This is a genomic window from Methylomonas rosea (genome assembly GCF_024505055.1).
Taxonomy (GTDB): Bacteria; Pseudomonadota; Gammaproteobacteria; order Methylococcales; family Methylomonadaceae; genus Methylomonas; species Methylomonas rosea.
Genome location: NZ_JANIBL010000009.1, coordinates 57,672 through 98,237 on the forward strand (window position 1 = coordinate 57,672; position 40,566 = coordinate 98,237).

The 40,566-nt window shown below is 51.9% G+C and carries 37 protein-coding genes; 21 read left to right on the forward strand and 16 right to left on the reverse strand.

Annotated elements, in window-relative coordinates; translation table 11 throughout:
* Positions 1–8 precede the first annotated feature (8 nt).
* Positions 9–683, forward strand: a complete 675-nt coding sequence (locus tag NP589_RS04490; protein WP_256605909.1) for a response regulator — start codon at positions 9–11, stop codon at positions 681–683.
* Positions 684–906: 223 nt separating this feature from the next.
* Here the strand turns inward: NP589_RS04490 and NP589_RS04495 are convergent, their stop codons facing one another.
* The 3 genes from NP589_RS04495 to NP589_RS04505 form a co-directional block, all read right to left on the reverse strand.
* On the reverse strand, positions 907–2,754 hold the full coding sequence (locus NP589_RS04495; RefSeq protein ID WP_256605910.1) for a hybrid sensor histidine kinase/response regulator: 1,848 nt from the start codon (positions 2,752–2,754) through the stop codon (positions 907–909).
* 358 nt (positions 2,755–3,112) lie between these two features.
* The gene (locus tag NP589_RS04500) at positions 3,113–4,411 is read right to left on the reverse strand and encodes an ABC transporter permease (RefSeq protein ID WP_256605911.1); all 1,299 of its coding nucleotides are present in this window, start codon (positions 4,409–4,411) and stop codon (positions 3,113–3,115) included.
* On the reverse strand, positions 4,408–5,322 hold the full coding sequence (locus NP589_RS04505) for an ABC transporter ATP-binding protein (protein ID WP_256605912.1): 915 nt from the start codon (positions 5,320–5,322) through the stop codon (positions 4,408–4,410). The genes NP589_RS04500 and NP589_RS04505 overlap by 4 nt, the downstream gene beginning before the upstream one ends.
* A 311-nt stretch (positions 5,323–5,633) precedes the next feature.
* Between NP589_RS04505 and NP589_RS04510 the strand changes: the two genes are divergently transcribed.
* The 3 genes from NP589_RS04510 to acnB are packed head-to-tail and all read left to right on the forward strand — an operon-like array spanning position 5,634 to position 9,862.
* Positions 5,634–6,644 (forward strand): isocitrate/isopropylmalate dehydrogenase family protein, encoded by a 1,011-nt coding sequence (locus NP589_RS04510; protein ID WP_256605913.1) that lies wholly within the window; start codon positions 5,634–5,636, stop codon positions 6,642–6,644.
* Between the two features lie 22 nt (positions 6,645–6,666).
* Positions 6,667–7,281 carry a Uma2 family endonuclease gene (locus NP589_RS04515; protein ID WP_256605914.1) on the forward strand — a complete coding sequence of 205 codons (615 nt, stop codon included), beginning with the start codon at positions 6,667–6,669 and terminating at the stop codon, positions 7,279–7,281.
* Positions 7,282–7,303: 22 nt separating this feature from the next.
* Positions 7,304–9,862, forward strand: coding sequence for a bifunctional aconitate hydratase 2/2-methylisocitrate dehydratase (gene acnB / locus NP589_RS04520; RefSeq protein WP_256605915.1), 2,559 nt, complete (start codon positions 7,304–7,306; stop codon positions 9,860–9,862).
* A gap of 149 nt (positions 9,863–10,011) precedes the next feature.
* Here the strand turns inward: acnB and NP589_RS04525 are convergent, their stop codons facing one another.
* Complete coding sequence (locus tag NP589_RS04525; RefSeq protein WP_256605916.1) at positions 10,012–10,386, reverse strand: DUF2975 domain-containing protein; 375 nt, start codon at positions 10,384–10,386, stop codon at positions 10,012–10,014.
* Positions 10,387–10,819: 433 nt separating this feature from the next.
* Positions 10,820–11,242, reverse strand: coding sequence for an HIT domain-containing protein (locus NP589_RS04530; RefSeq protein ID WP_256605917.1), 423 nt, complete (start codon positions 11,240–11,242; stop codon positions 10,820–10,822).
* Positions 11,243–11,448: 206 nt separating this feature from the next.
* Between NP589_RS04530 and NP589_RS04535 the strand changes: the two genes are divergently transcribed.
* Positions 11,449–12,816: an autotransporter outer membrane beta-barrel domain-containing protein gene (locus tag NP589_RS04535; RefSeq protein ID WP_256605918.1), complete on the forward strand. Its 1,368-nt coding sequence runs from the start codon at positions 11,449–11,451 to the stop codon at positions 12,814–12,816.
* 75 nt (positions 12,817–12,891) lie between these two features.
* On the opposite strand, the gene mepA is transcribed toward NP589_RS04535, so the two are convergent.
* The 4 genes from mepA to NP589_RS04555 all read right to left on the reverse strand — a co-directional run bounded on the left by mepA (position 12,892) and on the right by NP589_RS04555 (position 17,327).
* Positions 12,892–13,749, reverse strand: a complete 858-nt coding sequence (gene mepA, locus NP589_RS04540) for a penicillin-insensitive murein endopeptidase (RefSeq protein WP_256605919.1) — start codon at positions 13,747–13,749, stop codon at positions 12,892–12,894.
* 36 nt (positions 13,750–13,785) lie between these two features.
* Complete coding sequence (locus NP589_RS04545) at positions 13,786–14,922, reverse strand: acyltransferase family protein (protein WP_256605920.1); 1,137 nt, start codon at positions 14,920–14,922, stop codon at positions 13,786–13,788.
* A 224-nt stretch (positions 14,923–15,146) separates the two neighbouring features.
* Positions 15,147–16,535: an ATP-dependent RNA helicase DbpA gene (gene dbpA, locus NP589_RS04550; protein WP_256605921.1), complete on the reverse strand. Its 1,389-nt coding sequence runs from the start codon at positions 16,533–16,535 to the stop codon at positions 15,147–15,149.
* 132 nt (positions 16,536–16,667) lie between these two features.
* Positions 16,668–17,327: a class I SAM-dependent DNA methyltransferase gene (locus tag NP589_RS04555; protein WP_256605922.1), complete on the reverse strand. Its 660-nt coding sequence runs from the start codon at positions 17,325–17,327 to the stop codon at positions 16,668–16,670.
* A gap of 217 nt (positions 17,328–17,544) precedes the next feature.
* Between NP589_RS04555 and NP589_RS04560 the strand changes: the two genes are divergently transcribed.
* The 4 genes from NP589_RS04560 (at position 17,545) to NP589_RS04575 (ending at position 21,828) form a co-directional block, all read left to right on the forward strand.
* Positions 17,545–18,264 (forward strand): response regulator transcription factor, encoded by a 720-nt coding sequence (locus tag NP589_RS04560; protein WP_256605923.1) that lies wholly within the window; start codon positions 17,545–17,547, stop codon positions 18,262–18,264.
* Between the two features lie 73 nt (positions 18,265–18,337).
* Positions 18,338–19,714, forward strand: a complete 1,377-nt coding sequence (locus tag NP589_RS04565; RefSeq protein WP_256605924.1) for a diguanylate cyclase — start codon at positions 18,338–18,340, stop codon at positions 19,712–19,714.
* Entirely contained in the window at positions 19,711–20,919 is a 1,209-nt protein-coding gene (locus NP589_RS04570; protein ID WP_256605925.1) for a methyl-accepting chemotaxis protein, read from the forward strand. The genes NP589_RS04565 and NP589_RS04570 overlap by 4 nt, the downstream gene beginning before the upstream one ends.
* Positions 20,920–20,964: 45 nt before the next feature.
* Positions 20,965–21,828 carry a hypothetical protein gene (locus NP589_RS04575; RefSeq protein WP_256605926.1) on the forward strand — a complete coding sequence of 288 codons (864 nt, stop codon included), beginning with the start codon at positions 20,965–20,967 and terminating at the stop codon, positions 21,826–21,828.
* A gap of 64 nt (positions 21,829–21,892) precedes the next feature.
* Here the strand turns inward: NP589_RS04575 and NP589_RS04580 are convergent, their stop codons facing one another.
* Both NP589_RS04580 and NP589_RS04585 read right to left on the reverse strand, forming a co-directional pair.
* Positions 21,893–22,474 (reverse strand): ANTAR domain-containing response regulator, encoded by a 582-nt coding sequence (locus NP589_RS04580; protein ID WP_256605927.1) that lies wholly within the window; start codon positions 22,472–22,474, stop codon positions 21,893–21,895.
* A gap of 2 nt (positions 22,475–22,476) precedes the next feature.
* Positions 22,477–23,955: an MFS transporter gene (locus NP589_RS04585; protein WP_256605928.1), complete on the reverse strand. Its 1,479-nt coding sequence runs from the start codon at positions 23,953–23,955 to the stop codon at positions 22,477–22,479.
* A gap of 430 nt (positions 23,956–24,385) precedes the next feature.
* Here NP589_RS04585 and nirB point away from each other — a divergent pair, with 430 nt between their 5' ends.
* Genes nirB through NP589_RS04600 form a run of 3 tightly spaced genes read left to right on the forward strand, consistent with a single transcriptional unit; the run spans position 24,386 to position 28,227 of the window.
* The gene (nirB, locus tag NP589_RS04590) at positions 24,386–26,926 is read left to right on the forward strand and encodes a nitrite reductase large subunit NirB (protein WP_256605929.1); all 2,541 of its coding nucleotides are present in this window, start codon (positions 24,386–24,388) and stop codon (positions 26,924–26,926) included.
* Positions 26,926–27,306 (forward strand): nitrite reductase small subunit NirD, encoded by a 381-nt coding sequence (nirD, locus tag NP589_RS04595; RefSeq protein WP_256605930.1) that lies wholly within the window; start codon positions 26,926–26,928, stop codon positions 27,304–27,306. The genes nirB and nirD overlap by 1 nt, the downstream gene beginning before the upstream one ends.
* Before the next feature lie 3 nt (positions 27,307–27,309).
* Positions 27,310–28,227 carry a PhzF family phenazine biosynthesis protein gene (locus NP589_RS04600; RefSeq protein ID WP_256605931.1) on the forward strand — a complete coding sequence of 306 codons (918 nt, stop codon included), beginning with the start codon at positions 27,310–27,312 and terminating at the stop codon, positions 28,225–28,227.
* 15 nt (positions 28,228–28,242) lie between these two features.
* Here NP589_RS04600 and NP589_RS04605 read toward each other — a convergent pair whose 3' ends face one another.
* From NP589_RS04605 to NP589_RS04625, 5 genes are all read right to left on the reverse strand, one after another.
* The gene (locus tag NP589_RS04605; RefSeq protein WP_305890928.1) at positions 28,243–28,749 is read right to left on the reverse strand and encodes a metal-dependent hydrolase; all 507 of its coding nucleotides are present in this window, start codon (positions 28,747–28,749) and stop codon (positions 28,243–28,245) included.
* A 60-nt stretch (positions 28,750–28,809) separates the two neighbouring features.
* Complete coding sequence (gene creD, locus NP589_RS04610; protein WP_256605933.1) at positions 28,810–30,174, reverse strand: cell envelope integrity protein CreD; 1,365 nt, start codon at positions 30,172–30,174, stop codon at positions 28,810–28,812.
* 154 nt (positions 30,175–30,328) lie between these two features.
* On the reverse strand, positions 30,329–31,576 hold the full coding sequence (locus NP589_RS04615) for a hypothetical protein (RefSeq protein ID WP_256605934.1): 1,248 nt from the start codon (positions 31,574–31,576) through the stop codon (positions 30,329–30,331).
* A 206-nt stretch (positions 31,577–31,782) separates the two neighbouring features.
* The gene (locus tag NP589_RS04620) at positions 31,783–32,130 is read right to left on the reverse strand and encodes a hypothetical protein (protein ID WP_256605935.1); all 348 of its coding nucleotides are present in this window, start codon (positions 32,128–32,130) and stop codon (positions 31,783–31,785) included.
* A gap of 294 nt (positions 32,131–32,424) precedes the next feature.
* On the reverse strand, positions 32,425–33,303 hold the full coding sequence (locus NP589_RS04625; protein WP_256605936.1) for an HDOD domain-containing protein: 879 nt from the start codon (positions 33,301–33,303) through the stop codon (positions 32,425–32,427).
* An 88-nt stretch (positions 33,304–33,391) separates the two neighbouring features.
* On the opposite strand from NP589_RS04625, the gene prmB reads away from it, so the two are divergent.
* The 9 genes from prmB to NP589_RS04670 are packed head-to-tail and all read left to right on the forward strand — an operon-like array spanning position 33,392 to position 40,235.
* Positions 33,392–34,321, forward strand: a complete 930-nt coding sequence (gene prmB, locus NP589_RS04630) for a 50S ribosomal protein L3 N(5)-glutamine methyltransferase (protein ID WP_256605937.1) — start codon at positions 33,392–33,394, stop codon at positions 34,319–34,321.
* Positions 34,322–34,323: 2 nt separating this feature from the next.
* Positions 34,324–35,412 carry a chorismate synthase gene (gene aroC / locus NP589_RS04635; protein WP_256605938.1) on the forward strand — a complete coding sequence of 363 codons (1,089 nt, stop codon included), beginning with the start codon at positions 34,324–34,326 and terminating at the stop codon, positions 35,410–35,412.
* The gene (locus NP589_RS04640) at positions 35,413–36,567 is read left to right on the forward strand and encodes an MFS transporter (RefSeq protein WP_256605939.1); all 1,155 of its coding nucleotides are present in this window, start codon (positions 35,413–35,415) and stop codon (positions 36,565–36,567) included.
* 34 nt (positions 36,568–36,601) lie between these two features.
* Positions 36,602–37,216: a MotA/TolQ/ExbB proton channel family protein gene (locus tag NP589_RS04645; RefSeq protein ID WP_036273364.1), complete on the forward strand. Its 615-nt coding sequence runs from the start codon at positions 36,602–36,604 to the stop codon at positions 37,214–37,216.
* Positions 37,216–37,650: an ExbD/TolR family protein gene (locus tag NP589_RS04650; protein WP_256605940.1), complete on the forward strand. Its 435-nt coding sequence runs from the start codon at positions 37,216–37,218 to the stop codon at positions 37,648–37,650. The genes NP589_RS04645 and NP589_RS04650 overlap by 1 nt, the downstream gene beginning before the upstream one ends.
* Before the next feature lie 44 nt (positions 37,651–37,694).
* A complete protein-coding gene (lpxK, locus tag NP589_RS04655) occupies positions 37,695–38,648 on the forward strand; it encodes a tetraacyldisaccharide 4'-kinase (protein WP_305890934.1) in 954 nt (317 codons plus the stop codon).
* Positions 38,641–38,832 (forward strand): Trm112 family protein, encoded by a 192-nt coding sequence (locus NP589_RS04660; protein ID WP_064008867.1) that lies wholly within the window; start codon positions 38,641–38,643, stop codon positions 38,830–38,832. Before lpxK ends, NP589_RS04660 begins: the two co-directional genes overlap by 8 nt.
* Positions 38,829–39,611, forward strand: a complete 783-nt coding sequence (gene kdsB, locus NP589_RS04665) for a 3-deoxy-manno-octulosonate cytidylyltransferase (protein WP_256605942.1) — start codon at positions 38,829–38,831, stop codon at positions 39,609–39,611. The genes NP589_RS04660 and kdsB overlap by 4 nt, the downstream gene beginning before the upstream one ends.
* A 33-nt stretch (positions 39,612–39,644) precedes the next feature.
* Positions 39,645–40,235: a hypothetical protein gene (locus NP589_RS04670; protein WP_256605943.1), complete on the forward strand. Its 591-nt coding sequence runs from the start codon at positions 39,645–39,647 to the stop codon at positions 40,233–40,235.
* Positions 40,236–40,566: the final 331 nt, after the last annotated feature.

Genomic DNA, 40,566 nt, shown 5'->3' on the forward strand with positions numbered 1-40,566 from the left:
ATTAACAGATGAACGTCCTTCTTATAGACGACCACTTCTGCGCCCGCGAGGGTGTTGCGTTTTTGTTGAAACAAATCATTCCGGAATTGCAGGTATTCGAAGCGGAAAACTTTGACGATGGTTTGGCATTGGCAAAGCAAACACCGTTAAATCTGGTGATGCTGGATGTGCAGTTGCCTCGTAAAGATGGGTTGGCGGGTCTGGCGGAATTGAAGGCAGCCTTTCCGGATTTGTGTGTGGTGATGTTTTCCGGGTTGGGCGATAGGGAGTTGGTTTTTCATGCGCTGCGTTTGGGGGCGATGGGGTTTATCGTTAAGACAGTGTCTCGGCAGGTCTTTGTCGATGCGTTGCGAGATGTATTGGCCGGTAAAGTTTATTTGCCGGCATCGGCAGTAGGGCAACAACGTGCAACTAGTTTGGATGTCGGTAGCGTTACAGAGATACCCGAGGTGACCGACTCGGCCAGTTTAGGCCTGACACCGCGCGAGTTTGAAGTGTTGACTTGGTTGGTGCAAGGTATAGGCAATAAGCAGATTGCCCGGCAGTTGGGTATAGAAGAGCAAACGGTGCGCAATCACCTCCGGCCGATTTATCAAAAATTTGGGGTAGCAAAGCGCACTGAGTTGTTGGTGAAGGTGTTTGAGCGGGGGATTGTGTTTGGGAAGCCGGGGGTGGGGAATTGATGGCCACTCATCAATGAAACGCGGTTCGGAAGGGCTCTAGGCTGTGATGTAATCCATCTGTCGGAGCTGAAGCAAGGCTTTAGCCGTTTAAAAAAAGTGCCTGTGGGGCGCGTGAGTGAGAAGGGATTTGTTTAGAAAATCTCCCCTGACCCCTCTTTTTAAAAGAGGGGAATGACATTGCCAAAGCTTAACTTGTCGCCATAGGTTAAAAACCGAGTTTCCATTACCGATTTTCGTCCAAGGATTTGGTGGTCTTCATTGTTCTAGTCATGGCTTCCATGAGCACTTTCGCGCCGGCGGGTTTACGCAGGATGGCAGTGTGTTCCGGTAACAGCATTTTTTCTTGGTCCGAGATGGCGCGGGCAGATAGGATCATGGTCGGCACCGGCCCGCAGGCGGTGTGGACTGCGGCGATGATGTCGTGGGCGGTTTCCCGGTTACCCAGATAAAAGTCGGTGATCAATAAATCCGGGTCTCTATCGTTTTCGACTAGTAACTCTGCGGTTTCCGCCAATGACGACGCTTCATGCACTAGGCAGCCCCAAGCTCTGAGTTGCTTGGCGATGGCTTGTAATACCTCGGCGTCGTCGTCTACTACCATCACAAAGTAGCCGGAGAAGTCGCTGTCTTTATCCAATCCACAGTGAAGAGCCAGTGTCGGCCCGGCAATCGGTAGCTGGAGCTTAAAGTCGCAGCCAAAACGCGAGCCGCATATCAAGTTCAGACTATGTTCCGGTAAACATTTGACGGCGGCGGCGACGTAAGCCAAACCTATGCCCAAGCCGGGTACTTTGTTGTCATTCTGGCGACGCTGATTGCGGACAAATTCCTTGAACACTTCTTCGCGCATTTCCTCGGCAATCCCGGGACCGCTGTCGCAGACATGCAAGGTCAGATGTTGCTTGCCGGTTTTCACTGCTGATACCAATATCCAACCGCTCTCGGTGTATTTGATGGCGTTATCGAGCAAATTGCCGAGGATTTGCCGCAGGACGTTGCTGTCGCTGCATATGTTGTAAGGCTCTTGCCCGCGCAACACTACTTTAAGGCGGATGCCGCGTTTGGCGGCTTGCGGGGCGTATTGATTTTCCAAGCCGGTCAACAGCGTATTCAGATCGATACTAGACGGTTGTGGAATTTGCCGACCGGTTTCCAGGTTGGCTATATCTAACACGTGGTTAAAGGCGGCGTTCAATTCGTCTATCACCATGCCCATGCGATTGAGCATAAACGCCGCGCCATTGCTAGGGGGATTTGTCTGGGCGGTGTCCAATACGGCGGCATAGCAGGCCAAGGCTTGCAGAGGTTGGCGCAGATTGTGGCCCATTTGCTGTAAGAAGCGGGTTTTGTCGTCGGCACTGAGTTGGGCCTTGCGTTTTTCGCGGAAGGATTTGCGGGCGTAAGCCTCCAGTTGGCAGCGGGTGCAGACGCCAAAGATGTTGACGATGCAAAGATTCAGCATAGACGGGATCAAGTCAATCATGCTCAGTCCAAGCCAATAACCGGCCAGCGGCATGGTTAGCGCGGTGCTCCAGCCAAAGCCTATTGTTGCGCGCAGCGACATGAACATTTGCCCGTAACTGAAAAAATACATGGGCAGCAGGGCCGGCCAAGTTTCCGCGTAGTAGCGGGGGTTGCCGTCGTATAACAAGACGGCGATTAAATTGGCTGCGGACAGTCCGGCGCTGAGTTTGGCGATGGTGTTGATTTTGGCTACCGCTTCGACGCAGCCATGTAAATATCTGAATAAACCCACCAGCACCAGGACGATGGGTAGCCTTAACAACGCTTCGGTATTTGAGGTATTGCCAATCTGTAGATCCAGCAGGATGTAGGCCAGGAATGCGGCGGCGCCCAAGCCCAAGGCCCATTTCAGGGGGCTAAGCAACACCAGATAACGTTCTTCCCAAAATTGTCGTTCGGTGTCTTCGTCAAACTGGGGGATAGCAAATAGTTTGATGGGGCTGAGCGACAGCTTGGTATCGAGAAAACGTCCGAGTGGGCGACGGGCGGGTGCCCGAAAGAAAGCCTGGCTGGCAAGATGCTCGATGAATGGATTTGGTTTGCGCATGCCGCGGGTCCCGGTCGCAACCATCGTACTCGGTGCGGCGCAAAGGGCGCATCAGTTTTTCCGATAGCCAAGTTATTGTTGTTTTTGTAGCTTGGCTTTATTTTCTCTATTCTGGCGGGCTTAAGCAAGTTATGTGTGCTAACGCACAGACACGTTCTACATGCTTTAAATATTTCCTGATTAGCATGCTGCTTCAGCTGAGTTCCTCTCGCATCCTCAAAATCGTCATTTCGGCAGGGATTGCCGAAATCCAGGCAGCAGGGATAGCTCGAAGTTTGCCATCTATGGCACTGGATGCCCGCTCATGTGCCCTTTGGGTATCCCGGCGGGCATGACGGACTTTTTTAGCTTATTCTAATCAGGAAATATTTTGCCGCCAGCGTTGATAGAGCAGACGTAAAATCAGTACGCATTGCAAGACGGCAAAGACTAACGCGGCAATTGCCGAATCGGCCCACAGCGGAAAGAATACCGCCGAAATACCCGTCATGCCGATCATGCCAAACAGGCCGGGGAGAATGCCGTACAGCAGTGCGGCGCACAGTAAACTCAGGCTAAACGCGCGTTGCGGGTTTTTGCCGTAGCAAAAGAATAGGTAAATGGCACAATCGCGCAGTACTAATAGCGCGATAGCTAGTGGGTAGGCATGCAGGGAGATGTCCAGCCAGGCAAATCGTTGCTCCTGAAAGCTTAGAAATATTGCAAACGGCAGGCTTAGCGCAAAACTTAATGCGCTCAAGGGTAGTTCCTCGCCCACTCGGCGCCAGTTGGCTTGTCGGTAATAGTCCAGCAAGCGTTTGATACGCATTGGTTCGTGTCGTTCGACGATCACGCCGACGTAAGTCAGCACGCTGCAAACCGCAAAAGCAGCCAGGGAAAAGGAATAGCTGGAGCTGGGAATAAAGCCGCCCAAATAGACAATCAAAAACAGCGTAAAACCCAGCCATGCCCAAGGCAAATTGCGTAACCCCAGGTCTTGTGCCAGCAAGCGATAGTTGCCCATCATGCACCAGAATAAGGCAAAAATTAGGCTTATTTGGTGCAAAGTCTGCGCGTTAATAGTCAAGCTGTACCAGGAATTGCTTTGAAAATTACCGGGCAAATAATTTGCCGTATCGGTTAAATCGGTCAGTGACGGCATGAAAACAATGAAACCCACCAGCACCAAAATTAGTATCGACCCGGTTTTAAGCTGACCGCGTTGCACCGCCAATAAACCCAGTAAAAGACCGGTGCTTTGAACCAGTAATGCCGTGCCAATGGCGTAAAAAAACAGCAAGGGTAGGGAGGCCGGATTGTCGGTAGCTAGTGCATGGACCAACAAACAGATGCCGGCGCAGTACCAGGCCATGCTGGTGCTGCCCAGCAGTTTGCCCCATGTCATTTGCCACGGCCCGAGAGCTGACAGGCGTTGAGTATCCCAGGTGCGGTCGCGGTATTCCTCGACAATGCTATCAAGGCTTTGCCGTGTGCCCCAGAGCAGCGTGATTAGCATGAACAGCGTCAATGCGGCTTGCGCGCTTATGTTACCTAGGCGGTAGTCATCCAGGAAATAGGTTAAGGTAAAGACCGCGCTCAGCACCACAGGCGCACCTACCAGCCGGGCTAGCGAGCATTCCAAAATCAGCTGGCGTTCAAATTCGGGATTCAGATTCATGAGTTATGGCGGATGGTTTGTAGATAAGCGTCTTGCAGATTACTGGTAGCTGGAGCGAATTCGCAGACCGGTAAATTCAGCGAGATGAGGGCTTTCAATATCCGGTGTTGTTGTGCGGCGTCGGCGTCAATTTGCAATAGGGCTTGTTGTTTATCGTCGCTATTCAACACCTTAATCTCAGGTAGAGATTGCAGGAGGCGAAGCAGGTTATCTACCGGCTTTGCCAGCAGTAATTTAAACGGTTTGAGCAAGGATGGTACTTTCACAGCAACTTGCTCGACTATCCGCCCTTGGCGCAGCACCAGCATGTCGGTGCAGTAAGCTTCCAGTTCGGCGAGGATATGCGAGGACACCAGCAGCGTCATACCTTGGGCTTGCAAATCTAGAAACATTTCTGCCACTTCGTGGCGGGCTTCCGGGTCCAGGCCGGAGGCCGGTTCGTCCAGCAACACTACCGGCGGTTTGTGGATGATGGCTTGCGCAATGGCTACCCTTTGCCTCAAGCCGCGCGATAACTCGGCCGGGTTGTTTTCCAATCTATCCTGGATATGCAAACTTCGGCTGACATCGGCTATAGCGGCGGCGCAATCGCCTTCGAAAATGCCCTGGGCGCGAGCCACGTAATGCAGGCATTGGCGTACAGTTAAGCGTTGGTAAAGCCCGAAAAAATCGGATAAGTAGCCGATGATGCGATGACAATCCCGTGGCTGTTCCAACACGTCGATGCCGGAGATATTGATCGCGCCGCTAACCGGCTGATCCAAGGCAGCCATGCAGCGCAGCAGCGTGGTTTTGCCGGCACCGTTAGGGCCGACCAGCGCGGTAATGCTGCCGGCGGCGATTTTGAATGACACATCGTCCAATGCGCGCAGGCCGGGGTATTCGAAAATCAGCTTATCGACGGTGATCATGCTTAGTTTTAATCGGGACTATGGCGAAAATTGATGATACCGCTTTTTTGTTTGTCGGACGCCGATTATCGCCTTGCCGTACTTGGGTATGAATTTTGCTGGATTTATCGGGTGTGTTTGGTTGGGATAGCCCTAGGATGCCAAAAGTTAAGGCCGATTCGCTTGCTGTTTGCCCATGCGGCGGGCTAGGAAACTGTGTATTATTGCTCATTATGTCGGTGCTTTATCGTGAGGGCGAATTGATGCCAATTGCGATACAGCCAAGCGTGCCCAGTGAGTTGTTATTTTTAATTATCAAGTAGGAGAAATGAATGCATAACGTCACGTTGATTAAAGGTGATGGTATTGGCCCTTCGATCATGGACGCCGCCGTGGCAGTGATCAACGCTTCGGGTGCGAAAATTCATTGGCATGAGGCGGATGCCGGCATGTCGGCGTATGAAAGAACCGGTACGCCACTGCCGGATGCCACCATGGAATCCATCGCTCAAACCAGGGTAGCATTTAAAGGGCCGTTGACCACGATGGTTGGGGAAGGTTTTAGAAGCATCAACGTCGAACTGCGCAAACAATACGATCTTTACGCCAACGTGCGTCCAGCAAAAAGCTGGAAGGGTGTAAAAACCCGTTATGACGATGTCGATATTGTCATCGTCCGTGAGAACACCGAAGGCCTCTATGTGGGCTTGGAACATTATCTGACGCCGGCTAAAGACATCGCCGAAAGCTTGGCGGTAGTCACCAAGGCCGGTTCCGAACGCATCGTTGAATATGCCTTTAAATATGCTATCGATAACAATCGTAAGAAAGTTACTGTGTGCCACAAGGCCAATATTTTGAAATACACTCAAGGCTTATTCCTGAGAGCGGCGCGGGAAGTGGCGGCAAAATATCCCGATATCGAGTTCGACGAAAAAATCGTTGATGCGGCTTGTATGCATATGGTGATGAAGCCGGAACAATTCGACGTGGTCGTAACCACCAATATGTTTGGCGACATTTTGTCCGATTTGACCGCCGGTTTGGTCGGCGGTTTGGGCTTGATACCCGGCGCTAACATTGGCGTCGACGCCGCGTTGTTCGAAGCGGTACACGGCAGCGCGCCGGATATCGCCGGCAAAAATATTGCCAACCCTACGGCGGTGATGATGGGGGGAGTGATGATGCTGAATCATTTGGGCGAACATGAAGCGGCTATTCGCATGCAAAACGCAATTGAAAAAGTCGTGAACGGCGGTGTTTATGTAACCCCGGATTTGAACCCGGAAAGCAAATACGGTACCAAGGAAATGGGTCAAGCCATTGTCGATGCGATGGAGTGATTAATAAGCGGAGGAGGCGATTATGAGCGCGCAACCACAGTTTGAGCAAACCTGGATTTCTCTCGAAGACTATCTGGCGGCGGAACTACTGAGCGATACCAAGCACGAGTATGACGACGGTGAACTGGTATCGATGTCTGGAACCAGTAAAAATCACGAGCGCATTAAAGGCAATGTATCTGCCTCTTTGCATATGCACTTGCGAGGCAAACCATGTGAACCGTTCTCCTCCGACGTAAAACTCAAAATCGGTAGCTATTTGTTTTACCCCGATGCCATGGTGGTCTGTAACGACACATCCACCCATGACTATTATGCCGAGGCAGCAGTACTAGTCGTGGAAGTGCTGTCAAAACCCACCCGTCGCCGCGACGAGACGCTCAAACGCCGCTTGTATCAAACTATTCCAACGTTGCAGGAATACGTGCTGATCGAACAAGACATCGTCGACGTCGAAGTCTGCCGGCGTAGCGAGGGCTGGGTCTCCAACCATTATTTTCTTGGCGACGACGTACCCTTCGAATCGGTTGGTTTGAGTATCAGTGTCGCTGATATTTACGCCAGAGTCGATAACGACGATATGCGCACATTTATCGCGGAACAAGCCACCGTCGAAGCCAACTCATCCCAAGCCTAATATCTTTTCACCGGAAATAATCATGCTAGAACAATACCGTAAACACGTAGCCGAACGCGCCGCCGAGGGCGTGGTGCCTAAACCCCTGGATGCCGAGCAGGTTGCGGCATTGGTCGAATTGTTGAAAAATCCGCCTGCGGGAGAGGACGCATTTTTGCTGGATTTACTGGCAAACCGGATTCCGGCCGGCGTCGACGAAGCGGCTTATGTCAAAGCCGGTTTCCTGACAGCCGTGGCGAAAGGCGAAGCGACATCGCCATTGCTGACACCGGAAAATGCCACTGAATTGTTGGGTACGATGCTCGGCGGTTACAACGTCGCGCCGCTGATCGAACTACTAGACAACGCCGCGTTAGCGCCGATTGCCGCGAAAGCGCTGTCGCAAATCCTGCTGATATTCGATGCCTTCCACGATGTGCAAGAAAAAGCCGCAGCCGGCAACGCTTTCGCCAAACAAGTGCTGCAATCCTGGGCCGATGCCGAGTGGTTTACTGCTAAGCCGGAAGTGCCGGAAAAACTGACCGTGACGGTGTTCAAGGTCACCGGCGAAACCAATACCGACGACCTGTCACCCGCGCCGGATGCCTGGTCCAGGCCGGATATTCCATTGCACGCCAAAGCGATGTTGAAAATGCCGCGCGACGGCATCACCAACGCCGAGCAGCAAATTACCGAACTGAAAGCCAAGAGTTTTCCGGTGGCCTACGTCGGTGACGTGGTCGGTACCGGTTCCTCGCGTAAATCCGCTACAAATTCGGTGCTGTGGTTCATGGGTGACGACATTCCGTTTATCCCCAACAAGCGCGGTGGCGGTGTCTGCATCGGCGGCAAGATCGCACCGATTTTCTTCAATACGATGGAAGATTCCGGCGCATTGCCGATCGAATGCGACGTCACCGGCATGGCGATGGGCGATGTGATCGACATTTACCCCTATCAAGGTATCGTCAAACGCCACGGCACGGATGAGGTGGTTTGCGAATTTAAGTTAAAAACCGAAGTTATTTTCGACGAAGTTCGCGCCGGTGGCCGGATTCCGTTGATCATCGGCCGCGGCTTGACCGACCGCGCCCGCCAATTCTTGGGCTTGCCGGCTTCCAAGGTGTTCCGCCGCTTGGGCGTGGCTCATGACAGCGGTAAGGGTTTTACCCTGGCGCAAAAAATCGTCGGTAAAGCTTGCGGCGTCGCCGGTGTTAGGCCGGGCAGTTATTGCGAACCGAAAATGACCACCGTAGGTTCGCAAGACACCACAGGACCGATGACCCGCGACGAATTGAAAGACTTGGCATGCCTGGGTTTCTCGGCCGACTTGGTGATGCAATCCTTCTGCCACACCGCTGCCTATCCGAAACCGGTCGACGTGCAAATGCAGCACACCTTGCCGGACTTTATTATGACGCGTGGCGGAGTGTCACTGCGTCCGGGCGATGGCGTGATTCACTCCTGGCTGAACCGGATGCTGTTGCCCGATACCGTCGGCACCGGCGGCGATTCGCACACCCGCTTCCCGATTGGCATCTCGTTTCCCGCGGGTTCCGGCTTGGTGGCATTCGCGGCCGCGACCGGCGTGATGCCGCTGGATATGCCGGAATCGGTTTTGGTGCGTTTTAAAGGCCAAATGCAGCCCGGTATCACCCTGCGCGACTTGGTTAATGCGATTCCTTATGCCGCATTAAAAAGCGGCTCGTTGACCGTGGCTAAACAAGGTAAGAAAAACGTATTCTCCGGACGTATCTTAGAAATCGAAGGCTTGCCTGATTTAAAAGTCGAGCAAGCGTTTGAATTATCCGATGCCTCGGCCGAACGCTCCGCAGGCGGTTGCACCATCAAGCTCAACGAAGCGCCGATTCGCGAATATCTGAACTCCAATATCACCTTATTGAAATGGATGATCGCCGAAGGCTACGGCGATGTCAGAACCATCCAACGCCGGATCAAAGCGATGCAGGATTGGCTGGCTAATCCGGTATTGATGGAAGCGGATCAGGATGCCGAGTATGCGGAAATCATTGAAATCGATTTGAACGAAATCACCGAGCCATTGCTGGCTTGCCCCAACGATCCGGACGACATCAAGCCCTTGTCGGAAGTGGCCGGCACCAAGATTGACGAGGTGTTCATCGGTTCCTGCATGACTAACATCGGCCACTTCCGCGCCGCCGGTAAATTGCTGGAAAAGGCCGGGGCCTTGCCGACCCGCTTGTGGGTGGCACCACCGACCAAAATGGACCAAAACCAATTGATCGAAGAGGGTTACTACGGTACTTTCGGCAAAGTCGGCGCTCGCACCGAAATGCCCGGATGTTCGTTATGCATGGGCAACCAGGCGCGGGTAGCGGAAGGTTCGACCGTGGTATCGACATCGACCCGTAACTTCCCCAACCGTTTAGGTAATGGCGCCAATGTCTATCTGTCTTCCGCGGAATTAGCGGCAGTGTGTTCATTATTGGGCAAGATTCCGACAGTTGCCGAGTATATGCAATATGCCGCCAGCATCGAACAAACCAGCGCGGATACCTACCGTTATCTTAACTTCGATCAAATCGACAGTTATCAGGATAAGGCCAAGGAAGTAGCTTAGCCCCGCGGCATTTTAGGCATCTTGCCGGAGCAGGCGGTAACTCAGTTTCAGCTGGGCTTCCGCACTGCTCCAGGCAGACAATACTTAAATATTTTTTTGAGGAAACGGTAAAGCCGATGGATTACCGGACAAAGTCGGTTTTCCCAAACTTACAGGCTATCGATGATCTCCAGGCAGCGTTGAAAAGCGCTGCGGACGATGAAGAAGGTCATTGCAATAGGATAGGATAGATAGTGCTCCGGTAATGCCAGACACACTAGTACCAAGCCAGCCACGACGCAAGTGTCGAAGCGGGACAAATATTTTTGCAAATAACGCAAGGATTCTTGCGATTCCCAATCAAACTGCGGACTTTTGTTAATTAAACCCAGCAGCATCCAACCGCTGAGCAAGGCAAAATAGACCGGAAACACGCTGAATTGAGGCGAGCCGTCGCTGAATTGGGGACTCCAGTAACCGTACCAAGTCCATAAGCCAGCGGTCGCAAAGCCGTCGTGCCATACTTTGCTGGGTGCAAATTTCAAACAACCGCTCAACAGGAACAGTAACGCAAGGCCGGCCCCGGAAACCCATACGGCCTCTATATTGAGTAAGGGTAAAAATGTATTTTGGGTTAGGGTGAGGGTACTTAATATTAAACAGCAGATGATGAAAATAGGCATGGTAGTAACAATGGCTTTTGAAGTTTTACACAGTCTGCCCTGATTTCGACGCATTCCCGCTCACGCTGGAGCTATGCGAATTTTCGGAAAATCTATCCTTATTTTGCGACCGTTTATCGATTGTGACGTGCTTTTATAGTGAGCGTCAATCACATAAAAACTAGGTTATTTCAGCTTATCGCTGCGCTATTATCTAGCTAAAGTACTTCCACGAGGATTTATTAACGCCTTGTGTTTAATGTTAGCCGTTGCGACACGCGAAGTAATCAGTAACGTAAAACATTAAATTTGATTATCAATTGATTAAATACTGGCTCAACGCCGAGCGGAGCTGGGTCATTCGTTGTTCCGGCTGGTCGCCCGCATAGGGCAGGCTGGCAAACTTTCCCCATACCGGCGCCGGCCAGGCTTTATCGGTTTGATAGCGCACCACATGATGCAGATGCAATTGCGGTACTAGATTGCCGATTGCGGCAATATTGAGCTTGTCGGGGCGATAAATGTCTGCAAGTGCCTCGGCAAGTAGACAAGACTCGGCTTGCAGAGCCTGTCTATCCGCCTGATCAAGCTGATAAATTTCTCTAATATTATGGCGCCTGGGTACCAGGATGAACCAGGGATACTGGCTATCATTCATCATTAACAATTCAGACAGGCTAAAACTCCCCACCTTGAAACAATCTTGCGCGAGTTGCTGATGAAGTAAGAAATCCGGCATGGCTATCTCAACTGAAGAATAAAGTTTCATTGTAACTATTTAGCTATCAGCGATGCCGACTTTCACGCTCACTTATTATCTTTCAGCTGCTGCAATTTCGCAGTAAGTATGTAGGTATTTTCGTTATCGTCTATGCTAAGAGCAAATTACCGGCCTGATATTTCGGTTTTTAAAGCACATAAACATTTTCATGGGGGGGAGAAATAATGATGACGATGCAAAATAAGACCGGAGTAATATCCGGCCATAGCTACCCGCTGGTACCGTTAAAACTCGGCGCGCTGCTGATAGGTTTCAGCTTTTCGGCTGCCACGGCAGCCGTATCGCCTATTGAGGGATTACTGCAAAATACCAACGGCATCAATTCCAGCCAGAGCAATATGGCTAATGTGATTGAAATTGCCTGTCCAGGCGGACGGGGGATTAACTCGGACGATTTTCAGAATCGCTGCGATGCGGTAGTGGGTTCCGCTCTTAACCAATCAATACCGCAGACATTTAACGCGCTACAACAAACCTCGCCTGAGCAGATACCTTCGCAAGGCGTTTCGGCTACGCGTACTTCTTTCAACGCGATTGCCGGACGCATGTCCGCGTTGCGAGCCGGTGCTCGCGGCTTTCAGGTTGCCGGCTTGGGTAGCGGTGCGGTGCCGATCAATTTGGCTTCACTGGCAAACCCGCTAGGCGGCGCCGCTGGCGATAGTGGCGGCGTTTGGGACCGGTTGGGCGGGTTCGTCAACGGCAATTACAACACCGGTAATGTCGATACTGATGTCAATCAACTGGGTTATAACTTAAATAGCGGCAGTATTAATGCCGGGATAGACTATCGGTTTGGTAGCGATTTGATCGTGGGGGCTGCGTTTACCTATACGCGCACCGAGTCCAGTTTCGACCGCAATGGTGGTACCTTGGATAGCGATGCTTACACCGGCGCGCTTTATAGTACCTACTACGCAACGGATAACTTGTATTTTGACGGTGTGGCGACCATGGGCGCCATCGATTATGCGTCGGTGCGGCACATCCAATACACGGTACCCAGTGAAACTGTGAATACGCTTGCCAAAGCTGCGCCTACCGGGAACCAATACTCGGTTAGCGTGGGCAGCGGCTATAACTTTGCGGTAAAACAATGGCTGTTTAATCCTTACGTAAAAGCCAATTACATCAAACTCGATGTCGACGGGTTTAGTGAATCAGGCGGCAGCGGCTGGGGCATGGCATTTGCCGATCAGGGCGTCGAGTCGGTCACCACCACAGTCGGCAATCAGATTTCGTATGCGGTTAGTACGGCATGGGGTGTGTTTACGCCCAATGTGCGCGGCGAATGGCATCATCAATATAAAGACGGCAGCCGCAATATTGCGGTACGCTTTTTAGGTGATAACAGCAGCGGTTTAGCCTTTAATACGGTGACTAACGCGCCGGACCGCAATTATTTTACGGTAGGTACGGGCGTATCGGGCACCTTTGCGCAAGGTTTTAGCGCGTTCTTGAACTACGACGCGCTAGTTGGATACCGGGACGTGGAAAGTCATTTATTTACAATGGGTGCTCGCCTGGAGTTTTAGCGCAACAAGACGAGACAGGCTTGAGGGAAGATCAGTCTGACCCGTTTCTGTAAAACCAGGTTCACCCTTGTAAATTTAGGGTCGGCGCAATAGCTGTTCGCATAATGCCGGTAACGGCGGTGGCGGCAGCGGTACGTTTTTTGACGGTGCTTTAGCTTCCGCGGAAAACCACCAAGCCAGGCTGGCGTCGCAACCGTCTCCAGCAGGCAATGGGTCTTGCGAGTCGCAATGCGGGTTATGCGGCGGGCATTTCAAGCGCACATGAAAATGATCGTCGTGTTTCCACCATGGGCGAATCTTGCGCAACCATTCACTGGCGCCGGCGCTTTTGTTTTTGCATAGCTCTTGTTTAATACTGGCATTGACGAAAATCCGGTCAACCTCCGGTTGGCGTGCGGCTGCTTCCAATACCTTTGCCAGATCCTGCGACCAATGCCGGTAATCGATAATGTCGTTTTGCATGTCCACGACAGACGGCGCGCTCCAGGTTTCGCGTTCGTTAGCCGTTAGTTGCCGACTACTGGCTTGTTCCGACAGTAAAAACCAAATATCCACATCCAGGCCGGACTGATGGCTGCGATGTCCGCTTAAGGTCGGGCCACCGCGCGGCTGGCCCAAGTCGCCAATCAACAACGAACCTAGTTTTTGTTCAGCACTAAATTGGCCTAGGTGCTGAATAAAGTCGATTAAATTAGGGTGCCCGTAATAGCGGTGCCGAGACAAGCGCATGACTTGATAGCCCTGGCCGTCCAGCGGCAAGGTAGCCGCGCCGCTGATACAGCCGCTGGTGTAGGTGCCGATGCTTTGGCTGGATTCTTGGGACGGTGTGGTGATCTTTGCCCAGTCGTGAGCAGTTGAGCCGGCCGTAACCTCGAAGCTAACGCTGAAAGCGGCAACGCTTAATAATAGTGTTGAAAGGGTAACAAGGCGCATGATGAAGTGGCTAGGAAATGGAGTGACTGGTTGGGATTATAACGTTGGCTTGCCGATGGCGGCTATTGCATCGGTCACGCGCCGCCCCAAGCGCATGCTGGGTATTTCCAACCAGTGATAGAACAACAAGGAAACGCCTTGTACGCAAGCGATTGTAATAAGCCAGCCGCCAAACCAAAGCGCCAACCGGTTTCCGGTAAATCCTTCCAGAAATTTTAAGACAAGCGGCGTCAGACAAATCAGGATAGCCATGTGGCTGAGATAAGCGCTGTAAGACACTTTGCCGATTTGCCTTAGCACCGGCTGCGACAGCAACCTTTGTGCATCTTTAGAACCTAATACGAACATCAAAATCAAGCCGGCGCCCAGACCGGAACCCAGCCAAATGGCTTTATCGCCAAATATCTCGGACGGTACAAATGTGGCGCAGGTATAAAATGCTAAGCCCGTTAGTAACAGCAAACGGCGTTGCCAGCGCCGACCTGATAAATAATGGGTTAGGTCGGTATAGTGTCTGGCAATGGTCATGCCCAATAGAAAATGCAGCAAAAAAATCGACACGCCTAACAAACTGGTTGCCAGCAAACCGAAAAATACCAGCCAAGAAGTGCCGCGTCCGGCCAGTAATAGGCCCACTGGCAGTAGCAAAGACAGCACCAGTTCGATACTTAAAGTCCACGCTTGCGGCAGCAGCACGATCAAGGCGGGCAATTTCAATAAAAAGCTTTCGCGCAGCATATCGGAAGGGGTAAGTGGAAATTTATGCCACATGCCGGTTATCCAATCAGTGGCAGGCAGGCTGGTCCTGAGTATCTCACTGTCGAAGGTGTTCACGAATAGGCCGGTGCTGATCAGCAAAACCAGTAAATACGGCAGCCAGATCCGGAACATCCGATTGATCAGGAAGCGGGCCAAATGAAATTCGCTAAGATCCGGTATATGTCCCGCGCGAAAATAGCGCAAAGACAGCACCACGCCGCTAAGTACGAAAAACATAGAAACCGCCGCCGAGCCGTCCCACCAAATGTGTAGCGGTGAGAAATCCAGCAATTGCTGACAGAGCGGCGTTTCGCAGGGCAGGCCGTAGGCGATAACAAAATGTTCGCTGATAACGGTCAAGGCCGCCAGACCACGAATAGTGTCCAGGTAACTGATATGAGTTTTAGGCGCCACGGGCTGAGTTTTTTATTAGAGTAGGGGATAAGGGCTGGCATAGGTATAGCAGGCTTTGGCGATTCGACTATCCGCGCACTATTTTATTTGCCGGGTTGCAAATAGATAGGCCCTAGCAAATGCGGCGCAAGGCGCCGCTGAGCCGATTGTGGCTACCTTCCCCGTGAAGGCAGGCATCCAGGGATGCTTTCAATCAACGCTTCAAAAATCAGCCTGGCCTCAGGCTAATTCCATTGCGATTTGCGCACGTTGAAATTGCGGCCTTTGATTTTGCCGGCCCGCAAGCAGGTCAGGGCTTTATCGGCGCTGCCGCGTTTCACCGCAACATAAGCGTGTTTATCGAAGATGTCGATCTTACCCACTTCGTCGCCGGTTATGCCGTTAGCACCGGTCAATGCTCCCAAAATATCGCCCGGTCGCATTTTGTCCTTGCGGCCGCCGTCTATCCACAGTGTGACCATGGGCGGCTCGAAGCGGTGTTCGCTGCTGAGTTTGAATGGCGCGATGTCGTCCCACTTTACGGAACCGGCAAGATATTCTTCAATGGCTTTGACCCGGTTCAACTCTGCTTCGCTGACCAAACTCAGCGCCAGGCCTTTCGCACCGGCCCGGCCGGTACGGCCTATTCTGTGCACATACACTTCCGGGTCCCAAGGTAATTCGTAATTGATCACCGCCTGCATGTCCTTGATGTCCAGGCCGCGCGCGGCGACATCGGTGGCGACCAGAATCGAACAACTTTTATTGGCAAAGCGCACCAATACCTGATCTCTATCCTTTTGCTCCAAATCGCCGTGCAGGGCTTGCACGGAAAAACCGCAATTGCTCAGCGTGTCCGCCACGTCCTGGCATTCGCGCTTGGTATTGCAAAACACCACCGTTGATTCCGGGCGATGATAGGCCAGCAAATAACCTAGCGCGTTCAAACGCTTGGCTTTGTCTACTTGATGAAAACGCTGTTCGATAGGGTTATCGTGATGGCTGGTTTCGACGCTGACCGACACTGGTTTGAATTGAAATTTCTGGCTTAAGGCTCGAATCGGCTCGGCGTAAGTTGCGGAGAACAGTAGCGTTTGCCGGTGTGTCGGCGCATAGGAAATCACGTCGGAGATGATATCGGCAAAGCCCATGTCCAGCATGCGGTCAGCTTCGTCCAGCACCAACACTTTTAAATGATCCAGGCGCAAGCTGGCTTTTTGCAGATGCTCCTGCAAACGGCCCGGCGTCCCCACCACCACATGCACACCATGTTCCAGCGAACTGCGCTGCGGCGCAAAGGGGGTGCCGCCGCACAAGGGCAAAACCTTAATGTTTTGGGTAAACCGCGCCAACTGGCGGATTTCCTTACACACCTGATCGGCCAGTTCACGGGTAGGGCAAATCACCATGGCTTGCACTTTAAAGCTGCTCAAATCCAGCCGCGACAACAAACCGATGCCAAACGCCGCGGTCTTGCCGCTGCCGGTCTTGGCTTGGGCGATCACATCCTTGCCTTCCAGTATATGCGGCAGGCTTTCGGCCTGGATGGGCGTCAGGTGGGTGTAACCCAGCGATTCGATGTTTTCCAGTAGGGCGGGTTTTAACGGCAGGGACGAAAATTCAGGTGTATTCACAAAGACTCTAATATCAAGGATATGCGGCGAAATAGCGCGCGCTTGGCAAGCCATAATACCAGAGTTAGGGAAATACCCCGGGATTGCCCAGCATTTTGGACTGATGTCGCGGATTAGCGCAGTGCTTACTGGCTAGCAGCTTTCATTCCGTTTTCTTGCCGTAATCGCCAACCAGGGCTGCTCGTGCCTCGGTTTGCCCGGCGGTCGGTAATAATGGTCCAATATTTCGAATTGCGCGTTCACTAAAAACTCCCGGCTGCTGTCGATTTCCATGAAATGGCCGTAGCGTTGCCCGGACCAGCCTTCGCCATTACCGCGCGGATTTGAGATAAACAAAACTCCTGCCGGTCTTAGTGCCGTGTAAAGATCGTTAAGTACTCTCGGTAATTCGCGGCTCGGTACATGAAATAAAGATGCATTGGCGAAGATGCCATCAAAGCCCTGTGGCGGCAGATCCAGGCTTAGTAGGCTTTGCTGTAATATCCGGCAGCCGCTGTGGGCGCGCGCCATCCGGCAAAATACCTCGCTGCCGTCAAGCCCGACCGGTCTGTGGCCCAAAGACTTGAAATAAAACACGTCTCTGCCGGGACCGCAGCCCAAATCTAAAATATCCAACACGTGCTCTTGCGGCAACGCGTCCAAGAAGGCCGTGTAGTTCTGTGTGACGTCGTGATCCTTGGTGCCCTGCCAATACGATTCGGCATTTTGGTTGTAATGATTCAGCGTTGCGGTTTCGATCTCTGCCAATGAGGGTGTCTGGATTTTCATATCGCTAGTTTTGGGGGTAAGCATCGATAAGTATCGCCCGCAAACGTGGGTGGCGGCAAATATTCGGTTTGCTTGATATTTGCGGGTTCTAAAGATGCCTTGCTCCTTTGAACCCTGAAAATAGCCGCAATAGAGCGGAAGCGGAAGAGGTATCTAAGACCTTAGCCCAATAGACAAACTTTAAGACTTACGTACACTTGACACGTTTTCGAGTACGAATTTGCATTAATTTTTACAGACTATGGCACTAAAGGTTTTGGAACTCGATAGATTAATCTTGGTTGCTGACCGCGAAGTCTCATCCTTTAAAGGTATCAATCGGGTCAGAGATAGTCTGCAAGCGAATGTAGATCACGTGGCTAGTCGTGATGAATTGTCTCGATGGCTAGTCGACAACAAAGCGAGTTTAACCAGCAAAAAAATTGCCTTTGTGATGGTGTTCGACCCCGAAGTGGTCGAAATATCGCCGTCCGGTTCCGAGTTTGGTTTATTACTGGAATATCCCCGGATTTGTATCACCCGATCAAGTGATCTATCGACAACCTTGCGTTCGATAAAAACCGGATTGTTTGATTTTATTGAAAAGCCCTTTAGTCTGGAACAGATACGCAAATGCCTTGAACTGGCTTTTTTCGAATATGAATTCGCTGTCACTATCAACAATCAATTCCGTAACCTGACGAAACGCGAAATTGAAACTTGCGAGTTGGTTGTGTTGGGCCATACCAATAAGGAAATATCCGAAAAACTGGATATTTCCGTAAAGACCGTAAAAGTGCATCGCGCGAATTTAATGCGTAAAACCGATGCCAAATCGGTTACCGATCTACTGAGATTGCACGATACATTCAAGTCAAATACCCGCCAAGGGCTTATTGATTCAGCCACTATACCCCCGCTGAAAATATTGAATACCCAACAAATTAATAAGCGCGAGAAACGCCAAAAATCCCCGGCTTAACACCACTTGCCAGGCAATAAAATTACTTTTCGGCAAGAATCAACCGCAAGGCATAGCCAAATTTGAGACGCTCGTGACTGAATTTACAATTTTTCCAACTGTGGGGTCGATAGCGCAAAAACAGCTTTTGCGAGCGACGTTAAATATGACTATTCGTTCGGTTTCGCAGCTGATAGATCACAATAATGTCAGCAGTGTAGTACTTGAGATTGGCGAGGAATATTTTGTATTTTCCGTTGAAGATTTGCTGAAGCATTTGCATGGTGGCGGCAGCAGTGAGGCTACCTTAGCTGAATTGGCATTACGCAAGATTACCTGCGTTTTCGAAAATGAACGAGTTCTGACCGCATTCGAAATCCTTGAGACCAGCGGCGATCGGTATTTAGGTGTCGTCGACGCCAAAGAGAGTCTTGTCGGGATATTAACGGATACCGACATTCTATCGGCGGTCGATCCCACCGTACTGGTGCAAAAAAAAACCATCGGCGACTTGGTGACCAGAGTAGAGCCCGTAACCTTCACTGCGGACTGGATTTTGGAAGATGTGCTGAGCCATCTCCAGAAAATGGAAGATTCTATTATTGTTGTCGAATCCAAAATACCGGTAGGCATCATTACCACCAAGGATATTTTTAAACTTATTTCCTCCGCTGATACTACCGACAGGCCTCTCAGGGATTATATGAACAGTCCGGTCATTACCACCAAGGTCAGCTCAACCATTCAAGACGCGCTCGCTCAGTTAAAAACCTTTCACATCAAACGGTCCATCGTGGTGAATGAAGAAAACCAGTTGGTGGGCGTGGTCACGCAGAGCGAACTGGTGGGTTTTGCCTACGGCACTTGGATAGATTTAATCAAACATCACGCCGGCGAGCTTAAAGAGCTTGTGGCTATTCTGGACGCCAAGGCCAAAGGCTTTGAAAAATCCTCGTTGACCGATCCCCTCACGGGACTCGGCAATAGGCGGATGCTGGATAAAAGGCTGATCGATGAAATTGGGCGGATGCGCCGCTACGACGCTCCGCCATTTTCCTTGCTATTACTGGACATCGATTTTTTCAAATTAATCAACGACGAGCACGGCCACTTGATTGGTGATGAAATCTTGAAAGCCATTAGCTTAAAAATTATGAGCTTGGTCAGATGCAGCGACGATGCCATCCGTTGGGGCGGCGAAGAATTTGCAATTTTGCTGCCGCATACACCGGTTGAGGATGCCCTTGAGTTTGCAAACCGCTTGCGAACCTCGATAGAAGACTTTTCCTTCATCGAGCGGATCAAAATCACTATCAGCATAGGTGTTGGACAGTTTTCAATTAGCGAACACGAAAGCGAATTTCTTGATCGCGTCGACAAGGCGCTATACCTTGCCAAGCATCAAGGCCGTAATCGGGTCGTGGCAGATACCTCAGCCGGTCCGGTCCAAAACTCGGTCATGCCTATATGAAACGCATAGATACTTATCTGGTGTGCCTGGCTATTGCCTTAAATATCGTTTGCTGGATTTTTAGTCGGCAAGCTCAACAGACACCGGTTGACTTTAGCTTGCTATCCGCTGCCTTATTAACGGGCTCGTTAGTTTTTTCCTATCGGGGCCGTAAACATTGGCAAGACCGGCAACAGGCGCGGGTGGACGAGCTTGAGTCGGTGATGACGGAGTACCAATTCCTGTCACATCGCGCCATGGACTATGCCGAAAATCGATTCAGTATTTTGGAACAAGACCTGGCGTTGGCCCGCGATACTATCCAAAGTTCGGCGCATAAACTATCCAATAGCTTGACGGGGCTGGAAAGGCAATCTACCAATCAACGTAAGGTGCTGACTGCCCTGGTCGATGAAATATTACAAATGACCGGCGCCGATGATGAGCAACAACGGCAGCAGGCTGGTTTACATAAATTTTTCGACGAAACGCATGCGCTGATTGATGAATTCGTAAAAAAAATACAAGAAGTCAGTGAGTCCAGTGTCGGCATAGCGGTGAGTTTTAATCAGATGCAGAGCAAGTTTTTACGCATCGAAGATTCGCTTGACGGCGTAACCAAGCTGACCAGGCAAACCGACACACTGGCACTGAATGCGGCAATTGAGGCGGCGCGAGCCAGTCGTGCCGGACGCGGTTTTGGTATTGTCGCCGATGAAGTCAGAAAACTTGCTGCCCAGACTCGTCAATTCAGTGATGAAATCCGCGCCACACTCGATGACATAATCCAATCGTTGCAAGAAGTGGATCAGCAGGTATCGCAAGCGGCGCAGACTGATCTAAGCCTGGCGGAACGTTCACGCGAAAACCTGGGCAGCCTAGGTCAGGAATTGATCCAAATGACATCCAAGGCTAATGGTCATTCAAGTAGCATCACACTGGCAACCGATGAAATCCAGAGACTGGCTCAGGAAGGGGTAATGGCGATGCAGTTTGAGGATATCGTTACCCAAATGATGGCAAAAATTGCCGTGGATACAAAAAATGTCGGCAATTACTTGCACGCGTTCTTGAGATTACATCACGACCGGGAAGAGCGCGACGGTTTAACGCGTTTCAAACAGCGAATTGCAGCCTTGAAATTATTACTGTCGGAAACGGAAAATCAGCCGCAAGTCGAACATTCAAAACCTGATCGGCATTCGACCGAGATTGAGTTGTTCTAAGTAATTTGCAAGGATTGGCATTCGCGGCGACAATCCCGTTCCGCCATGATTCCCTTACTTCCCCAACAAATCGCACCGGTTGACGCCCAACAGAGTGCATTGACCGACGCCTATCTGGCTGAACGGATCGCGGCATTGCAGTCTTATTTTCTGGGTCTGCGAGTTAAGGTCGATGCGCTGTTGGCGCCGCAACTTCCGGCTGCCGCAGGCAAGCCTTATCCCTATGGTCGCTGCGAGGAGATCACCCGCGAGATTTACGCTCTGCTCGCGACCCGCTTACGCCAACCGGAGATGCCGATCGAACAGGTGCTGCTCGACTTCATGTCCCAAGGCGGCATCGTGCGCTCTGTATGGGGCGTGTTGCGCGAACAATATTTCCAGAACGCGCTGCAATTCGGTGGCTTATATGTCGACGTCGCCAACGATACCGTCGACGTGAATAAACCAGCGGTCGAAATTCTGCCGCTTGCGGCCAGCGGTTTAGTCGCCGTGCGTGACTTGGCTCATTTCCGCCGGACTGCCGAATCGTATTGGGGTGCGACCATCTATCCCAATCACCTGTTGCCCTCACTGGCGCCGCTGCTACCCATGGTATCGGTCAGCCCCGGCCGGTTGCGCTCCGGACTGCAATCGGCCTGTGACTATATGATTGCGCTGATGTGCCGCGACAACTTTCAGCAGGCAGAAGCCTGGCTGCGTGACGGCCCGGTGCTGCCGGACAAAGAGACTGCCGCGCTGCTGGCCGACACACCAGCCGATCTAAGACCGTGGACAGCTAAAGGCCGCGACGAAGCGATCCTTGCTTGTCAACGCGCCCGGAACGCTGACTGTGCTGTCGATGAGCGTTGGCGGCAGGCGCGGGTTTTGGATTACCTGCGTTCCTTGCGAGGCCCCGCCGTGGCGAGTTGAAGGCTGTTGCAAGATGGCCGAGCATCAGAGCGCGTAGCGCAAAGCAAGACCGGGTAAATAGCTATCATTTGTTAAACAACTCCGCCATCGATATCACGTTCTTGGCCATTTCGCCGATGGCGATGTTGCGGTCCATCGCCAGTTTGCGTAAGGCGTGATAAGCCTGGTCTTCCGTGTAGCCTTGGGATTTGATCAAAATCGCCTTGGCGCGATCCATTAGCTTGCGGTCTTCTAATTGAGTCTTGGTTTTTTTCAATTCCTCTTTTAAGGCTTGTTGTTCCTTGAAACGCGCGATCGCGATATCGATGATGGACTTGATGCGTTTCGGATCCAGGCCATCAACTATATAGGCACTGACCCCGGCTTTGATGACCTTGTTGATAGTCTCGGTTTGCTGATCCTCGGCGAAGATAACGACCGGCAGTGAGCAGTTTTGGTTGATATCGACGATGGTCCGCAACACGGCTTCGTTAGGCGCATACAGATTCAAGACCACCACGTCGGGGTTTAGGGTCCGGACAATTTGCATCATGTCCAGTTCTTTAAGTTTTAGCGTTACCACCTCGCAGCCGTGTTGGCGCAAGCTGGTTTCCAGCAAGGGTTCGCTGTCGAATTCATCGACGACCAAGACGTTAAGCGCTGCCATGTTCAATCCAGGGCGATTTTCAGCAAGGAGCCGTCAGGCATGATTTCGGTGATGTAGTTTTTGGGTTCTTCCAGATAGTAAATCAAACCCAACAACAGGAAACAGGATAGGCCCAGGATTAAGAAAAATTGCCCGGTGGAGACGAAGGTCAGCAAAATCAAATAGACGATGGCGCCGGCGTTGCCGTAAGCGCCGACGATGCCGGCCACTTCGCCGGTGATGGCGCGTTTGATCAGGGGTACGAACGCGAATATCGCGCCTTCCGCTGCTTGCATGAATATCGAGCAAAGCAAAGTGACAGCCACTGTGGCGAGGATAGTCCATTGCGCGCAAATCATTGCCATTAAACAATAACCGCCGGCCAGGCCGGCCACGAATAAATACAGGGACAATTTGCGGCCAATCTTGTCGCTAAGCCAGCCGCCGGCGGGCCGGGCGATGACATTAGTCACCACGAAACTGGATGCTAAAAACCCCGCATCCAACATACTGGTGCCCTGGGTTTCGTTGAATGTTTTAAAGAAAAACATCGGCAGCATCGATAAAACGGCCAGTTTGGAGCCAAAGGTAACCAGATAGGCTATCGCCAGGATGAATACTTGCCGGTATTGATAATGATGGATGCTGGCGATGGGTTGGCTGAGGCGGTCGGCGTTGTTGTTGACCAATTGAAAGACGTGGATCAGGAACAGCAGCCAGACGACTGCATGAATAGTCAGATTCCAGCCGTCGGTTAGGACCGGCGTGGCCGGCGTGGACAGTTTCCAGGCCAATAAGGAGATGGTCGCGTACAAGGGCACCAGACTCAGCATGTATAAAAACAAATCGCGGATGCTGGTGACTTCCATCGCCATCGGCCGGCGGGTTTTCAGCGCGGCAATTTCCGGCGGCAGGTTTTCCACGCTGAAATAATAAATCACCGAATAGATCAAGGCGATGACGCCGGTCAAGGCAATCGCCGAGCGCCAACCGTGTTCGGCGCCGAAATAAAATGCCAGTCCCGGCAGGAAAATCGCCGCTACCGCCGAACCGAAATTGCCCCAGCCGGCGTAAATACCTTCCGCAGTGCCGACTTGGCTGGCCGGAAACCAATCGCCGATGATGCGCACACCCACCACAAAGCCGGCACCGATAAAGCCCAGTAAAAACCGCGACCAGGCCAGTTCGGTAAAATTTTCCGCCATCGCGAACATGAAGCAGGGGATGCTGCATACCGCCAATAACACGCTATAGCTGATTTTTGCGCCGAATCTATCTACCAGCATACCGGTGATGACACGGGCCGGTATGGTTAGCGCCACGTTCAGCAATAACAGAATTTCGATTTGGGTTTCGCTGATTCCCAGGTCTTGTTGGATCAGTACCAATAAAGAAGCATGATTGAACCAAATAACAAAGCTGATGAAAAACGCGATCCAGCTCATGTGCAGCACTTTGGCCTTGCCGCGCATGGAGAGTAATTTAAAAGGCGTAAAAGACATGGATGATCCGTGGTTGTCGTTCCTTGGTTTATATAAGCAGCTTATGTGCCAACGATACGGTCGCGACAAATCCGTCAATTCGCGGCAGCATGGCGCCATAGTGGTGCAAGAGACCGGTTTCTTTGCCTTATTTGGGTGCGAATTTTGCAAAAAAAACCTTACCTAGCTGCGGGAGCCGGCATTTTTAAAGGGTTTTGAATGTTGGCATCAATTTTGTTATAGATTTATCAAGTCTTGTCGTTAGACTTGCCCCCGTATTAAACCTGGACAAAGGCGTCCTGCTTGAATGAGTCATTCATTCAAACAGGATGCCTTTTTTTTTGGCTGTGAAAAAGGGCGGTAGCGACCAGGCAGTAGCTCCTTGAATCGCCTTACCGCCACTAGGCCAGGTAGCGCGTTTGCATAAATTCTGAGTAAACAGAGGCCCCTGATGAATATGAAACAAACCCTGGTTGTTATCGGCAACGGTATGGTAGGCCAGAATTTTCTGGCTGGATTGGTCGCCAGCAACGCGAAAGATCGCTATCGGATTGTCACATTCTGCGAAGAGCCCAGAGCCGCTTACGACAGGGTGCATTTGTCCGAATATTTTTCCGGGAAAACGGCCGCCGATTTGTCCTTGGTGGAAGACGGTTTCTTCGCTGAGCACGGCATCGAGATTTATTTAGGCGACAAGGCGGCCAGTATCGACCGGGAGCGCAAGCAAGTCACCTCTGCAAAAGGTGTGATAGTCGATTATGACAAACTGGTATTGGCAACCGGCTCTTATCCCTTCGTACCGCCGGTGCCAGGGCATGAAAGACCGCAGTGTCTGGTGTATCGGACCATCGAAGATTTGGAAGCGATGAAAACCGCGGCAGCGAAATCCAAAGTCGGTGTGGTCATCGGCGGTGGTTTGCTGGGCCTGGAAGCCGCCAAAGCGTTAAAGGATTTAGGGCTGGAAACGCATGTGGTCGAATTCGCGCCGAGATTAATGGCCGTGCAACTCGACGACGGCGGCGGGGCAATGCTGAAACGCAAGATCGAAGCACTGGACGTTAAAGTCCATTTAAACAAAAACACCACGCTGATCGACGACGGTGCGGAATGCCTGCACAAAATGAATTTTGCCGACGGCGAAACGCTGGAAACCGACATCGTTTTGTTCTCTGCCGGTATCAGACCACGCGATGACATTGCGCGTGGCTGCGGTTTGGAAGTGGGTCCGCGCGGCGGTATCGTCATCGACAATCAATGCCGCACCTCCGACGCGGATATATACGCGATTGGCGAATGCGCATTGTGGAACGGGCAGATTTTCGGGTTGGTAGCGCCCGGCTATGCGATGGCGCGTACCGTGGTCGCCGATTTGGCCGGCGAAGCGGGCAGTTTTACCGGTGCCGACATGAGCACCAAACTTAAACTGATGGGTGTCGATGTAGCCAGCATCGGCGATGCGCATGCCAAGACCCAAGGCGCCATGGTGTATACCTATCAAAACGGTGCCAGCGAAATCTATAAACGCCTGGTGGTCAGTCAAGACCAGAAACGCCTGTTGGGCGCGGTTTTGGTCGGCGAGGCGTCCGCTTATAGTACGTTGTTGCAATATTGTTTGAACGGCATCGAACTGCCGGAGCATCCGGATTCATTGATCTTGCCGCAACTCGCGGGCGAACCGGTGGGTCTGGGGCCGGATGCCTTACCCGCCTCGGCGCAGATTTGCTCCTGTTACGATGTCAGCAAGGGCCAGATTTGCGGCGCAATTGAAGCCGGTTGCACCACGCTGGGCGGCCTGAAAGCGGAAACCAAGGCCGGCACCGGTTGCGGCGGCTGTTCGGCTTTGTTGAAGTCAGTATTGGATTGCGAATTAACCAAACTGGGCGTGGAAGTCAGCACCGATATTTGCGAGCATTTTCCACATACCCGCCAGGATTTGTACAACCTGGTGATGGTCGAGGAAATCAAAACCTTCGACGAATTACTGGACAAACACGGCAAAGGCCTGGGCTGCGAAGTGTGCAAGCAGGCGGTCGGTTCTATCCTGGCTTCACATTGGAACGACTACATCCTGAAAACAGAACATATCGGTTTGCAGGATACCAACGACATCTTCCTGGCCAATATGCAAAAAGATGGGACTTATTCCGTGGTGCCGCGGGTTGCCGGCGGGGAAATTACGCCGGACATGTTGATCGCAATAGGTCAAGTCGGCAAAAAGTATCAGCTTTACACCAAAATCACCGGCGGCCAGCGCGTGGACTTGTTTGGTGCCCGCGTCGAGCAATTACCGGCGATTTGGCAAGAGCTAATCGACGCCGGTTTCGAGTCAGGTCATGCTTACGGCAAGTCCTTGCGCACGGTGAAATCCTGTGTCGGCAGTACCTGGTGCCGGTTCGGTGTCGATGACAGCGTGGGTTTGGCGATAGAGTTGGAAAACCGCTACAAAGGCCTGCGGGCGCCGCATAAAATCAAATTCGGCGTGTCGGGCTGCACCAGGGAATGCGCGGAAGCGCAAGGCAAGGACATCGGCGTAATTGCCACCGAGAACGGCTGGAATTTATATGTGTGCGGCAACGGCGGCATGAAACCGCGTCACGCCGATTTGTTTGCTACCAATCTGGATAAAGAGACACTAATCAAATACATCGACCGGGTGTTGATTTTTTATGTCCGTACCGCCAATCGTATGCAACGCACCTCGGTATGGATGGAAAACATGGAAGGCGGGTTGGACTATTTGAAATCGGTAGTCATAGAAGATCGGCTGGGTATAGGCGCGCAATTGGAAGGGCAGATGCAGCATGTTATCGATACCTATCAGTGCGAATGGAAAACTACGCTGGCGGACGAGCAACGTCTGAAACGTTTCCGGCATTTCGTCAACAGTGACCAAGCCGACGACAACGTGGTATTCGTGGAGGAGCGCGGTCAAGTTAGGCCCGCCAACGCGCAAGAACGTAAACATTTCAAATTGATCGAGGAGGCGGCATAATGAATACGTGGATAGAGGTGTGTGACATCGACGATTTGCAAGCCGATTCTGGCGTGTGTGCCCTACTAAAAGGCAAACAAATCGCGATTTTTTACTTGCAGCGTCGGCAGGAAGTCTATGCAATCGGTAACTTCGATCCGTTTAGCGAGGCTAATGTCCTGTCGCGAGGTATGATAGGCGACATCGGTGGCGAACCAATGGTCGCCTCGCCCATGTACAAGCAACATTTCAGTCTACGTACCGGTGTTTGCTTTGAAGATGCCGGTGTTAGTGTGCCCGCCTATCCGGTACGCTTGGAAAACGGCAGAGTCGCCGTCATGTTGGCGTCGCCGCCGGTGCAACAAAAATCGCCGTCTTTGGCTGTCTGTGAAATGGAGTAACGTGTGAACTACCAATATTTCATCGCTGATGTGTTTACCGACCAGATTTTCAACGGTGCGCAGATAGCGGTATTGCCGAAGGCTGACGGCTTGAATGCCGAAAAAATGGCCAAGATTGCCAAGGAATTGAATCTGTCGGAAACGGTATTTCTGTTTCACAAAGCCGATAGCGACAAGCACCGGCGGATGCGAATATTTTCCCCGTTGGGCGAAATCAATTTTGCCGGTCATCCGATTATTGCCGCAGCCTATGTATTGGCTATCTCCGGCGATGTGGGGTTAACCGAGCCGCTCACCAAACTTGAGTTCGAACAAAATATCGGCGTTATCCAAGTCAATCTGTCCAGTCAGGATGGCCAGCCAGGTTTGGTGCAATTTAGCCGTAGCGTCGATTCCATTGTCGACCGCTTCGCGCCCAGCGACGATGAAATTTGCAGTTTTTTAGGCTTGCAATTATCGGAGCTGGATCATAAAAAATACTCGCCGCGCTTGGTGTCTTGCGGGTTTCCTTATTTAGTGGTGCCGGTTTGGAATGTCGAATCGGTACGCAAGGCGCGTTTTAACTATGCGGCCTGGGCGCAATCGGCCGCCCCGCAAACCGCGGCGCAGGAAATCTTGCTGTTTTGTCCGAAATCGTCAAGCCCGGAAGCGGATTTCAATGCGCGCTTGCTCGGACCTAATATCGGCATTCATGCCGACCCGCCGGTCGGCAGCGCGATGCCGGCGTTTTGTTGCTACTTGTGTTCCTTCGAACACACCCAAAAAGGTACCCACACTTTCGCGGTCGAACGCGGCGAGCAAAGCACTCGCCGCAGCTTGATTCAATTGGAAATGGATAACAAAGGCCTGGAGAACTTGACCATCAGGGTCGGTGGGCAAGCCGTGTTGTTCGCGGAAGGCAAAATAATGTTGCCCGACTAGACCTCATTCCCTTCATCAGTAGCGCCGGGCCATGCACTGCTTTCGCCACAAATAGGCGGCCCAAAGGACAATCAAAATTTCCAGCGCAAACGATCTATGCAGCAGAAAATTTAGCCACCAATCCTGGTAGACACTGGGCACCGTAATTAAAGCAAACGGCCTGTTTACGAATGGCGCCAGCCAGTAAATATTGGTCGAGATATAGTCCAGCAACATATGCAACATCCCGTTGCAGGTAAAAATTAGCGCCAACAACGGCAGTTTCTTGTGCCTACAATGCTGAAAACCAAGTATTGCCAGTGTTAATAACAGCAGCCACACGCTCGGAAAGTGACTGAAATAGCTGTGATGCGGGTGAGCGCGGTGGTCGAAACCATAAAAATAAATCATATCCAGATCAGGGGCGATCCTGCCGAGTAAGCCGGCACGCAGAAAAATTAACCTTGGCACCCCATATTTCTCGAATCTGTGAAACATCAGTGTCGATACTATATAGCCGGCTGGGAGATGAGCAACAATCATAATTACCTCGATTTATTGCTCGGAACGATGCTTATAGCCGGCGTCCCGAGCCGATGGGATTTAAATGATTGCCGAGTTATCGGTACCGGATTGACTGAGTCCGTACCAATCCAGGCGCCGCGTGGTAACCATGGCCAGCGCCAACAATGCGAACATCAGTAAAGACCCCAGCATCAACGCGTTATCCTCTGATTCCAACAAGCCATACAAACTGCCGAACAAGCCGCCCAGTAAGGCGCCGGCGGTAATACCGCGTTTTACGCTACGCAGCACGGCGCTGAGATAGAAACCTATCAATATCACGCAAGCGGCGCTGGCGATTAGATAAGCCAGCACAAAATCCAAATGTTCCGATAAGCTCAACAGCAGCAGGAAAAACATCGCCAGTGCCAAACCGACCAAGGCGTATTGAGCGGGATGAATCGCCAGGTTTTTCAGGATTTCGAAGAGAAAGATGGCTGCAAAAGTCAGGCAGACGAACAAAAAACCGTATTTGCTGGCACGATCAGACAAGGAATAGACATTGATAGGCTCCATCAAGCGTATCCCAAAGCTGTCGTAGCAACTGATGGCCTGGCACTTGTATAGGTTTTCGGCGACATTCGATGCCAACGCATCGACCGACCATAGCGCATGAAAGCCCGCTGCGCCGACTTGCTGGGTTTGCGGATCGGGCAGAAAGCGGCCGTAAAAGCTCGGATGCTGCCAGGCGGAGGACAGTTCGACGCGGGTTTGCTTGCCGGCCGGAATAAAATCCAAGGATTCGATGCCGCGTATTTTTAGCGTAAACGCGAACGGCATGCTGATAGGGCCAAACTCGACTGGCGGTGCATCCAATGTCACGTGCATGCCGTTAGCTTGGGGCATGGGTAATTCCGCGCCTTGTTCGAATGCATACTGCTTGCCGCCCCATTCCACGCCCGGCGCTTCCAATACACCGCGCATATCCGCCAGCACGACGCTGGCATAAGGCGTAGCGAAACTGATTTGGCCGTTATGCAGCGGCTTGGGGTTGCCGTAACCGCCCGGCAATTTCATATCGCCCTTGATACTGACATTCAGCACGTAGGAGCGTACTTTGAACAGGCCGCGCTGCTTGGTTTCCGTGGCCAGTTCGCCGGTTATATTCAGGTGCTCGGGTAGAAAATACAGTAGGCGACTATCGACGCGTTCGATTTGTTCGCGCTTGGCTTGGCCGTCCTGTTTGGTTTCGATAATTTCGGTCCAGCGTTCGTTATAAGGCACCACCAGCAACGGGCCGAATAACTGTTGCGGCCCGGCCGAGCTGGCGGCAATGTCGCTCACTGCCTGTTGTTGGCGCTCGGCGCGTTCGCCCACCAGATTTTTTATCATGCCGATTGGTATCAGCAGCACCAAAGTCAGACCGAACATTATGCAGATCTTTTGCCAGAGTTTTTTTTGCATCGCGTTTATTCCGTGGAGTTAAAAGACGATGAACAGCATGCTCCGGCAAGGTGAGCGGATTATGTGGGGAATGTGAAGCGAGGGTGAAGTCGGTGGGTTGTCTTACGCGTTTACGGAAGGGTATGGCTAAGCCTTTAGCCATACCCTGAAGGGCTTAATCTATGGTTTCCACCCAATGACAACGTTCTTTGACGATAGGTGCGGTGTGCTCATTAGCGATGCCTTTAGCGATCAAGGCAATCACCCGGTCGTCGGTATCGTAGCCGATATGGGCGTCCATGGGATTAGCCAGCTTACCTAAGCCGAACGCATCATAGACTCTGGCCACGTTGATATTGATGTTGGTGACATTGACGCACAAGCGCGAATCCAGATATTTATTCACAAAATCGTGCGGGATGGCATAGCTGAGTAAATCGTTGGGGTCGCTAAACGCGATCACCGAAGTTTTCGCCATGATCCGTTCGTTGTATTTGGCGCCTGCGGCTTGGCAATAGGTGTCGGCATGATTGGCGACTTCCGGTAGCGCCCGCCCCAATTGCAGCATGGGCAATTGGTTGGACATCATATAGATAGGTATTTCCTTATTTTTCAAGACGTTGGTCAATGCCGCGTAATAGCTGGCTGTTTCGCCGTTGCTCAACTTCGCGGCAATCTGTTGCAGACCATCGATAGTAATGCGGCTGCCCAAACTATGCGAAATGAAAGCGTAACTGTCGTTATAAAACGGCGTGACGTTCTTGGTGGAACAGGTTTGTCTAGCGTCATCCGGCAGGCTGTTCCAGTCGCCGTGGATCATCCAGCAAAAGGATTGCGCGAATGCCGACAGAATATCTTCGCGCTTTTCGCCCAGGTAAATAATAGGGTCCGGTCCGGTATCGTTGGAGAACTTTTTTAACAGATCGTTGACTTCGGCGCGGCGAAACGACTGTTCTCCGGAGTTATCGTAAGACAGCACTTCTTTTTCCTTGGCGCTGATCTCCGACCAGGTCAACTCGTAAAACAGCATTTCCTGGGATTTGTTGGCATCCAGATAACGGTGGATACGCAAATTACCCAGTGGCCGCTCAAGGCCTTTTGCGTCAGACAAGCGGATATTTTTGACATTTCTGCTGGTGACGGTCAGATCAAGTTCCTTGGCCAGCTTTTCCATGAACTGCGTGGAGTAACCCGGCAAGTGGTTGCCGACACCGTGCACCATCAGCAGCTTCATTTTCCGATCATGCACTTCCAGTTGCGGTTTAATGCCTTCGAATTTGTCGCCTTTGATTTCGCAAATGCGGGTATCTTCCGCTTCCTGCTTTTCCAGAATGGCTTCGGTAATACCTTTGCCGAGGCTGGCGCAACCGTTTAACAGCAGGCTGATCGCCAGTATCAGCAGCTTGGTGTGGATTTTTTTCATGTCTTGGATAATGTTTATTGCTAAGGAGTGGTGTTCTTGAAGCGCAGCCTCCGCATTGGCGAATGGCTGCTTGATATCATGCGGAGATTTTATGATAAATCCCGGCTGCTCGGGAGGCTTAATCGGTGCGCGAATTGTATATCGCGGTAAAAATGGCGTGTTTGCAGCATAAACTGAATTTCGTGCATTGCTCCAGCGTAGCCAGCTTATTCTTTATCCAGTTTTTTCTTGGCTGCCTCGGCTTCCGCGCCGATTTTTTCCACAGTATCGCGATATTTGGCCTGCGCTTGATTGGCATGATCGGCGATGATGCCGTTATCGGTGTTAGCTTCTTTGATTAAGCATTCGAAATAATCGCGGGATTTTTGTTGCCAGGTGTTTATAGCCGCAATGCTTTTATTGTAGGCATCGATATTGCCGCCATCGATGGTAGGCGAGTCAGGCACTACGCCGCAGCCGCTGGGTTGCCAACTGCCGTTGTTCAGACTGCCGGCTTGCGCTGGGATTGCGAAAATGATGAACAGCAAGGCGGCGATTGTTAACGTGTGTTTCATTTAGCTCACTCCTTCTTTTGGAAAAAATCGTAACTATTCTTCGCCTGGCATTGCTGCTCGTCTCCATTAGGCGAGCGGGCATGCTATAAGCGTTTTGCCATTAACCCGGCCCCTGTATTAGTCATTCCCGCAAAGGCGGGAATCCATTTAAGCCGCTGGTCTCCGGTTTTCGCCGAAGCGACGACAAACAAGCGAAGACAAAATCAGGTAACGCAACACAGCGATTAATGATGCCAGGATTATTCCTCAACTTGCCGCTTATGCCAATGCCGACCGAATTCAGGTAGGCGGCATTTAACTCAACATTTGCCGGATATGCTCGATCTCGTCCTTGGCCTGGTCGAGAATATTAATACTTAAATCCGCGTCCAGATTACCTTTAGCCAATTTTTTATACGCCGGCAATTCGTCCAGCTTGGGCATTTGTTTGATATCTATCTTGCCGATGAAACTATGCAATTGCGAGATCATGACAATATCGCTGTAACTGGCGGTTTCGCCGCTGTCCCGGTGCCAGTTCTCGGCATGAATGATCACGTCTTCAAAGTCGCTGGGAAAATCCCATTTGCGGACGATTTGCACGCCTATCGGGCTGCGCAATTCCCTTACCGCTTCGGCCAGATCGCCAGGATTGGCCAAAATCTCGGGTTGCCGGTCGGCATAAGCCAGAATCGGCACTACGCCGATGTCGTGAATCAAGCCTGCCAACATGGCGCGGTCCGGATCGAAACCCGGCGTTTTGTGGGCAAACACCGCGCTGATCGCGGCCACATAACTGCTATGAGCCCAAAGATCTTGCATCTTGCGGCGAATCACCGGCGATTTGGCGTTAAACACCGCTTTTAACGCGAAGGCGGTAATGATGTCCTGCGCGGCTTTCAAACCCAAACGGGTCAAGGCCTCCGGGCAACTCTCGATCTTGCGCCGGCCTCGGTATAGCGGACTATTGGAGATTTTTACCAAGCGCGCGGTAATGCTGGGGTCGATTTGCACGACTCTGGCGATTTTATTGCTGTTGGCGTTGGGTTCGTTAATCGCACGGCGGATTTTTACCGATACATCCGGGATGGTCGGTAACGCCAAGGAATCGGATTGCATGTACTTAAAACAATCCTGATAAAGACGATTTTTTGCCAGTTTGGCGGACAGCGCTTGGGAATGGGCCTCGGTCATTAACTTTGCTTTATTCGGGCAAGCGGCGGGGGATTGGTTTAAAATCCGCTGCTGCATTTTTAAACGTATTTTTAAGTATAGACACGCTATGAATATAACTGACCCGGATGTTATCACAACCCTCAGCAGCATCAGAGACTATATTCGCTGGGCTGCCAGCCGTTTTACCGAGCACCAGGTTTTTCTAGGCCACGGCACCGTCACGCCTTTGGATGAAGCCGCAGCCATTGTGTTGCACACCTTGCATCAGCCTTACGATTTGGATCATGGCTATTTGGATTCGGTGTTGACTTTAGCCGAACGGCAGGCGGTGGCGGCATTGATCGAACGCCGCATCGTCGAACGTAAACCCTCCGCCTATTTAACCCACGAAGCGATTTTTGCCGGCCTGTCGTTTTATGTCGATGAACGGGTGTTGGTGCCGCGCTCGCCCATCGCCGAACTCATCGCCGAACGCTTCGAGCCATGGGTGGAAGAAACTCAGGTGTTCAACATCCTGGATTTATGCACCGGCAGCGCCTGTATCGCTATCGCTTGCGCTTATGCCTTCCCGGATGCACAAGTGGACGCGGTGGAACTGTCGGATGACGCCTTGGCGGTGGCGCAGATCAATATCGAAAAACATGAACTGGAAGAACAGGTCCAGCTTTATCAATCCGATTTATTCAACGAATTGCCGGCCAAGCCTTACGATATTATCGTCAGCAATCCGCCTTATGTCGCCATCGCCGAATGGGAAAGTCTGCCCGCTGAGTTTCACGCCGAACCCGAGATGGGTTTTACCGGCGGCGAACATGGCCTGGACCTGGTGTTGCGGATTTTGGTCGATGCTAAACGTTATCTGGCTGAGCAGGGCATTTTGATCATCGAAGTGGGCAGCAGCGCCGAAACCTTGCAGGAAATGTTTCCCGACGTGCCGTTCCAATGGCTGGAATTCGAACGCGGCGGCGACGGCGTGTTTTCACTGACCGCCGCACAAGTCACTCTTTATCACTCACACTTTGTCAGCGCTTTATAACCATGTCCGGAAACAGCATAGGAAAATTATTTACCGTCACCAGCTTCGGCGAAAGCCACGGCCCGGCAATAGGCGCCATTGTCGATGGTTGCCCTCCCGGACTGGAGTTGTCCGAGGCCGATTTGCAAATCGATCTGGATAGACGCAAGCCCGGTACTTCAAGGCATACCACGCAACGCCGGGAAGCCGATGAAGTGAAAATTCTATCCGGCGTATTCGAAGGCAAAACCACCGGTTGCCCAATTGGGCTGCTGATCGAAAACACCGATCAGCGCTCCAAGGATTATTCAAAAATCGCCGACAGTTTCCGCCCCGGCCACGCCGATTACACGTATCAGCACAAATACGGTCTACGCGATTATCGCGGCGGCGGCCGATCCTCGGCACGGGAAACCGCCACACGGGTCGCGGCAGGCGCGATTGCGAAGAAATATCTGTTCCAACAGCACGGCATCCTGGTGCGCGGTTATTTGTCGCAACTGGGACCGATCAAAATTGCCGCGTTCGATTGGAATGAAGTTCCGAATAATCCGTTCTTCTGCCCTGACGCCGGCAAGGTTGAAGAGATGGAAAAATACATGGATGCCTTGCGCAAAGAAGGCGAGTCCATCGGTGCCAAGATCGAAGTGATCGCCAGCAGCGTGCCGCCCGGCTTGGGCGAACCTATTTTCGACCGGCTGGATGCCGAATTGGCTTATGCCTTGATGAGCATCAATGCGGTAAAAGGTGTGGAGATTGGCGACGGCTTCGATTGCATCGACACCAAGGGCACTAAATTCCGCGATGAAATCACCCCGGAAGGCTTTTTAAGCAACCACGCCGGCGGTATTTTAGGCGGGATTTCCAGCGGCCAGGACATTGTGGCCCGGATTGCCTTGAAGCCGACCTCCAGCTTGCGCTTGCCGGGCCGCAGTATCAACAGCAAGGGCGAAGTCATAGAAGTAGTCACCGAAGGCCGCCACGATCCTTGCGTTGGTATCCGCGCCACGCCCATCGCCGAAGCGATGGTCGCCATCGTGTTGATGGATCATCTGTTACGGCACCGTGCGCAGAATTTGCATGTAAATTCCGGGTTGCCGATTCTGCGCTGAATGAGCGTACCTTACTGGCGCTTATCCGGCTTTTACTTCTGCTATTTCGCCACGCTGGGCGCTTTCCTGCCGTTTTGGAGTTTGTACCTGAAGCAAGTCGGCTTCGCCGCTACCGAAATCGGCGAGCTGACGGCGTTTCTGGTGGCTACCAAGATCGTCGCGCCGAATTACTGGGGTTGGTTGGCTGACAAAACCGGCCGTAATTTACGCCTGATTCGCATCACTTCTTTGCTGTCCGTGCTGTGTTTTGCCGGTTTTTTGTACCGTAGCGACTATCTTTGGTTTGCGGCGGTCACGGTGATTTTCAGCTTTTTCTGGAATGCCACCTTACCGCAGTTCGAAGCCGCGACCTTGTTTCATCTGCAAGCCGAACCGCAGCGTTACAGCCAAATCCGGCTGTGGGGGTCTATCGGCTTTATTGCGGCGGTATTGGGCATAGGCCGGTTTCTGGATCAGTTTAGCATCGCCTATTTGCCTTGGATTATCGGCAGTTTAATGCTGTTGAACTGGCTGATGGCGCTGATGACGCCGGAAGCGCGGCCGCGCCTGACACACAGCGACACTGGCGGCATCTGGCAAATTCTTCTCAAGCCGGAGCTACTGGCATTTTTGTTGGTTTATATGCTGCTGCAAGTTGCCCACGGCCCATACTACGTATTTTATTCGGTTTACTTAAAGCAGCACGGCTATTCGGCCACCGAAACCGGTTTATTGTGGGCCAGCGGCGTAGCGGCAGAGGTGTTGTTGTTCATGGCGATGCGCCAGTTATTGAAATGGCTCTCGCCGCGCACTCTACTACTTTTCGCTGTATTGCTTAGCGTAGTGCGTTGGCTATTAATCGCCGAAGGGGTGGATTCGCTGGTATTGACCATTAGTGCGCAAATTCTGCATGCGGCGACCTTTGGTGTGGCGCACGTGGTGGCGATGCAATTGCTTTATCAGTATTTTGGCGAGCGGCATCAAAGCAAAGGCCAGGCGCTGTATAGCAGTATCAGTTTTGGCTTGGGCGGGATGATAGGCAGTCTGTACAGCGGCTATTTCTGGGATATGCTGGGTGGGCGTCTGGTTTACATCATCGCCGCCTTGGTGTGTTGCGTGGCCTTACTGATTACCTATATCGGCGTAGCCCGGCAATCTCGCCCCGGATTGGGTTAAAATTGATCAGTTTCATGAAAGAGGGATAGACAACGTGTTTGAAGTAATCAAAAACGGCGGCTGGATGATGGCGCCGATCATTTTGTGTTCCATCGTGGCGATGGCGATCATCGGCGAACGCTTTTGGTCCTTGCAGCGCAAACGCATCATTCCCGCCGATTTGGTGCCGTACATTTGGCAATTGCATCGGGACAAAAAACTCGACGAACCGACCATCAGGCGCATTAAACTGAGTTCGCCGCTCGGGCGGATTCTGGCAGCTGGCTTGCTAAATCGCAAACATGGCCGGGAAATCATGAAATCCAGTATCGAAGAAGTCGGCCGGCAGGTGACTCACGAACTGGAGCGTTATTTGAATGCGCTGGGCAGCATCGCGTCGATCACGCCCTTATTAGGATTGCTGGGTACCGTGGACGGCATTATCCGGGTGTTTTCGGACATCGCGATTGGCGGCATGGGCGATCCGGCGGTGTTGAGTGGCGGTATTTCCGAAGCTTTGATTTGTACTGCTTCGGGCTTGACGGTGGCGATTCCTAGTCTGTTTTTTCATCGTTATTTCGAACGACTCGTGGATGATCACGTGGTGCGCATGGAAGAAGAATCGCTGCGTTTGATCGATATCATGCAAGGCGCGCGCGAGGATATTTAATGCAATTCCGCCGCAAACGCCGCACGCAGGTCGATATCGGTTTAATCCCGATGATAGACGTGTTGTTGGTTTTACTGTTTTTCTTCATGGTGGCCACCACCTTTCGCCACCATTCCGAACTGAAGATCAACCTGCCCGAAGCCCAAGGCAGCGACGCCACGGAGCAGGGTAAGACCATCAATTTATATGTCGATGCGAAAGGTACTTATGCCTTGGCCGGCGACGACAACCAGTTTCACGAGCTGGTGAATCAGAATCTGGAAGGTTTGAAAGCGGCTTTAGCGCAAACCGCCGGTGACTCCAGGCTGTTGCCCTTCATCATCAGCGCCGACGGCAAGGCCCCGCATCAAGCGGTAGTCAGCGCCTTGGATGTCGCGAATCAATTGGGCTTTCACCACATTACTTTCGCTATCAACAGACCGGAAAAACCGTGAATAAGAAACTAATCAAATGGTTTGAGGATGCCTGGTACAAGGAGATGTATATCTCGGCCTGGCTGATGCCGTGGTCCATGCTCTACGTCGATGCGATCCGCTTACGGCGCTTTTTGTACCGTATCGGCATCTTGAAAAAAACCCGGCTGCCGGTGCCGGTGATTATCGTCGGTAACATTTCCGTGGGCGGCACCGGCAAGACGCCGTTGGTGATCTGGATGGTCGAATTTCTGAAACAAAACGGCTACAAACCTGGCGTAATCAGTCGCGGTTATGCTGGCGCGGCCAGCGCCAGTCCGAAAGCTGTCACTGCCGATAGCGACCCGGCTCAAGTCGGTGACGAAGCGGTGTTATTAGCCAAACGCTGCGCTTGCCCGATTGTAGTCGGCGCCGAGCGGGTCGCGGCGGGCCGGCAATTGCTTTCAAGCAACGCCTGCGATGTGCTGATTTCAGACGACGGTTTACAGCACTATGCGCTGGAACGCGACATCGAGATCGTCGTGATCGACGGCCAGCGTCGTTTCGGTAATGGCTATTGTCTGCCGGTTGGCCCCTTGCGCGAGCCGCAGGAGCGCGTCAAACACGTCGATTTGGTGGTCGTCAACGGCCCTGACGAATTGCTGGAAGGTGAATTGCCGATGCATTGCAAAGGCCAGCAATTAATTAATTTGCAAACCGGCGAACGAAAACCGCTTGATGAATTCAAGGGTGTGGCGTGTCACGCAGTCGCGGCGATAGGTAACCCGGCACGCTTCTTTGCGCAATTGGCCGCCGCCGGTCTGAATTGTCAAACCCACGCCTTGCCCGATCATCACCCGTTTACTGCCGAAGACTTGCAATTTAAAGAGCCGCGCCCGGTGCTTATGACCGAAAAAGACGCGGTCAAATGCGCCCGCTTCGCTACCGACCAGTACTGGTATTTACCTATCGATGCCGAACTGCCCGAGGCATTTTCCCAACAACTCTTAAAACTACTCAAAGACAAAGCTCATGGATAAAAAACTACTCGATATTCTGGCCTGCCCGCTATGCAAAAGCTCCTTGATTTACGACAAAGACAAACAGGAGTTGATTTGCAAGGCCGACAATTTAGCCTTCCCGATCCGCGATGATATTCCGGTGATGCTGGAAGACGAAGCCCGCGAACTGAGTTTTGAAGAAGCAGACGCGCTACGCAAATGAGTGCCGGTTTTAAAGTCGTCATTCCGGCTCGTTACGGTTCCACCCGATTGCCGGGTAAGCCCTTGCTGGACATCGCCGGCAAGCCGATGATAGTGCATGTGTGCGAACGCGCGCTGGAAGCCGATGCCGAGCAAGTGGTGGTGGCGACCGACGACCAGCGCATTTTCGATGCGGTCGGTGACCTGGGCCTGCTGGCGGTGATGACCGATCCCAACCACCAGTCCGGCACTGAACGCATCGCCGAAGTTGCCAGGACTATGGGTTGGGCCGACGAGCAAATCGTCGTTAACCTGCAAGGCGACGAACCCTTGATTCCGCCGGCTTACATCCGCGATGCGGCTCTGGCATTAGTGGGTCAAGACCAGGCTGGCATCGCTACGTTGGCCGCGAAAATTTTGGATGTGGAGGAAATTTTCAATCCGAATGCGGTGAAGGTTGTTTTGGACAAAAACGGGTATGCGCTGTATTTCAGCCGGGCGCCGATTCCCTGGAACCGTTCGACTTTTCCTGATCAGCACGATATAGCGTCTTCTAGTTTGCCGCATCTCAGGCATATTGGTATGTATGCTTATACGGTGGGGTTTTTGCAGCGGTATTGCGGTTGGTCTGCGTCGCCGTTGGAGAGTGTTGAGTCGTTGGAGCAGCTCAGGATTCTTTGGCATGGGGAGAGGGTGTTGGTTCGGATTGTTGATAAGACGCCGGAGGCGGGGGTGGATACTGAGGAGGATTTGGTGAGGGTTTCTAGACGGTTGCAGGAAAAGTTAGCACTATTATGCTAATTAACTGCTAGCTCGACTATTGAGTTGAAGAGGATGCTAATAATTACTCATCCAGATTTTATTGAAAGCCCGAGTGCAGAAACCTGTTTAAAGGTGATTGCTCTTCTTGGCCCAATGTATACGCCAACTCATATCGTATTCGATTCTTACGACTACTCCCAAGATTGTTTTGTCATTGACGAATTTAAGTGCCCCGCTTTTGTCTGGACAAGAGACCGACCACTTGATGGCGTACCGTCCTATTTTAAAGAATTAACTGCTGATTTAAATTGCACACATCTCGTTTGGCTTTCTCGTAAGGTACTAGCTTATGCCGAATTGATGTTTGTATGGGTATTGGCTCATGAACTTAGGCATGTTTACCAGTCTCGCATGAGCTTTCGAAAAGCTGAAATTAGACGTTTGCTGCATGACTTGCGTCGAAAGCCGTCTTATTCTTACCTACGCCCTGATCTTTTAACGCCTGATGAAATTGATGCCGAATTGTCAGCTATGCGATTAGTCAAAACGATGTATGGAGACGAGGAGGTCCAGCTGTTTCTAACCACAAATCTTCTTCCCCGATATCCGTTCCCAGAATATACAAGATTACTAAAAGAAGCTGCAGTCGCATTGCCTCAATGACGCCGCGTCGAGTAGGGTGGGCACGTTTTTTGTGCCCACGCGGGTTTGATGTGTCGCTATCGCGACCGCTTGATTTAATCGGGTTCTCGCACCCGAAGGCGAGGTACTTTCTTTTGCTCCGCCAAAAGAAAGTACCCAAAGAAAAGGCGGCCCGAATGCCGCTTAGCTCACTCGGCACATCCCTGTACCTCGCCCTTCGGGTGCGATGCATGCAAATCGGCTGTCCTGCCGATTTGTCCTGCGCTCCGGAGCTTTTATCGAGGGTCGGCGAAGGGGCTTCCCAGCCCCTCCGCCGACGCACCGCATCCATGCGGTGCCCCTCCGGGCTGAT

What these genes read in the sequence shown, in the direction of transcription:
- NP589_RS04490 (WP_256605909.1), top strand. Translation starts at nt 9, where the DNA reads ATGAACGTCCTTCTTATAGACGACCACTTCTGCGCCCGCGAGGGTGTT.
- NP589_RS04495 (WP_256605910.1), bottom strand. Translation starts at nt 2,754, where the DNA reads ATGCGCAAACCAAATCCATTCATCGAGCATCTTGCCAGCCAGGCTTTC.
- NP589_RS04500 (WP_256605911.1), bottom strand. Translation starts at nt 4,411, where the DNA reads ATGAATCTGAATCCCGAATTTGAACGCCAGCTGATTTTGGAATGCTCG.
- NP589_RS04505 (WP_256605912.1), bottom strand. Translation starts at nt 5,322, where the DNA reads ATGATCACCGTCGATAAGCTGATTTTCGAATACCCCGGCCTGCGCGCA.
- NP589_RS04510 (WP_256605913.1), top strand. Translation starts at nt 5,634, where the DNA reads ATGCATAACGTCACGTTGATTAAAGGTGATGGTATTGGCCCTTCGATC.
- NP589_RS04515 (WP_256605914.1), top strand. Translation starts at nt 6,667, where the DNA reads ATGAGCGCGCAACCACAGTTTGAGCAAACCTGGATTTCTCTCGAAGAC.
- acnB (WP_256605915.1), top strand. Translation starts at nt 7,304, where the DNA reads ATGCTAGAACAATACCGTAAACACGTAGCCGAACGCGCCGCCGAGGGC.
- NP589_RS04530 (WP_256605917.1), bottom strand. Translation starts at nt 11,242, where the DNA reads ATGCCGGATTTCTTACTTCATCAGCAACTCGCGCAAGATTGTTTCAAG.
- NP589_RS04535 (WP_256605918.1), top strand. Translation starts at nt 11,449, where the DNA reads ATGATGACGATGCAAAATAAGACCGGAGTAATATCCGGCCATAGCTAC.
- mepA (WP_256605919.1), bottom strand. Translation starts at nt 13,749, where the DNA reads ATGCGCCTTGTTACCCTTTCAACACTATTATTAAGCGTTGCCGCTTTC.
- NP589_RS04555 (WP_256605922.1), bottom strand. Translation starts at nt 17,327, where the DNA reads ATGCTTACCCCCAAAACTAGCGATATGAAAATCCAGACACCCTCATTG.
- NP589_RS04560 (WP_256605923.1), top strand. Translation starts at nt 17,545, where the DNA reads ATGGCACTAAAGGTTTTGGAACTCGATAGATTAATCTTGGTTGCTGAC.
- NP589_RS04570 (WP_256605925.1), top strand. Translation starts at nt 19,711, where the DNA reads ATGAAACGCATAGATACTTATCTGGTGTGCCTGGCTATTGCCTTAAAT.
- NP589_RS04575 (WP_256605926.1), top strand. Translation starts at nt 20,965, where the DNA reads ATGATTCCCTTACTTCCCCAACAAATCGCACCGGTTGACGCCCAACAG.
- NP589_RS04580 (WP_256605927.1), bottom strand. Translation starts at nt 22,474, where the DNA reads ATGGCAGCGCTTAACGTCTTGGTCGTCGATGAATTCGACAGCGAACCC.
- NP589_RS04585 (WP_256605928.1), bottom strand. Translation starts at nt 23,955, where the DNA reads ATGTCTTTTACGCCTTTTAAATTACTCTCCATGCGCGGCAAGGCCAAA.
- nirB (WP_256605929.1), top strand. Translation starts at nt 24,386, where the DNA reads ATGAATATGAAACAAACCCTGGTTGTTATCGGCAACGGTATGGTAGGC.
- nirD (WP_256605930.1), top strand. Translation starts at nt 26,926, where the DNA reads ATGAATACGTGGATAGAGGTGTGTGACATCGACGATTTGCAAGCCGAT.
- NP589_RS04605 (WP_305890928.1), bottom strand. Translation starts at nt 28,749, where the DNA reads ATGATTGTTGCTCATCTCCCAGCCGGCTATATAGTATCGACACTGATG.
- creD (WP_256605933.1), bottom strand. Translation starts at nt 30,174, where the DNA reads ATGCAAAAAAAACTCTGGCAAAAGATCTGCATAATGTTCGGTCTGACT.
- NP589_RS04615 (WP_256605934.1), bottom strand. Translation starts at nt 31,576, where the DNA reads ATGAAAAAAATCCACACCAAGCTGCTGATACTGGCGATCAGCCTGCTG.
- NP589_RS04620 (WP_256605935.1), bottom strand. Translation starts at nt 32,130, where the DNA reads ATGAAACACACGTTAACAATCGCCGCCTTGCTGTTCATCATTTTCGCA.
- NP589_RS04625 (WP_256605936.1), bottom strand. Translation starts at nt 33,303, where the DNA reads ATGACCGAGGCCCATTCCCAAGCGCTGTCCGCCAAACTGGCAAAAAAT.
- prmB (WP_256605937.1), top strand. Translation starts at nt 33,392, where the DNA reads ATGAATATAACTGACCCGGATGTTATCACAACCCTCAGCAGCATCAGA.
- aroC (WP_256605938.1), top strand. Translation starts at nt 34,324, where the DNA reads ATGTCCGGAAACAGCATAGGAAAATTATTTACCGTCACCAGCTTCGGC.
- NP589_RS04640 (WP_256605939.1), top strand. Translation starts at nt 35,413, where the DNA reads ATGAGCGTACCTTACTGGCGCTTATCCGGCTTTTACTTCTGCTATTTC.
- NP589_RS04650 (WP_256605940.1), top strand. Translation starts at nt 37,216, where the DNA reads ATGCAATTCCGCCGCAAACGCCGCACGCAGGTCGATATCGGTTTAATC.
- lpxK (WP_305890934.1), top strand. Translation starts at nt 37,695, where the DNA reads ATGTATATCTCGGCCTGGCTGATGCCGTGGTCCATGCTCTACGTCGAT.
- NP589_RS04660 (WP_064008867.1), top strand. Translation starts at nt 38,641, where the DNA reads ATGGATAAAAAACTACTCGATATTCTGGCCTGCCCGCTATGCAAAAGC.
- kdsB (WP_256605942.1), top strand. Translation starts at nt 38,829, where the DNA reads ATGAGTGCCGGTTTTAAAGTCGTCATTCCGGCTCGTTACGGTTCCACC.
- NP589_RS04670 (WP_256605943.1), top strand. Translation starts at nt 39,645, where the DNA reads ATGCTAATAATTACTCATCCAGATTTTATTGAAAGCCCGAGTGCAGAA.